Annotated in this window: 54 protein-coding genes and 1 pseudogene (2 of these 55 cut by a window edge); 32 read left to right on the plus strand and 23 right to left on the minus strand. The window is 70.5% G+C overall.

From position 1 onward, the window contains the following. On the plus strand, nucleotides 1–172 hold the final stretch of the coding sequence (locus tag ACSHV8_RS11095) for a zinc-binding dehydrogenase (protein ID WP_436532011.1). Its footprint begins 779 nt before the window's first position; 172 of the gene's 951 nt are visible here — the last part of the coding sequence; the start codon falls outside the window, past its left edge; it ends in the stop codon at nucleotides 170–172. Nucleotides 173–364: 192 nt separating this feature from the next. Beyond that, a complete protein-coding gene (locus ACSHV8_RS11100) occupies nucleotides 365–1,864 on the plus strand; it encodes an alkaline phosphatase PhoX (RefSeq protein WP_436532013.1) in 1,500 nt (499 codons plus the stop codon). Between the two features lie 35 nt (nucleotides 1,865–1,899). Here the strand turns inward: ACSHV8_RS11100 and ACSHV8_RS11105 are convergent, their stop codons facing one another. The 3 genes from ACSHV8_RS11105 to ACSHV8_RS11115 form a co-directional block, all read right to left on the minus strand. After that, nucleotides 1,900–2,373: an NUDIX domain-containing protein gene (locus tag ACSHV8_RS11105; RefSeq protein ID WP_436532015.1), complete on the minus strand. Its 474-nt coding sequence runs from the start codon at nucleotides 2,371–2,373 to the stop codon at nucleotides 1,900–1,902. Further along, nucleotides 2,370–2,741: a hypothetical protein gene (locus ACSHV8_RS11110; protein WP_436532017.1), complete on the minus strand. Its 372-nt coding sequence runs from the start codon at nucleotides 2,739–2,741 to the stop codon at nucleotides 2,370–2,372. The genes ACSHV8_RS11105 and ACSHV8_RS11110 overlap by 4 nt, the downstream gene beginning before the upstream one ends. Nucleotides 2,742–2,958: 217 nt before the next feature. Beyond that, the gene (locus ACSHV8_RS11115) at nucleotides 2,959–3,996 is read right to left on the minus strand and encodes a hypothetical protein (RefSeq protein WP_436532019.1); all 1,038 of its coding nucleotides are present in this window, start codon (nucleotides 3,994–3,996) and stop codon (nucleotides 2,959–2,961) included. 149 nt (nucleotides 3,997–4,145) lie between these two features. On the opposite strand from ACSHV8_RS11115, the gene ACSHV8_RS11120 reads away from it, so the two are divergent. The 8 genes from ACSHV8_RS11120 to ACSHV8_RS11155 all read left to right on the plus strand — a co-directional run bounded on the left by ACSHV8_RS11120 (nucleotide 4,146) and on the right by ACSHV8_RS11155 (nucleotide 11,981). Next, nucleotides 4,146–4,667, plus strand: coding sequence for a DUF5134 domain-containing protein (locus ACSHV8_RS11120; RefSeq protein ID WP_436532021.1), 522 nt, complete (start codon nucleotides 4,146–4,148; stop codon nucleotides 4,665–4,667). A gap of 77 nt (nucleotides 4,668–4,744) precedes the next feature. Next, nucleotides 4,745–5,920, plus strand: coding sequence for a heavy-metal-associated domain-containing protein (locus ACSHV8_RS11125; protein WP_436532022.1), 1,176 nt, complete (start codon nucleotides 4,745–4,747; stop codon nucleotides 5,918–5,920). Further along, nucleotides 5,917–7,317 (plus strand): alanine racemase, encoded by a 1,401-nt coding sequence (locus ACSHV8_RS11130; RefSeq protein ID WP_436532024.1) that lies wholly within the window; start codon nucleotides 5,917–5,919, stop codon nucleotides 7,315–7,317. Before ACSHV8_RS11125 ends, ACSHV8_RS11130 begins: the two co-directional genes overlap by 4 nt. Continuing rightward, nucleotides 7,290–8,582, plus strand: coding sequence for a pyridoxal-phosphate dependent enzyme (locus ACSHV8_RS11135; protein ID WP_436532026.1), 1,293 nt, complete (start codon nucleotides 7,290–7,292; stop codon nucleotides 8,580–8,582). Before ACSHV8_RS11130 ends, ACSHV8_RS11135 begins: the two co-directional genes overlap by 28 nt. Before the next feature lie 160 nt (nucleotides 8,583–8,742). Continuing rightward, nucleotides 8,743–9,309: a copper chaperone PCu(A)C gene (locus tag ACSHV8_RS11140; RefSeq protein WP_436532028.1), complete on the plus strand. Its 567-nt coding sequence runs from the start codon at nucleotides 8,743–8,745 to the stop codon at nucleotides 9,307–9,309. Further along, nucleotides 9,306–10,481 (plus strand): Dyp-type peroxidase, encoded by a 1,176-nt coding sequence (locus ACSHV8_RS11145; protein WP_436532030.1) that lies wholly within the window; start codon nucleotides 9,306–9,308, stop codon nucleotides 10,479–10,481. Before ACSHV8_RS11140 ends, ACSHV8_RS11145 begins: the two co-directional genes overlap by 4 nt. Next, a complete protein-coding gene (locus ACSHV8_RS11150) occupies nucleotides 10,478–11,014 on the plus strand; it encodes a copper resistance CopC family protein (RefSeq protein WP_436532032.1) in 537 nt (178 codons plus the stop codon). Before ACSHV8_RS11145 ends, ACSHV8_RS11150 begins: the two co-directional genes overlap by 4 nt. A 94-nt stretch (nucleotides 11,015–11,108) precedes the next feature. Next, entirely contained in the window at nucleotides 11,109–11,981 is an 873-nt protein-coding gene (locus tag ACSHV8_RS11155; RefSeq protein WP_436532034.1) for a DUF5996 family protein, read from the plus strand. Nucleotides 11,982–12,121: 140 nt separating this feature from the next. On the opposite strand, the gene ACSHV8_RS11160 is transcribed toward ACSHV8_RS11155, so the two are convergent. Further along, nucleotides 12,122–12,928, minus strand: coding sequence for an alpha/beta fold hydrolase (locus ACSHV8_RS11160; RefSeq protein ID WP_436532036.1), 807 nt, complete (start codon nucleotides 12,926–12,928; stop codon nucleotides 12,122–12,124). 88 nt (nucleotides 12,929–13,016) lie between these two features. Here ACSHV8_RS11160 and ACSHV8_RS11165 point away from each other — a divergent pair, with 88 nt between their 5' ends. Then, nucleotides 13,017–14,144 (plus strand): HEAT repeat domain-containing protein, encoded by a 1,128-nt coding sequence (locus ACSHV8_RS11165; protein ID WP_436532038.1) that lies wholly within the window; start codon nucleotides 13,017–13,019, stop codon nucleotides 14,142–14,144. Here ACSHV8_RS11165 and ACSHV8_RS11170 read toward each other — a convergent pair. Further along, nucleotides 14,123–15,289 (minus strand): serine hydrolase domain-containing protein, encoded by a 1,167-nt coding sequence (locus ACSHV8_RS11170; RefSeq protein ID WP_436532040.1) that lies wholly within the window; start codon nucleotides 15,287–15,289, stop codon nucleotides 14,123–14,125. The genes ACSHV8_RS11165 and ACSHV8_RS11170 overlap by 22 nt on opposite strands. Nucleotides 15,290–15,329: 40 nt before the next feature. Then, nucleotides 15,330–16,310 carry an amidohydrolase family protein gene (locus ACSHV8_RS11175; protein ID WP_436532042.1) on the minus strand — a complete coding sequence of 327 codons (981 nt, stop codon included), beginning with the start codon at nucleotides 16,308–16,310 and terminating at the stop codon, nucleotides 15,330–15,332. A gap of 72 nt (nucleotides 16,311–16,382) precedes the next feature. Between ACSHV8_RS11175 and ACSHV8_RS11180 the strand changes: the two genes are divergently transcribed. Further along, nucleotides 16,383–16,817 (plus strand): MarR family winged helix-turn-helix transcriptional regulator, encoded by a 435-nt coding sequence (locus tag ACSHV8_RS11180; RefSeq protein WP_436532044.1) that lies wholly within the window; start codon nucleotides 16,383–16,385, stop codon nucleotides 16,815–16,817. A 135-nt stretch (nucleotides 16,818–16,952) separates the two neighbouring features. Continuing rightward, on the plus strand, nucleotides 16,953–17,288 hold the full coding sequence (locus ACSHV8_RS11185; protein ID WP_436532046.1) for an STAS domain-containing protein: 336 nt from the start codon (nucleotides 16,953–16,955) through the stop codon (nucleotides 17,286–17,288). A 40-nt stretch (nucleotides 17,289–17,328) separates the two neighbouring features. Here ACSHV8_RS11185 and ACSHV8_RS11190 read toward each other — a convergent pair whose 3' ends face one another. The 4 genes from ACSHV8_RS11190 to ACSHV8_RS11205 form a co-directional block, all read right to left on the minus strand. Further along, complete coding sequence (locus ACSHV8_RS11190; protein WP_436532048.1) at nucleotides 17,329–18,156, minus strand: SDR family oxidoreductase; 828 nt, start codon at nucleotides 18,154–18,156, stop codon at nucleotides 17,329–17,331. A 202-nt stretch (nucleotides 18,157–18,358) separates the two neighbouring features. Beyond that, on the minus strand, nucleotides 18,359–19,099 hold the full coding sequence (locus ACSHV8_RS11195; protein WP_436532050.1) for an FkbM family methyltransferase: 741 nt from the start codon (nucleotides 19,097–19,099) through the stop codon (nucleotides 18,359–18,361). A 48-nt stretch (nucleotides 19,100–19,147) separates the two neighbouring features. Next, nucleotides 19,148–19,807, minus strand: a complete 660-nt coding sequence (locus tag ACSHV8_RS11200) for a response regulator (protein WP_436532052.1) — start codon at nucleotides 19,805–19,807, stop codon at nucleotides 19,148–19,150. Beyond that, nucleotides 19,804–20,922, minus strand: a complete 1,119-nt coding sequence (locus ACSHV8_RS11205; protein WP_436532053.1) for a sensor histidine kinase — start codon at nucleotides 20,920–20,922, stop codon at nucleotides 19,804–19,806. The genes ACSHV8_RS11200 and ACSHV8_RS11205 overlap by 4 nt, the downstream gene beginning before the upstream one ends. A gap of 134 nt (nucleotides 20,923–21,056) precedes the next feature. Here ACSHV8_RS11205 and ACSHV8_RS11210 point away from each other — a divergent pair, with 134 nt between their 5' ends. Together ACSHV8_RS11210 and ACSHV8_RS11215 are read left to right on the plus strand one after the other, a co-directional pair. After that, the gene (locus tag ACSHV8_RS11210) at nucleotides 21,057–21,860 is read left to right on the plus strand and encodes an alpha/beta hydrolase (RefSeq protein ID WP_436532055.1); all 804 of its coding nucleotides are present in this window, start codon (nucleotides 21,057–21,059) and stop codon (nucleotides 21,858–21,860) included. Then, nucleotides 21,857–23,179, plus strand: coding sequence for an acyltransferase family protein (locus tag ACSHV8_RS11215; RefSeq protein ID WP_436532057.1), 1,323 nt, complete (start codon nucleotides 21,857–21,859; stop codon nucleotides 23,177–23,179). The genes ACSHV8_RS11210 and ACSHV8_RS11215 overlap by 4 nt, the downstream gene beginning before the upstream one ends. Here the strand turns inward: ACSHV8_RS11215 and ACSHV8_RS11220 are convergent. The 3 genes from ACSHV8_RS11220 to ACSHV8_RS11230 all read right to left on the minus strand — a co-directional run bounded on the left by ACSHV8_RS11220 (nucleotide 23,169) and on the right by ACSHV8_RS11230 (nucleotide 27,294). After that, a complete protein-coding gene (locus tag ACSHV8_RS11220) occupies nucleotides 23,169–24,722 on the minus strand; it encodes a DHA2 family efflux MFS transporter permease subunit (protein WP_436532059.1) in 1,554 nt (517 codons plus the stop codon). The two genes, ACSHV8_RS11215 and ACSHV8_RS11220, sit on opposite strands and share 11 nt — an antisense overlap. A gap of 234 nt (nucleotides 24,723–24,956) precedes the next feature. Beyond that, the gene (locus tag ACSHV8_RS11225; RefSeq protein ID WP_436532061.1) at nucleotides 24,957–26,414 is read right to left on the minus strand and encodes a protein kinase domain-containing protein; all 1,458 of its coding nucleotides are present in this window, start codon (nucleotides 26,412–26,414) and stop codon (nucleotides 24,957–24,959) included. Between the two features lie 55 nt (nucleotides 26,415–26,469). Next, on the minus strand, nucleotides 26,470–27,294 hold the full coding sequence (locus tag ACSHV8_RS11230; protein WP_436532062.1) for an aldo/keto reductase: 825 nt from the start codon (nucleotides 27,292–27,294) through the stop codon (nucleotides 26,470–26,472). 39 nt (nucleotides 27,295–27,333) lie between these two features. Between ACSHV8_RS11230 and ACSHV8_RS11235 the strand changes: the two genes are divergently transcribed. From ACSHV8_RS11235 to ACSHV8_RS11250, 4 genes are all read left to right on the plus strand, one after another. Then, nucleotides 27,334–29,445 carry an FUSC family protein gene (locus ACSHV8_RS11235; protein WP_436532064.1) on the plus strand — a complete coding sequence of 704 codons (2,112 nt, stop codon included), beginning with the start codon at nucleotides 27,334–27,336 and terminating at the stop codon, nucleotides 29,443–29,445. Nucleotides 29,446–29,740: 295 nt separating this feature from the next. After that, nucleotides 29,741–30,121: a hypothetical protein gene (locus ACSHV8_RS11240; RefSeq protein ID WP_436532066.1), complete on the plus strand. Its 381-nt coding sequence runs from the start codon at nucleotides 29,741–29,743 to the stop codon at nucleotides 30,119–30,121. Beyond that, entirely contained in the window at nucleotides 30,111–30,677 is a 567-nt protein-coding gene (locus tag ACSHV8_RS11245) for a DUF6232 family protein (RefSeq protein ID WP_436532068.1), read from the plus strand. The genes ACSHV8_RS11240 and ACSHV8_RS11245 overlap by 11 nt, the downstream gene beginning before the upstream one ends. A 271-nt stretch (nucleotides 30,678–30,948) precedes the next feature. Further along, nucleotides 30,949–31,125: a hypothetical protein gene (locus tag ACSHV8_RS11250; RefSeq protein ID WP_436532070.1), complete on the plus strand. Its 177-nt coding sequence runs from the start codon at nucleotides 30,949–30,951 to the stop codon at nucleotides 31,123–31,125. Here ACSHV8_RS11250 and ACSHV8_RS11255 read toward each other — a convergent pair. Beyond that, on the minus strand, nucleotides 31,113–31,238 hold the full coding sequence (locus ACSHV8_RS11255; protein WP_436532072.1) for a hypothetical protein: 126 nt from the start codon (nucleotides 31,236–31,238) through the stop codon (nucleotides 31,113–31,115). The two genes, ACSHV8_RS11250 and ACSHV8_RS11255, sit on opposite strands and share 13 nt — an antisense overlap. 69 nt (nucleotides 31,239–31,307) lie before the next feature. Then, nucleotides 31,308–31,988 (minus strand): hypothetical protein, encoded by a 681-nt coding sequence (locus tag ACSHV8_RS11260; protein WP_436532073.1) that lies wholly within the window; start codon nucleotides 31,986–31,988, stop codon nucleotides 31,308–31,310. A gap of 97 nt (nucleotides 31,989–32,085) precedes the next feature. Here ACSHV8_RS11260 and ACSHV8_RS11265 point away from each other — a divergent pair, with 97 nt between their 5' ends. Continuing rightward, nucleotides 32,086–32,289, plus strand: a complete 204-nt coding sequence (locus ACSHV8_RS11265) for a hypothetical protein (RefSeq protein ID WP_436532075.1) — start codon at nucleotides 32,086–32,088, stop codon at nucleotides 32,287–32,289. Between the two features lie 220 nt (nucleotides 32,290–32,509). Beyond that, nucleotides 32,510–32,845 (plus strand): hypothetical protein, encoded by a 336-nt coding sequence (locus ACSHV8_RS11270; protein WP_436532077.1) that lies wholly within the window; start codon nucleotides 32,510–32,512, stop codon nucleotides 32,843–32,845. 49 nt (nucleotides 32,846–32,894) lie between these two features. Here the strand turns inward: ACSHV8_RS11270 and ACSHV8_RS11275 are convergent, their stop codons facing one another. From ACSHV8_RS11275 to ACSHV8_RS11290, 4 genes are all read right to left on the minus strand, one after another. Continuing rightward, nucleotides 32,895–33,407: a hypothetical protein gene (locus ACSHV8_RS11275; RefSeq protein ID WP_436532079.1), complete on the minus strand. Its 513-nt coding sequence runs from the start codon at nucleotides 33,405–33,407 to the stop codon at nucleotides 32,895–32,897. Between the two features lie 42 nt (nucleotides 33,408–33,449). Continuing rightward, nucleotides 33,450–34,313, minus strand: a complete 864-nt coding sequence (locus ACSHV8_RS11280) for a carbohydrate ABC transporter permease (protein ID WP_436532081.1) — start codon at nucleotides 34,311–34,313, stop codon at nucleotides 33,450–33,452. A gap of 3 nt (nucleotides 34,314–34,316) precedes the next feature. Further along, entirely contained in the window at nucleotides 34,317–35,162 is an 846-nt protein-coding gene (locus ACSHV8_RS11285) for a carbohydrate ABC transporter permease (protein ID WP_436532082.1), read from the minus strand. 97 nt (nucleotides 35,163–35,259) lie between these two features. Beyond that, the gene (locus tag ACSHV8_RS11290; protein ID WP_436532084.1) at nucleotides 35,260–36,549 is read right to left on the minus strand and encodes an ABC transporter substrate-binding protein; all 1,290 of its coding nucleotides are present in this window, start codon (nucleotides 36,547–36,549) and stop codon (nucleotides 35,260–35,262) included. A gap of 286 nt (nucleotides 36,550–36,835) precedes the next feature. Here ACSHV8_RS11290 and ACSHV8_RS11295 point away from each other — a divergent pair, with 286 nt between their 5' ends. After that, a complete protein-coding gene (locus tag ACSHV8_RS11295; RefSeq protein WP_436532086.1) occupies nucleotides 36,836–38,095 on the plus strand; it encodes an endo-1,4-beta-xylanase in 1,260 nt (419 codons plus the stop codon). A gap of 63 nt (nucleotides 38,096–38,158) precedes the next feature. After that, nucleotides 38,159–38,747, plus strand: a pseudogene (locus ACSHV8_RS11300) (hypothetical protein). A 429-nt stretch (nucleotides 38,748–39,176) separates the two neighbouring features. Here the strand turns inward: ACSHV8_RS11300 and ACSHV8_RS11305 are convergent. From ACSHV8_RS11305 to ACSHV8_RS11315, 3 genes are read right to left on the minus strand one after another with little or no spacing between them, the layout of a single operon-like run. After that, nucleotides 39,177–39,656 (minus strand): hypothetical protein, encoded by a 480-nt coding sequence (locus ACSHV8_RS11305; RefSeq protein ID WP_436532088.1) that lies wholly within the window; start codon nucleotides 39,654–39,656, stop codon nucleotides 39,177–39,179. 50 nt (nucleotides 39,657–39,706) lie between these two features. Continuing rightward, nucleotides 39,707–41,353, minus strand: a complete 1,647-nt coding sequence (locus tag ACSHV8_RS11310; RefSeq protein ID WP_436536741.1) for an alpha/beta hydrolase — start codon at nucleotides 41,351–41,353, stop codon at nucleotides 39,707–39,709. Between the two features lie 5 nt (nucleotides 41,354–41,358). Continuing rightward, on the minus strand, nucleotides 41,359–41,661 hold the full coding sequence (locus ACSHV8_RS11315; RefSeq protein WP_436532090.1) for a hypothetical protein: 303 nt from the start codon (nucleotides 41,659–41,661) through the stop codon (nucleotides 41,359–41,361). Between the two features lie 799 nt (nucleotides 41,662–42,460). Between ACSHV8_RS11315 and ACSHV8_RS11320 the strand changes: the two genes are divergently transcribed. Continuing rightward, a complete protein-coding gene (locus ACSHV8_RS11320) occupies nucleotides 42,461–46,177 on the plus strand; it encodes an eCIS core domain-containing protein (RefSeq protein WP_436532092.1) in 3,717 nt (1,238 codons plus the stop codon). Nucleotide 46,178: 1 nt separating this feature from the next. Continuing rightward, the gene (locus ACSHV8_RS11325) at nucleotides 46,179–46,976 is read left to right on the plus strand and encodes a hypothetical protein (protein WP_436532094.1); all 798 of its coding nucleotides are present in this window, start codon (nucleotides 46,179–46,181) and stop codon (nucleotides 46,974–46,976) included. Between the two features lie 3 nt (nucleotides 46,977–46,979). On the opposite strand, the gene ACSHV8_RS11330 is transcribed toward ACSHV8_RS11325, so the two are convergent. Continuing rightward, nucleotides 46,980–47,966: a hypothetical protein gene (locus tag ACSHV8_RS11330; protein ID WP_436532096.1), complete on the minus strand. Its 987-nt coding sequence runs from the start codon at nucleotides 47,964–47,966 to the stop codon at nucleotides 46,980–46,982. A gap of 95 nt (nucleotides 47,967–48,061) precedes the next feature. Here ACSHV8_RS11330 and ACSHV8_RS11335 point away from each other — a divergent pair, with 95 nt between their 5' ends. The 7 genes in view from ACSHV8_RS11335 to ACSHV8_RS11365 are tightly spaced (at most 16 nt apart) and all read left to right on the plus strand, a layout consistent with a single transcriptional unit that may run on beyond the window. Continuing rightward, nucleotides 48,062–48,637 carry a DUF4255 domain-containing protein gene (locus tag ACSHV8_RS11335; protein WP_436532098.1) on the plus strand — a complete coding sequence of 192 codons (576 nt, stop codon included), beginning with the start codon at nucleotides 48,062–48,064 and terminating at the stop codon, nucleotides 48,635–48,637. Further along, the gene (locus ACSHV8_RS11340; RefSeq protein ID WP_436532100.1) at nucleotides 48,634–49,452 is read left to right on the plus strand and encodes a hypothetical protein; all 819 of its coding nucleotides are present in this window, start codon (nucleotides 48,634–48,636) and stop codon (nucleotides 49,450–49,452) included. Before ACSHV8_RS11335 ends, ACSHV8_RS11340 begins: the two co-directional genes overlap by 4 nt. Nucleotides 49,453–49,468: 16 nt before the next feature. Further along, nucleotides 49,469–51,355, plus strand: coding sequence for a phage tail sheath family protein (locus ACSHV8_RS11345; RefSeq protein ID WP_436532102.1), 1,887 nt, complete (start codon nucleotides 49,469–49,471; stop codon nucleotides 51,353–51,355). 14 nt (nucleotides 51,356–51,369) lie between these two features. Further along, nucleotides 51,370–51,825 (plus strand): phage tail protein, encoded by a 456-nt coding sequence (locus tag ACSHV8_RS11350; RefSeq protein WP_436532104.1) that lies wholly within the window; start codon nucleotides 51,370–51,372, stop codon nucleotides 51,823–51,825. Then, nucleotides 51,825–53,699, plus strand: a complete 1,875-nt coding sequence (locus tag ACSHV8_RS11355) for a phage tail sheath C-terminal domain-containing protein (RefSeq protein WP_436532106.1) — start codon at nucleotides 51,825–51,827, stop codon at nucleotides 53,697–53,699. The genes ACSHV8_RS11350 and ACSHV8_RS11355 overlap by 1 nt, the downstream gene beginning before the upstream one ends. Next, the gene (locus ACSHV8_RS11360; protein ID WP_436532108.1) at nucleotides 53,696–54,190 is read left to right on the plus strand and encodes a phage tail protein; all 495 of its coding nucleotides are present in this window, start codon (nucleotides 53,696–53,698) and stop codon (nucleotides 54,188–54,190) included. The genes ACSHV8_RS11355 and ACSHV8_RS11360 overlap by 4 nt, the downstream gene beginning before the upstream one ends. Further along, nucleotides 54,187–55,295 carry the 5' portion of a CIS tube protein gene (locus tag ACSHV8_RS11365; protein ID WP_436532110.1) on the plus strand. It continues 106 nt past the right edge of the window, so only the first 1,109 of its 1,215 coding nucleotides appear in the window; its start codon is at nucleotides 54,187–54,189; its stop codon lies beyond the right edge, outside the window. Before ACSHV8_RS11360 ends, ACSHV8_RS11365 begins: the two co-directional genes overlap by 4 nt.

Raw genomic sequence — 55,295 nt, forward strand, 5'->3', positions numbered from 1 at the left:
CACGGTCCCGGTGCCCGCGCGCAACGCGGTCCGCGCGGACGAACTGGCTGCCGCGGCCCGGGGTGACCTGCTTCCTGTCGTTCACGACGTGCTCGACCTGAGCGAGGCCGCTCAGGCTCACCGCCGCATGGACGCGGGCGAGGTGTTCGGCCGAATCGTCCTCAGAGCGTAGACAGTTGTGAATAACCGCCTATATCCGTACGGGAAATTAGCTTAGGCTCTCCTTATTTATTGGCGTGAATGCAGTGACGTAGTGCCTTGAGCAGGCTCTGTTTCACTGTGGTTCGCCTCACATTAACCAACGGATCAGAGGCTGGTCGGCGACAGATCTCATGAAGAGCGACTTTCCCAGGAGTGAGCGCGCATGGCTGTTTCCCGACGGCAAGTCCTCAGTGGTGGCACCGCGGCCGGCGTCGGCCTGACCGTGGCCGGGGTGCTGCCCAGTCTCGCCGAGCCGGCCGCGGCCCACGAGCCGCACCGGCCGAGCGGTGACCCCCAGGGCCGCCCGTTCCCGCCGCTGAAGGACGACCCGAACGGCATTCTCGCCCTGCCGGCCGGGTTCGCCTACACGATCGTCACCCGCGAGGGCGTCACCGACCTGTCCTTCGGGCAGGGCAAGACGCCCGCCTACCACGACGGCACGGGCGTGGTCGCCTCCGAGCACGGCCGGCTGACCATCATCCAGAACCACGAGATGACCCCGCACATGTCGGCCTACGGGGTGCCCCACATCGCCTCGACCGTCTACGACCCGGGCGCGGCCAACGCCGGCGGCTGCACCGTCATCACGACGGACCGCAACGCTCGGCGTACGGCGGAGTGGGTCGGAATTTCCGGCACGGTCCGCAACTGCGCGGGCGGCGTGACTCCGTGGGGAACGTGGCTGACCTGCGAGGAGACGTTCATCAACGCGGGCACGACCTGGACCGCGGCCGGCCAGTCGGGGGTGTACGAGAAGGATCACGGCTACGCCTTCGAGGTCACCCAGGACGAGTCCCGGCGCCAGATCCCCAAGCCGATCAAGGCGTTCGGGCGCTTCGAGCACGAGGCCCTGGCCGTCGAGCCCAACCTCAAGCACGTCTATCTCTCCGAGGACGCCAGCGGGCCGAACGGTCTGTTCTACCGCTGGACCGCGCCCACCGGCACCCGTCTCGGCCCCGGCCTGGCCAACCGGCTCAGCGACACCGCCGGCAAGCTGGAGGCGATGCAGCTGCGGCTCGACGACGGCAGCATCGTCCCCGACATCGCCTATTTCACGTCGGCCCAGCTCGGCCGCCCGTTCAAGGTCACCTGGGCCGAGGTGCCGGATCGGGACGCGCGGACCACGCCGACCCGCCTGCAGTTCGCCGACGGCACCGTCACCCGCGGCAAGAAGTTCGAGGGCGTCTGGAGCAACGGCAAGGGGGCGTACATCGTCAACAGCTTCGCCTTCGGCGCCAACGACCTGCCCGCCGACGCGACCAAGCACGACGGCATGGTGTGGTTCTACAACTACGCCGACCAGACGCTGACCCTGGTCACGTACTTCCCGCACAACCCGGCGGCCGAGACCGAGGGCACGTTCCCGAAGTTCGCCGACCTCACCTTCGACGGGCCGGACAACGTCACCGTCACCCCGTGGGGTTCGCTCGTCCTCGCCGAGGACGGTGTCCGTGCGTCGCACGTGCTCAGCTCGATCCCGGGCGGCCCGACCTACGCGATCGCCCGCAACCAGATCAGCAACGGCACCGCGAACGGTTCGCCGACCTATTCCGAATTCACCGGCCCGACCTTCTCGCCGGACGGCCGCATTCTCTTCGTCAACATTCAGGTCCCCGGCATCACGCTGGCGATCACCGGCCCCTGGGAGAAATACCTTTCCTGAGACGTACGTCGAAAGCATTCGTTTATGCGGTTCGCTCACATGACGGCGTGCCCGTCCTCCAGATAGGCGATCGCGTTCCCGGCCCGCGCCCGGAGCGCCGCGGTGATTCGCCGGTTCAGGAGGGCGGGCAGCCGCTCGGCGGCTTCCCGCTCGGTGCACCACGCCCAGCCGCGCAGCTCGTCGGCGGGCACCCGGATCTGCCCGGCCTGGTCCGGCGTCAGGGTTCCGCCGTCGAAGACCAGCATCAGTCCCTCGGTGCGGTCCGGCCGCGGCGGCACCCAGTCCACGACCAGCAGCCGCCCGGGCCGGACGGCCAGACCCAGCTCCTCGGCGAGCTCGCGCGTCACCGCGGCGTGCGGCGACTCGTCGGCCTCGACCGTGCCGCCGGGAACCTCGAAGTAGGGCTTGTAGGTCGGTTCGACCAGCAGCACCCGCCCCTGCTCGTCGGTGATCAGCGCGCCGGCCCCCATCCGCTTGCGCGGCAGCGTCGCGGTGTAGTCGTCGGTCATTCCGCCGGCCGGGCCATGGGATTCGGGCACAGCCCGGGGAAGAGCTTCTCGCCCGAGGCGTAGGACAGGCAGCGCTCGGTCAGATCATCGGCCAGGCCGGTCTGCTCGGCCAGCAGGCGGATCCATGCGGGCAGCACCGCGACGAGCTCGGCGGCGAAATCGTCGTCGTAGAAGGAACGCAGGTGCGGCACGATCTGCGCCACCTTGTGCGGCGAACAAGACGCGTAGAGCGCCGGACGATCGCGCTGTACGCGGGCCCGGCCGCGCGCTTTCCTGGTCGCCTCCCGGACGGTCCGGCCGAGGCGTCGGACGCGCAGGAACTCGGCGTACTGCCCCTGGTCCTCCCCGCCGAGCCGGGTATCGGCCACCCCACCCGGCACGAGCGTGGCGAGAAGACCACGGTCAAAGCCACCCCGTCCGCGGCGGCACCGACCGACTCCCGCCACGCGGCCAGCGCGGATTCGGCCGACGCAGAGATTCTTCGCCTTGCGCGTTCGAGATGCAGGCACAGCGAAGCATCGTATCCGCGGGCCCGCCGAAAACTCCGGCCCGGCAACCCGGACGGGTGAGCGCGACCGGGTGAGGTCACATCGTGCGGAGGTCGAGGCTGTGCCAGCGGGCCGCCTCGGCGGTTCCGGTGGACCACCAGAGGACGCCGGCGCGGGCGAACGCGTTGGTCGCGACCCTGGTCAACGTGAGGGTGGTGTTCGTGGACAGGTCGTAGACCAGCAGGGCGGCCATGCCGGTCAGATCCGAGTCCGGGGTGTTCTGGGAGAGGACGTCGAATCGGTCCAGCAGGGCCACGTCACCGACCGCGGCGGCCAGGTCCGGGCCGGCGATGCGGCGGCGGGCGGTGCCGTCCGGGTGCATCATGTCGATGCGGATCAGGCCTTCGCTGTCGGAGATCATCACCCGGCACCAGCGGGGGCTGCACTCGGTGGCTTCGCCTCCGCCGGTCGGTACGGTGACGACCTGCCCGGTGTCCAGGTTGCGCAGGTGGGTGGTGGGGGACGGCCCGCCGGGGGAGTCGGTGAGCCACGGCCACGCGGTCAGCCCCCACTGGCCGGGCACGCGGCGAACCTCGACCGGGCCGCCGCCACCGGCCAGGGGGATCGAGCGGATCTCGGTGACGTCGACGTCGTCCTCGGCGGTGGCCGCCCAGTAGACCCGGCCACCGTGGAGTGACAGGTCCTGCTGGTTGCCGTAGAAGACCGCGTTTCCGGTGTCGGTGGTGACCGGCCGCGGGGCCTGCCCGGATCGGACGTCGAGCGTCCAGATGCGCAGCGGCGCGGTGTCGCTGGATTCGGCCCACACCACGTCGTCACCGTCGATGGTGAAGTCGTCGTAGTCGGGGTTGCCGGCGAGCGGGGCGGCCGGGCGCAGTTCGCGGACGGTGCCGCCGGTGAGCATGACCAGCCGGGTCCCGGCGACGCCGATGGCGGTGCCGGCTTTCAGGAACAGGCGGGGTGTGAACGTCGAGCCGTCGGCGAGGTATGCGGGAAGGTCGGCGCGCTCGGCCTTCGGCGCCGGGGCCGGGGCGGTCGCCGGTCCCTTGATCAGGAGGGTGCCACCGGCGGTGAGCGCCACGATCAGGGCGCTTACGGTACGTCCATTCGTGCGCATCCGCGTCAACCTAGCGGCCGCCCGTCATCATTCTGAAGTGCGCATATCTTGAGGCGTGAATGAGTGCGGGGTGACCTGAAGTGTTCATCCTTTTGCTAACAGTGAGGATGCCCTAGGGTCGAAATCGGCGACGCCGGAGGGCTCCCACGATGATCGGTATAGCGTCTCTTCAATGGCTTCTGACCGCGGCGTTCGCGGTCGCGGCCACCTTCCACCTGATCCGCTGTGTCCGCCCGAAGGCCCACGATCCCCTGTCCGAACTACTGCACCTGATCATGTCCGGGTCGATGATCGCGATGCTGTGGCCGTGGGGCGCCCGCGTCCCGAAGCTCGTCTGGGTCACCGTGTTCACGGTCGCGGCCTGCTGGTTCGTGGCGCGGGCGACCCGGACCACGGGCCGCCGGCGCACGTCGGTGTTCTTCGCGACCGCCGCGGCCGCGATGATCTGGATGACCGCGGCGCCGGCCGCCGCCCACCATCACGGTCACTCCCCGCTCGGTCATGCCGCCGTGATCAGCGCCGGGCTGGGCGGCTACCTGATGCTGGCCGCGATCTGGTGGGTGCTGTCCGGGATGCGCCTGGCGACGCCGTTGCGACCGGTGCACTGGCCGGCGCTCTGCCACGGCCTGATGAGCGCGGGAATGGCGGTGGCGCTGCTCGCCATGGCGTGACCCCCTGAGCACGGAACGGGAACCAAACGGGTCGGCCGGACGACTCGAACGAGTGAGAGCCAAGGGAGGCCGCTGCCATGATCCCACCTCGCTACGACCGGACCGCGGCGTCGGCCGTCCTGGCCGGTCTTGTCCACCCGGGACTGTTCACGACGCCGACCGGCGGCGAGCGCAGGCTGATTCCGTACACAAGCAATGGTGTGATTGCCGAGGCGGGGAGCCATCTCACCCTTTCGCAGCGGCTCTACCTGGAGAAATTCATGCGGCCCTGCCCGCCGGGGCAGGTCACCGTGGCCACCCACCGGATCACCTGGACCGACTCGTCCGGTGTGCCGTGCACCGGCCACTACCGGCAGGGCGGGCTGGGCCCGATCATGCCGATCGCCGCCCGCGAGACGACCCTCGCCCTGTGGCGGTCGCTCGGAGCCGACGTCGAGCTGACCGCCCGGATCGCCCGGCTCACCCCCGATGAGCAGGCTGTTCTCGCCGGCACGACCACCGATCAGGAGCCGCGGGAGATCCTGCGGATCGGGGTCGAGGCGGCCGGCCGCACCCTGGCCCAGCACGCGCTGCTCTCGGCCGACCGGCCCGATCTGGACGCGCGCGGCTTCGCCGGGGCGCTGCGCGACGGCGGGATCTTCCTGGCCGTCGCCGGGCAGTGGTACTGGGAGTTGCAGGCCTCCACGCTGCGGCGCGGCATGATCCCGGTGCGGTTCACGGGCGACGGGCCGCTGCGCTACACGGCCGGGTCGGTCGACGTGCTGCGGCGGATGAAGGACGCGACGATCGCCGACGCGCACGCGGTGATGCTGAAGGCGACGACCGTGGACGGGCTGACCGAGGAGGAGGCCGTCCACAAGTACCACGACGAGCTGGACCTGATCTCCCGGCAGTACGCGCTGCTGGCGCCGGACACGCGCCCGCACTGCCTGGCCCGCACCGCGATCGTGCCGGCGCTGGCCGACGTCTACGTCGAAACCTTCGGCCGGCTGCTCGACGTGATCACGATCGAGGAGTCCGCGCAGGCCGTCGCCGACGACGGTGACGCCACGTCGTTCCTGGTCCCGGACATGAACTGCCGGCACTGCCAGGGCACGATCCGCGCCGTGCTGGAGGCGATGGACCTGACCGTGCACGAGGTCGACCTGGTCAGCAAGCGGGTCACCGTCGCCGATTTCCGCAGCCCGCGCAACCGGCGCCGCGCGTTCGAGGCGATCCGCGACGGCGGCTACACCGTGATCGGCGGAGCATGACCGGGCTGGCGCCGCGGATCGGCCCGGAGATCGCCGCGCTGCTGGCCGACCCGGCGACCCTCGGTGAGCTGGTCCGCGAGCACGGATCGCCGGTCAACATCGTGCTGCCGGACGTGTTCGCGGCCAACGTCACCGCGTTCGGGGCCACCCTCGACGCGCGCGACGTCCCGCACCGGATCTGCTTCGCGCACAAGGCGAACCAGGCCCGCGCGTTCGTCGACACCGCGCTGCGCACCGGCATCGGCATCGACGTCGCCTCCGGCGGCGAACTCGCCCAGGCACTCCGGGCCGGCTTCCCACCGGGTCGCATCGAGGCCACCGGGCCGAAGGGGGAGACCTTCCTGGAAAAGCTTTGCGCGTACGGCGGACTCACCGTCAACGTCGACAACCTGTGGGAACTGGAGACGATCGCCCGCCTCGCCCCGGCCCGGGTCCCGGTCCTGCTGCGCCTGTCGGCCGGCCGCCGGCTGAGCCGTTTCGGTCTGGCCCCGGCCGACTTCCCGGCCGCGTTCGAGGTCGTCGCCGGTTCGGAGCGGCTCGACCTGGCCGGGATCGCGTTCCACCTGGACACCGCCGACCTGGCCGAACGGGTGGCGGCGGTGACGGTTGCGCTTGAGCTGGTCGAGAACGCGTACGCGCACGGATTGTCACCGAAGGTGATCGACGTGGGTGGTGGTTTCCGGCAGGTGCACCTGGACGACCCGGACGGCGCCGACGCCTACGTGCAGCGGTTGCGGGAGGGGCTGGCCGGGCAGGGACCGTCGCTGGCCTGGGGCGGATACACGTTCGGCTATCGGGTCGGCCGGGACGGCGCGGTCCGGGGCACGCCGGTGTTCCACCGCTACACCGGCGCCGAACCGGGGACGACCATGCTCGGCGACCTGTTGGACGCGACGCTCGGTGACGGGCGGACGGTGGCTGAATCCGTACGGGAAAATCTCCTCGAATTGTGGATCGAACCCGGAAAAGCCCTGGTGGACCAGGCCGGAATCACCGTGGCGACCGTGCAGTTCACCCGGCGCGCGGCGGACGGGAGCCTGCTGGTCGTGCTCGATCTGAGCCGGGACATGGTCACCCCGGCCGACCAGGAGCTGATGGTCGACCCGGTGCTGATCCACAACGGTCAGCCCGACGAGGGCTGCGAGGCGTTCCTGGCCGGGAACCTGTGCCTGGAACGCGACATGATCAGCAACCACCTCGTGCGCCTGCCAAGACTTCCGCAACCCGGGGACCTGATGGTGTTCGTCAACACCGCCGCGTACCAGATGGATCTGTCCGCGTCCGGGGCGCTGATGCATCCCCGCCCGCCGAAGGTCGCGGCGACCCGGCGCGGCGGCGTGTTCCAGTGGCGAGCCGACGGAGGCGACACATGCTCTACCAGCACATCAGCGAGCTGATCGGCGGCACACCGCTGCTGCGTCTCGACCCGGCCGGGCACGGTCTGGACGGGGTCGAGCTCTACGCCAAACTGGAGTCGTTCAACCCGTTCGGGTCGGTCAAGGACCGCGCGGCCTGGGCGATGATCCACGATCACCTGCCCGGACTGGCCGATCGCGACATCGTCGAGGCGTCCAGCGGCAACACCGCCAAGGCCCTGCAGATCCTGGCCACGCTGCACGGCGGCCGGGTCCGCGCCTACACCAACCGGGTCAAGATCGATGAGGTACGGGATCTGCTGCACCTGCTCGGCACCGACGTCCGCGAGCTGCCCGGCCTGTCCGAATGCCCCGACCCGACCGCGCCCGACGACGTGTTCACCACCATCGAGCGCCTGCTGGCGGCCGAGCCCGGACGATGGCTGCACCCGTCGCAGTACACCAACGAGCGCAACGTGGACGCGCACTACCGCGGCACCGGGCGCGAGATCCACGACGACCTCGGACACGTCGACTACCTGATCGGCGGCCTGGGCACGACCGGCTCGACCCGCGGCGCCGCCTCCTACCTGAAAGAACACAACCCCGATCTGCGTACGGTCGGTGTCGTCTCCGACCGCACCGGGTTCATCCCGGGGATCCGGGCCGAGACGGAGATGTGGGAGGTGGGCCTGTTCGAACCCGGCTTCTACTCGGAGATCGTCACCGTCGACCCGGACGTGGCGATCGACGCGACGCTGCGGTTGGCCGGGGCCTACGGCGTGCTGGCCGGGCCGACCAGCGGGGCGACCTACGCGGCGGCGCTCGACGTGCTCGGCCGCCGGCCCGCGGGCGGGTCGCCGGTGACGGCGGTGCTGATCGTGTGCGATCGCCTCGAACCGTACGTGCCCTACCTGCGGCAGCGGCGGCCGGACCTGTTCGGGCGAGCGGCCCGGTATCGGCCCGGCGCGGACGAACTCGCGGCCGTGCCGTTGCTGTCGCCGCAGGAACTGGCCGGTCGGGCCGACACGCTGGTCGTGGACACGCGCGGGGGCATGGCCTACCGGATCGGGCACGTGCCCGGGGCGCTCAACATCCGTGACGATCAGCTGGAGAGCCTGCTCGCTCAAGGGTCGCCGTTCCCGGCCGGGGTGACCGTCGTGTTCGTGTGCGCGGCGGGGGAGCGGTCCACCCGGTTGGCCGCGCTCGCCCGGCACCTCGGGCAGGATGCGGCCGGGCTGGCCGGGGGGATCACGTCGTGGCGCGACGCCGGGCTGCCGATGGAGTCGAGCGCCCGCGCTCGGTGATCCCGGGAACTCGGCGGGCTCGGACGGCGACTACTGGGCACGACCCGCGCTGGGCGTCGTGGTGGCCGCCGGGCAAATCATGAAAAACTCTGATTTAGCGGGAACTTCTGGAGCGTGAGTCGGGACCAACACGCTGAAGACCCCGATCAGAACGGACACCATGCGAACGACCCGGCAGTTCCTCACCGCGGCGATGCTCACCGCCGCTCTGACCACCCTCGGCCTGGCCGGTTGCGGCAGCAACGACACCACCGCCACGAGCGCCACCCCCACCCCGGCCGCCTCGGCCGCCACCACACTGACGATCAAGGACCCGTGGGTGAAGGCGGCCGACGCGGGCGCCATGACCGCGGCGTTCGGCGTGCTGGTCAACGACACCGACAAGGACATCACGGTGACCGCGGCGGCCTCCCCGGCGTCACCGATGGAGCTGCACGAGATGACCATGAAGGACGGCAAGATGGTCATGCAGCCCAAGGAGGGCGGCTTCGTGATCAAGGCCAAGGGCAGTCACGAGCTCTCGCCCGGCGGCGACCACCTGATGCTGATGAAGCCGGTCAAGGCCATCCAGGCCGGTGACCAGGTCACGTTCACCCTCACGCTGGCCGACGGCACGGCGGTGCCGTTCACCGCCATCGCCAAACCGTTCGCGGGCGCCGGGGAGAGCTACGACCCGGGCATGTCGATGCCGGCGTCGGCCATGCCGATGGGCAGCACCAAGCCATGACGTCACGACCCTCCCCGGTGAGCCGGCGGCGCCTGCTCACCGGGGGCGCGGTCGCCGGCCTCGGCGTCCTCGCCCCCAGCACCCCGGCCGTCGCCGCCGGACCGGCGGCCGCCGACACCGGCGCGGGCGGGACCGGCACGGCCACCGTCGCGTTTCACGGCCCGCGGCAGGCCGGCATCGCCCAGGATCCACCCGCGCACGCCGCCTTTGTCGCGTTCATGCTGGCCAAGGGCACCGACCGGGCCGCCCTGGGCCGGATGCTGCGCCTGCTCACCGACGACGCCGCCCGGCTCACCCAGGGCGCGCCTGCCCTCGGCGACACCGACGCGACCCTGGCCACGCTGCCGGCGCGGCTGACCGTCACGTTCGGGTTCGGCCCCGGGCTGTATCGGGCCGCCGGCCTGCCGTCCCCGGTCGCCGAGCTGCCCGCCTTCGGGATCGACCGGCTGCAACCGGCCTGGTCCGGCGGCGACCTGCTGCTGCAGATCTGCGCCGACGACCCGCTGACGGTCGCGCACACCCAGCGCATGCTGATCAAGGACGCTCGCCCGTTCGGCGCGGTCCGCTGGGTGCAGCAGGGTTTCCGCCGCAGCCCGGGCGTCCAGGCGCCCGAGCACACCCAGCGCAACGTGCTCGGCCAGCTCGACGGCACGGCCAACCCGCGCGACACGGCCCTGGAGACGGCGGTCTGGAACCCGGACGGTTCGACGACCCTGGTGGTCCGCCGCATCCGCGCCGAGATCGAGAAGTGGGACATCCTTTCGGTCACCGACAAGGAGAATGCCGCCGGCCGGCGCCTGGAGTCCGGTGCCCCGCTGAGCGGGCAGGCCGAGCACGACGAGCCGGACTTCACCGCCCTGGACGCGACCGGCCTGCCCGCGATGCCGGACTACTCGCACGTCACCCGCGCTCACGTGACCGACCCGGCCCTGAAGATCCTGCGGCGGCCGTACAACTACGACCTCGCCCCGGACGCGGCCGGTCGCCCCGACGCCGGCCTGATCTTCGCCGCGTACCAGCGGGACATCGCCCGCCAGTACGTGCCGATCCAGCGCCGCCTGGCCGAGAAGGACCTGCTCAACGAATGGATCACCCCGATCGGTTCGGCGGTCTTCGCCATCCCGCCGGGCTGCGCCGAGAACGGCTGGATCGGCGAGCAGGTGCTCGCATGAGGCGGCTCCTGCTCGTGGTCGCGATCGTGGTCGCGGTGCTCACGCCCGGCGTCGCGGCCTCGGCGCACACCCAGCTGCTGGAGGCGACCCCGGCCAAGGACGCCACCCTGGCGAGCGCCCCCACCGCGGTCACCCTGAAGTTCAGTCAACGCCTGAACCCGGACTTCACCACGATCGTCGTCAGCGACGCGTCCCGGCAACGGGTCCCGGCCGGGGCCCCGGCCGTCGACGGTGACTCCGGCACGCTCACGCTCGGCGCCGCGCTGGGTAACGGCGCCTACACGGTCGCCTACCGGGTCGTGTCCTCGGACGGCCACACGGTCCAGGGCTCGTACGTGTTCACCGTCGCCGACCCGGCCCGGCCCGCCGCGGCGACCCCGGCCGAAGCCGCCGCGGCCGCCGCACCCGCACCGGACGACTCGCCGCCCGGAGCGCTGATCGGCCTGGGTGCGGCGCTGCTCGTGCTGGTGGTGGGTGCGGGCGCCTACCTGTACACGTCGCGGCGAAACGCCGTACGGGAAAAGCGGTTTTAGGGGTGATCCCCGCATGACCCCGGTGCGGTCGCGAGAATGGAGGTCTGTCACGACGCCGTCATGACGGTGGGTGAGACGACCGAAGGGGACGATCATGGGGAAGTGGCCACGGCTCAAGGTCGCGGACTGGACCGACACCAGGGACACCCTGCACATGTGGACGCAGATCGTCGGCAAGATCCGCATGGTGCACGCGCCGTCGGTCAACCACTGGTGGCACGTCACCCTGCACCCGAGCGCGCGCGGACTGACCACGATGGCCATCCCGTACGACGAGGGGCTGTTCGAGCTGGAGTTCGACTTCCTCGCCCACGAACTGCAGATCCGCACCAGCCACGGACAGTCCCGCGTCGTCACCCTGGAACCGAAGACCGTGGCCGTCTTCTACACCGAGGTCATGGAATCGTTGACCGCGCTCGGGATCCCGACCACCATTCATGCCGTCCCGAACGAGGTCGAACACGCGATCCCCTTCGCGAAGGACGAGACCCATCGCGCGTACGACGGCGACGCCGTCCAGACCTTCTGGCGGCAGCTGACCCGGGCCGGGCGCGTCATGAACCAGGCCCGCTCGGAGTTCACCGGCAAAGCCAGCCCGGTGCACTTCTTCTGGGGCGCGATGGATCTCGCCTACACCCGCTTCTCCGGCCGGACCGCCCCGCCGCACCCGGGCGGCGCCCCGAACTGCCCGCCGTCGGTGATGCGCGAAGGCTACTCCCACGAGCTCGCGAGCTGCGGGTTCTGGCCCGGGGGCGGGGAGGAGGGGGCTTTTTACGCGTACGCGTATCCGGAGCCGCCGGCCTATCGGGAGTGGTCGGTCCCGGTCGACGGCGCCCGCTTCGACACGGCGATGGGGGAGTTCCTGCTGCCGTACGAGACGGTGGCCGACTCGTCCGACCCCGACGCCACCCTGGCCACCTTCCTGCGCTCCACATTCATCGCGGCCGACGAGTTGGCCGCCTGGTAGGCGTTACCTCCTGGCCGCCGCCGACCAGACCATCATCGGCCCGGCCGGCGTGGTCTGGAGTCACCACGCGCCGGTCGAGACGATGATGACCGTCAGCCTGTTCCTCGTCCTTCCCTTGGCGCTGCTGGGCCCGGCCCCGGTCAGGAGTGCTCGCGGGCCGCCTTCTCGATGAGTGACGTGGTGATCGCCGGCTGCGAGACGAACACCGCGTGGGAGCCGCCCTTCACGGCCCGGACCACGCTGTGGGCGCGACCGGCCATGAAGTTCTGGGCGGCCGGCGGAATGTTCCGGTCGGCCCCGGCGACCAGGTAGTAGCTGGGAATGGTCTGCCACGCCTGCGGCCCGGTCGCGTCCTCGTTGAGCGCGGCCGCGGTGACCGGACGCTGTGCGACCGCCATCAGCGCGGCCTGCGAGGCGGGCACGTCGGCGGCGAACTGCTGCGGGAACAGCGCTCGGTCGACGTACAGGTCGACGTTGCCGTCGGGCAGCGGCACCGGCCGCAGCGTCTCGGAGAGGGTGCTGCCCGGGAACTGCCCGGACAGGTCGGCCGCGCTCTCCCCGGCCTGCGGCACGAACGCCGCGATGTAGACGAGCGCTTTCACGTCCGGGTCGCCGACCGCGGCCCGGCTGGCCACCATCCCGCCGTACGAGTGCCCGACCAGCACGATCGGCCCCTGGATGCTGTCCAGCAGGGCCTTGACCTGGGCGGCGTCCGACTCGACGCCGCGCAGCGGGTTGGACGCCGAGACGGTCGGGTAGCCGTCGTGCTGCAGTCGCCGCACGACGTCGTTCCAGCCGCTGGAGTCCGCGAACGCGCCGTGGACCAGGACCACCGTCGGCTTGGCGCGGTGCCCGCCGGTGGCTTCGGCCGCCTGACCGGCAGTGATCACCAGCGTCGTCGCGGCCAGGACCGCTGCGGCGATCCCGATGCTCTTGACTTTCCTCATGGTGTTTCCCCCTGAAGAGCCGGATGTGTCGTCGGCCCGGACGCTACGAACGTGTTGTGGGCAAACAGTGGGCGCCTACGATGCCGGGGTGCGCGATGAGCTTTCGGCCCTGGTCAAACAGTTCGGGTACGGATTCGGTGAGCGTGTCGACGCCGGCCGCCGTCTCGTGGAACTGGGCGCACCGGCGGCTGATCGTCTGCTCGTTCTGCTCCGCGAGGGTGACACCGGGACTCGGGCGCTGGCCGCGTTCGCGCTCGCCGAGTTCGAGGCGACGCCGCAGCGCCAGGCGGCGGCGGACGGGCTGGTCGCGGCTCTTTATGACGACCATCCTCCGGTACGGCGGCGAGCCGCCCGTACCCTCCGATTCTTCCGTGATCCACGGCTGGACGGCGTGGTGATCCGGTGGCTGGACTCGCCCGACGACGCCGATCGGTCGTGCGCCCGCAGTTGTCTGGCCGGTCTGGGCAGCGACGACACGCGGCCGGCCCGGCTCGACCACGCGATCTTGCAGGCGCGCCGACCGGTGCCCCGGCTCTCGGTGGCGCATCCGTCACCGGTCGACTTCGCCGGTTTCTTGTCCGGAAAAGATTTCCCGCCCGAGAGTCCGGTCCCACCGGTGCCGGCCGAGGATCTGCCCGCGGTGCGGCTCGCCGCCCGGGGCGAGCCGGGTGATCCGGTCCGGCCCGGGCTGTTTCCACGGCCGGCGGTCAAGCTCGCCCGGTTGGCCCTGGCGCAGGCCGGCGATTATCCGGCCGATTCGGTACGGAAGGCCGCCGAAACCGCCTACGACCGGGGCCGCCCCTATCGCGCGCACGACGCCCTGGCCTGCGCCTTGGTCCACCCGGAGGTCGACGCGACCGACCTCGCCCTGAGCTACGGCCGGCAGCGGCAGGGCGAGCGCGGCTGGCGTTCACGGCGCAAGACCCACCAGGTCCTGGCCTGGGCGCGCCGCTACGGCTACCTGCCCCTGGAGTCGGGGTGCGTCTGCGCCCACGGCTGGTTCACCACCTCGCCGAGCAGGGACGTGGCGGCCGCCATGTCGGCCCACTGGGACGCGATCCGGCCCCGGTGCACGCTGATCGAGACCGATACCGATCACTGGCGTCGGCTCTGGCGTTGCGACCGTTGCGGCGAACACTGGGTCGAGGAGTCGGTGAGCTCGGGCCACGCCGAGCTCTACTACGCCTACCCGGCTCAGTCGTCGATCGCCTGGTAGATGCTGGTCCAGACGTCGTTCCACAGGGGCAGGTTCTGGTCGCCCATGTGCGCCCGCTGCATCACGACGATCGCCGACAGGTCCTCGGCCGGATCGTTGTACCAGGCCGTGCCCCAGAAGCCGGGCCAGCCGTAACTTCCCACGGACGGGCCCAGCCGCGTACGCCGGGTGATGACCGACATCCCGAAACCCCAGCCCTGGTTGTCGAAGTATCCCGGCCCGAAACCGGACACCGCCTTCTGCGCCGGAGTCAGATGGTCGGTCGTCATCAGGCTCACCGCCGCCCGCGACAGGACCCCGTTGCCGCCGGCGAGCAGGGCCGAGGCGAACGCCAGGTAGTCGTCGGCGGTCGACACGAGCCCGCCACCACAGTCCTCGAACACCGGCGGCGCGCTGAACCGGCCGTCCGGCGCATCCGCGACCGTGCGGGCGTCGTCACGGTCGTAGGCCGTCGCGAACCGGCCCAGCCGGTCGGCGTCCACACTGAACCCGGTGTCCTTCAGGCCGAGCGGCTCAGCGATCCGCTCGCGCAGGACCTGACCGAACGGCCGGCCGGTGGCCCGCGCGATGAGCGCCCCGGTCATGTCGGCGCCGGTCTCGTACATCCACCGCTCGCCCGGCTGATGCACCAGCGGCAGTGCCCCAACCTGGCCCAGCCACTCGTCGAGCGACGGCGCCCGCACCGCCCCCAGCGCGTCGGCGATCGGCACGGTCCCCGGCTCGGCCAGAACCATGCCGGTCCCGAGCGTGAACACCAGCAGATCCCGCAGCGTGATCGGCCGCCGCGCCGGAACGGTCTCGGCCAGCGGCCCGCCCGGATCGGCCAGCACCCGCATGCCCGCCAGCTCCGGCAGCAACTCGTCGACCGGGTCGTCCAGCCTCAGCGTGCACTCCTCGACCAGCACCATCGCGCAGGCGGCGACAAGCGGTTTGGTCATCGATCCGGTACGGAAAATGGTGTCGCCCGCCATGGGGACGCCGGCGCCGGCTCCTTCGTACGCGAGAAATCCGCTCGCCTCGACATGCACCTGCCCACGACGCCCGAGAACCACCATGGCCCCGGGCACAAAACCGTCCCCGACCAGCCGCTCGACAAGATCTCGCACCCGGCCCAGCCGCTTGATCGAGAAGCCACCCGCCGCCATGCGCCGTCCCCCTCAGCCTGGTCTCCGTCTCTGGATGCTCTCAGACGGTGAGGCCGAAGAGGGCGGCGGCGTTGCCGGAGGAGAACTTCTCGCGGTCGGCGTCCGTGGGCAAGTGGGTGAGGAAACCGCTGATGGCCTCGCGCGACGGCTGCTGGAACGGGTAGTCCGTCGAGAAGATCAGGCGGTCGATCGTGGTCACCGACAGGGCGTGCTGCAGCAGCGCCGGGTTGAGCATGCCGGAGGCGGTGATGTGGAAGTTCTGCCGGACGCAGTCGGCGACCGAGCGTTTCAGCCCGGCCACCCGGCTCAGGGTGTCGGCGCGGTCCAGCCAGAACAGCAGCATCTCGCCCCAGTGCCCGAGAATGATCTGCAGGTCGGGGTGCCGGTCGAACGTGCCGCGCAGGATGAGCCGCAGCGCCGCCGTGGCCGCGTCGAGGTGCCAGCCCCAGCCGAACGTGGCCAGGGCCAGGTCGGTCAGTGGCGCGAAACCGCGGTAGGAGGCGTCGCGCAGGGCGGCCGACGGCAGCTGCGGGTGCAGGAAGATCGGCTGGCCGAGCCGTTCGGCGGTCGCGAACAGGTCGTCGTAGCGCGGGTCGTCCAGAAGGATCTCGCCGGCCCGGCCGTACACCATGGCGCCGACGTGGCCCAGCGTCGCTGCCCGCTTCAGCTCCGCCGACGCCTCTTCCGGTACGGACATGGGCAGCGTCGACAGTGCCCGGAAGCGGCTCGGGTGCCGGTCGACGGCCGCGGCGGCGAGGTCGTTGGCGGCGCGGCTCAGCCGGACGGCCTCGGGCCCGGCCAGCGGGTGGGTGCCCGGCGGAGTCAGGGCGAGGACCGAGATGTCGATGCCCTGCTCGTCCATCGCGGCGATCCGGCCGGCGCCGAGATCCTCCAGCCGGGACTGTTTGTCGCCCATCTCGTTGAAGGCCAGGCTGTCGTCCTGTTGCCCGTCCGGCAGCGCCCGGAGCGCGGCGGTCAGGTCCGGCGTGATCCAGTGTTCCTCGATCGCGATCAGCGTCATGTCGCCACTCCCGTGTACTCAGTTAGCTATCAAAAGATAACTATCATCTGACAGCGAGGCTAGCATGATCGGGTGGATGACGCGCAGACCGAGAGACTGTTCGAGCTCGCCGACCTGATCCTGGCCGTGAGCCGGCACATCCACGCCTCCAAGGACACCGGCGGCGAGACCTGGACACCGCTGGAGAGCAGCGTCATGCGCTTCATCGACCGCAACCCGGGCACGTCACCGCGCGAGGCGGCCGAGGCCACCCAGCTGATCTCCAGCAACTTCAGCCGGGCGGTGCGCGCGCTGGAGAAGAAGGGCCTGGTCCGCCGGGAGGTCGACGAGCAGGACGCCCGCCGGGCCCGGCTCTACCCGACCCGCAAGGCCCAGGAGAACCTGCGACAGCTCCGCGAGGTGTGGAGCCGCCTGCTCGACGGCGTCCTGGACGACCCGGCCGAGATCGCCGCCACCACCGCGACCCTGCAGCGTATCGAGACCCGGCTGGTCAGCCGCCCCCGATAGGGCCCGCGCCGGCATCCGGCAACGGCCGTAACCGACGTCACGAACCGGGTTTGAGCCCTGTTCCCGGTGCGTGCGCCGGCCGCGGCGCCGACCGGCCGTGAATACCGGACCCGGGTGGGCGGGTATTCGGAATGTATGGACGATCAGACCTACACGCTCACCGTCGAGGCCGGGGACACCGACGCCGACGGCCGGCGCGCCGTCGTTCTGAAGATCCGCGGCGCGCTCGACATCAGTGGCCGGGACGACCTGGTCGCGGCGATCACCGGGATCGTGGCCGGCGACTGCGAGCGGCTCGTCGTGGACCTCTCCGAGGCCACCTTCATGGACTCCGAGGCGCTGGGGGCGCTGCTGGAGGGGTATTCCGCCGCCGAGAAGAAGGGCGTGCCGATGACGGCGACCGGCGCGCACGGCATCGTGTACCGGGTCCTGCAGATCACCGGCCTGCTGACCGTGCTGCAGCACCCGTGACGGGGCCGGCGGCATCCCGGCCGCCGACCCCGGGAATCGGTCAGGCCGGGCCCTGGGCCTCGGCCGACACGTCCTGCCACTGCCGCCACTCGGCCAGCCGGGATTCGTAGTCGGCCGTGGCGATGCCCATCGGCGCGGTCCCGAAGAAGATCCGCAGCGGCGGATTCTCCGCGTCCACGACCTTGAGGATCGCCGACCGGGTGGCCACCGGGTCACCCGGGTTGGCGACCCGGCCCTTGCGGGCCTCGGCCGCGCTCACCCTGACTCCGTCGTACACCGGCAGTTTGGTCGCGTGCTTGGCCGACGAGCCACCCCAATCGGTGCCGAACCCGCCCGGCTCGACCAGGGTCACCTTGATGCCGAAGGACGCCACCTCTTGGGCCAGGGACTGGCTGAACCCCTCCAGGGCCCACTTGGAGGCGTTGTAGATGCCGATGTTGGCGAACGCGGAGATCCCGCCGATCGACGACACCTGGATGATGTTGCCGCCGCCGCTCTCGCGCAGGTAGGGCAGCGCCGCCTGGGTGATCCAGAGCGCGCCGAAGACGTTGGTCTCGAACTGGGCGCGGGCCTCCTGTTCGCTGATCTCCTCGATCATGCCGAACTGCCCGTACCCCGCGTTGTTGACGATCACGTCGAGGCGGCCGAAGTGGTCGAACGCGCGGGCCAGCGCGGCCTGCCCGGCCGCGCGGTCGGTGACGTCCAGGGCGAGCGGCAGGATCTGCTCGCCGTACTTACCCGCGAGGTCGTCGAGCGTCGAGACGTCACGGGCGGTGGCGGCGACCCGATCGCCGCGGTCGAGGGCGGCTTCGGCCCATTCGCGGCCGAAGCCGCGGGAGGTGCCGGTGATGAACCAGGTCCGGGCCATGAGAAAGATCCTCTCCTCGGTTGTCACCTCCACTCTTATCCGATCGAGCGGCGATGACACCCGGGATCCCGGTCACATCACGCTGGTCGGCGGCGGAGACCGGCGGCCGCCCACCGCCGGGGTCTCCGCCGCCGGCTCCCCGCGTTGGCGGGAAGCGGAACGGGCCGTCGGTAGGGGACGGACCCGTTCGTGCCCGGCATGGTCACGGACGGTGATTGACAGGCGATAGACAGGGTCGGAAGAGGTAGTTGTTGGTGTGGACGCAGACCTGTCCGGCCGGCGTCCATCCACGCCGCCAGGTGTACATCGTGTAGCCGCGTTCGACGAGCCAGGCGACGACGTCCTCGGGGGAGTAGTCGTAGCGCGCGGTGTGCCGGGCCTCGATCTCGATGAACAGCGCCGGCCGGAACCGGTCCAGGGCCGCCGCCGCGCCGTGCAGCACGTGCAGTTCCCCGCCCTCGACGTCGATCTTGACGAAGTCCAGCCGGTCCAGCCGCTCCCGCGTGACGAGATCGTCGACCGTGGTGACGTCGACCAGCACGTCCTCGTGCCGGGTGAACTCGTCGTTCGAGCCGAGCCCGTGGCTGCGCCAGTCGAGGAAGGAACGGCTGGTCGCGGGCCCGTCGGCGGTGTAGGGCACCCGCATCGCGGCCCGTCCCGGCTCGGCGCCGAGCGCCACCGCGTGATGGTGGACGTTGCCGCGCCGCCGCGCACCGAGCACCCACGACCAGAACGGGTGCCCGAAGGTCAGCGGCTCCACGCTGTGCACCGCGCCGGTCGGCCCGGCCAGGTCGGACAGGGCCCGGCTGTAGAGGCCGGCCGCCGATCCGACGTCCAGGCACACGTCGCCGGGCCGGACCAGCCCGCCGATCGTGTGCAGCTCGTCGTCCAGGTACCGGGTGTGCCGCGACAGCGTGTTCGCGACGGCATTGATGATGGTCACGGCGACGAACGTAGGCGGCGCCGGGCCCGTGCGAATCGGCCCACGGGCTTACGCCCCGGGGCTTACCAGGCCCATCTCGTACGCGATGATCACCAGATGGACGCGGTCGCGCGCGTCGAGCTTGGTGAACAGGCGGGCCACGTGGGCCTTGGCGGTCGCCGGGCTGATGTGCAGGCCGGTGGCGATCTCGGCGTTGGACCGGCCGAGCCCGACCAGGGTGAGCACCTCCCGTTCGCGCTCGGTGATCCCCTCGGACGACCGGTAGACCGGCGCGGGCGCGGCCGGGCGCCCGGTGAACTGCTCGATCAGGCGCCGGGTGACGCTCGGGGCGATCAGCGCGTCCCCGGCCGCGACGACCCGGACCGCGTTCAGGATGTCGTCCAGCGCCATGTCCTTGACCAGGAAACCGCTGGCCCCGGCGCGCAGCGCGGCGAACACGTACTCGTCGTCGTCGAACGTGGTCAGGATCAGCACCTTGGCCGGGTTGTCGCCGGCCAGCACGTGCCGGGTGGCCTCGATACCGTCCATGACCGGCATCCGGATGTCCATCACCACCACGTCCGGCCGCTGCTCACGGGCCATCCGGACCGCCTCGGCACCGTTGCCGGCCTCGCCGACCACGGTCAGGTCCTCGGCGTCGTTGATCAGCACCCGCAGCCCGTTGCGGATCAGCGGCTGGTCGTCGACCAGCAGCACCCGCACGCTCACGAGCCGTCGCCCGGCAGCGGGATCCGCGCGTACACCCGGAAGCCGCCGGACCCACCCGGACCGGCGCTGAAGTCGCCGCCGAGCAGGCTGACCCGCTCCCGCATGCCGGCGATGCCGTACCCGTGGTCGCTGACCTGGCCGCCGCGCCCGCCGTCGGTCACCTCGATGATCAGCTCCTTCGTGCCCTGCCCGATCAGCACGTCACACCGGTCGGTGCCGGCGTGCCGGATCACGTTGGTCAACGCCTCCTGGACGATACGGAAGGCCGACAGGTCGATGTCGGGCGGCAGCGGTACCTGTTCCCCACCACGAACAAGAGCGACATTCAAACCCGCGTTTCCCGTACGGGCGAGCAGGCCCTCCAGGTCACCCAGCCCGGCCGCCGGGTCCAGCGGCGCCGGACCGGCCTCCACGTCCACCCGGCGCAGCGTGCCCAGCATCCGGCGCAGCGCCGCCGCGGTGTCCCGGCTGGTCTCCTCGATGTTGGCCAGCGCGTTGCGGGCCTCGGCGGGCTGGGTGTCGATGACCCGGCGACCCATCCCGGCCTGCACCGCGATGACCCCGATGCTGTGCGCGATCATGTCGTGCAGTTCCCGGGCGATCCGCAGCCGCTCGGCCTGCACCGCCCGGTCCTCGGCCTCGACGCGCTGCGCGGCCGCGTACTGGCGGCGCTGCCGCACCGAGTTGCCGATCAGCCACGCGGTCACGATCGCCAGGATCTCGACCGCGTACAGGGTGAACAGGTCGTCCGGGCTGTCGAGCGCAGCCAGCCCCACCTGCACGGCGGCGGTGGCCACGGCGGCCGGGATCGAGCGCCGCCGCGAGGTCGAGGCGGCCACGTTGCCCAGCGTGATGTCGGCCAGCACCAGCAGCGGGACGAGCAGGACCCGGCCGGCGAACATGTGATGCACCGCCGGCACGATCCCGGCCGCGCTGACCAGCACCACGACCAGGGCGGTCATCGCGTGCCGGCGCATCAGCCCGAGCGGCAGGATCAGCACCAGCACGACCGCGGCACCCCACAGACCGGTCGCGCTGACCGGCATGAACGCGACCATCAGCAGGGCGATCGGGAACAGCAGCACCAGGCTCCAGCGCGACAGTCGTACGAACATGGCGGTGATCGTATCGGCGCTGATCAGCGCCGACATCGGCCCGCGGACGTACGCCCGTGGGCTACCGGCCGCCCGCGGCGATGTGATCCGCGGGCCGATGCGCGCTTACGCGCCGGCCCGACAGATTGACCGCCATGAGGAAGAACGCCGTGATAGCCGTCCTGGCGATGATCGTGACCCCGGCGGCGAGCACGCTGCTCGCGCCCCCGGCGACCGCCCCGCCCACCGCGCTGAACCGCCCGCCCGGCACCTACCTGCTGTACGACACCCGCGGCCGGGGCCGGGTCGCCCAGGTCTTCGGCGATCTGAGCACCGCGAGCCGCATCGCCGTGCTGGTCCCCGGCATGTCCAACCGCCTGGCCAACTTCTGGCGCGGCGTCGGCGGTCGGCAATATCGGTCACCGGCGACGCAGGCCGCGAACCTGCAGCGGGCCATGGGACCCGGTGACCACGCGGTGATCGCCTGGCTCGGCTACGACACCCCGCAGACCATTCGCGAAGCCGCCCGGGAGAGACTGGCCGCGGCGGGCGCCGACGCCCTGGCCGGTTTCGTCGACGGCCTGGCCGCCGCGCACCCGCGGGCCACGATCACGCTGCTCGGCCACAGCTACGGCTCGACGGTGATCGGGCTGGCCGCGTCCCGCCTGCCCCCGCAGGTCACCGACATCGCGGTGTTCGGCAGCCCCGGCATGGGCGTCGACAGCGTCGCCGGCCTCGGCACCACCGCCCGCGTCTGGGCCGGCCAGAGCCGCGGCGACTGGGTCCGCTGGATGCCGGGCGTGCGCCTGCTCGGCATCGGCCACGACACCAAACCGGCAAACCCCGCCTTCGGCGCCAAAACCTTCACGACCGCCGACGTACGCGACCACGACCACTACCTCGCACCCGGCACCGACTCCCTCGCCGCCCTGGCCGCCATCGCCGGAGGACTCGCATGACCCCGACGGGCCGAGACCGCATCGCTGGGCTGACCGCCGCGACCCCGGCCGGCCGAGATCGCACGGTCGACGCTCTGCGGGCCGTCGCCATCCTCGGCGTGATCCTCGGCCACTGGCTGGTATCCGCCCTGGTCAGCGACCCGGACCAGCCGTCCGCCTGGCACGGCGCGAGCCCCCTGGAGCACTACCGTGCCCTGACCCCGGCGACGTGGCTGCTGCAGACGCTCGGCCTGTTCTTCTTCGCGGCCGGCTTCGCCGCCTCCCGCAGCCCGGGCCGACGCGTCGCGCGGCCGCGGCTGACCAGCCGGATCGGCCGTCTGGTCAAGCCGGTCACGATCCTCGCCGCGGTCTGGCTGGCCGCGCTCGGGCTGCTGGCCGCGGCCGGCGCTCCGGAGAGCACCCGTGACGCGGTGCGGTCGCTGGTCACGCACCCGATGTGGTTCCTGATCGTGTACGTCGTGTTGCTCGCCGCTGCTCGACCACTGCGGGCCGCCGTGATCCGTTTCGGTCTGCGGGCGTCGCTGGTGCCGGTGGTGCTGATCGCGCTCGCCGACGTGGTGCGCCACCTCGGCGTGGACTCACCGGTGCTGTTGCTGGCCGCCCCGGTCGGGTGGGCCGCCCCGTACATGTGGGGAATTGCCTTTTCCGAAGGGCTGCTGACGCGTCGCCATGGCCCGGTCCTGGCCGCCGCCGGGGTGGTCACCGGTCTCCTGCTGGTCGTCGGCGTGGGGTATCCGGCCAGCGCGGTCGGCGTCCCGGGCGACGGCTGGTCGAACCTCGACCCGCCCTCGCTGTTCGCCCTGGCCCTCGCGGCGGCCCAGCTCGGAGGCTTCCTGATGGTGCGTCCGCGCCTGGAGGTGTGGCTGCGACGGCCCGAACTGTGGCGGCCGGTGGTGACGCTGAACCGGTTCGCGATGACCCTGTTCTGCTGGCACCAGACCGCCCTGCTCCTGGTCTGTTTCGCGAGCCTGCCGACCGGTCCGCGGCCCGGCCTGCTCGACGCCCCGGAGGGGATGTGGCCGGTGCACAGGTTGTTCTGGCTGCCGGTATTCGCCCTGGTCCTGGCCGTGCTGTGCGCCATCTTCCAGCCCACCGGCTCGTCCGGGGCGACGAGCAACGAGCCGATCGGGGTGAGGGGCAGCGAGCCGGTCGAGCTGACGGACAGCGGGCCGATCGGGGTGAGGGGCAGCGGGCCGGTCGAGCTGACGGGCAATGAGCCGGTCGCGCTGACGGGCGGCGGGCCGGGTGGGGAGACGGACGGGCCGGCCGGGGTGGAGACCCCGACCGGCCCGGTTCGAACAGGAGGGATCAGTGCATGATCACCGGAGCGGCGGCCTGCTCGCCGTCGGCCAGGTGGACTTCCTCGCGCTTGCGGGGCAGGAACAGCGCCGCGATCACGGTGACGCCGACCAGGGCGACGGCGACCCAGTAGGTGTGGGCGAACGCGTGCGCGGCCTGGGCCAGGCCTTCCTTGACGCCGGCCGGGCCGCCGATCTGCTCGGCGATCCGCGGGTCACGCTGGGCGAGGATCGCCGGGTAGGCCAGCTTGGCGTCCTTCAGGCCGCTGGTCAGGATCACCGACATGATCGCGACGCCGACCGAGCTGGCGATCTGCTGGGTGATGTTGAGCAGCGTGGACCCGCGGGCGACCTCGACCTGCCGCAGCGTCTTGAGCGCCGAGGTCATGATCGGCATCATCGTGCCGCCCATGCCGAGGCCCATGACGAACAGGGTGACGATCAGGTACGTGTACGAGGTCGTCGAGGTGATCTGGGTCAGGCTGATCATGCCGGCCAGGATGAACACCAGGCCGAACGGCACGATCCGGCCGACCGGCAGCTTGTCCGAGAGCGCGCCGGCGATCGGCATGGTCAGCATCGCGCCGAGACCCTGCGGGGCCACCAGCAGACCGGCGTGCAGCACCGACTCGCCGCGGATCTGCTGGAAGTAGGTCGGGACGAGCAGCAGGCCACCGAAGAACGCGACCGCGAACAGGAACATCGTGATGATGCTGACCGCGAGGTTGCGGTTGCGGAACAGCCGCAGGTCGAGCAGCGGGTGCTTCGGCTTGAACGAGTACAGGACGAACGCGGCCACCAGGACCAGGCCGATGATCCCGGGGATGAGCACCCGGCCCGACGAGATGGTGCCCTCGGCCGGGATCGACGAGATGCCGTAGAGGAACAGCGCCAGACCGGGCGACATCATCAGCATGCCGACGAAGTCGAACGTCTCGGACGGGTGCGGCGCGTCCTTGGGCAGCACCACGAACGCGTAGACCAGCGCGATCAGGCCGATCGGCAGGTTGATCAAGAAGATCCAGTGCCAGCTGGCGGCGTCGATCAGCCAGCCACCGAGGATCGGGCCGCCGATCGGGCCGAGCAGCATCGGCACGCCCAGGATGGCCATCAGCCGGCCCATCCGCTTCGGCCCGGCCGCCTTGGTCATGATCGTCATGCCCAGCGGCATCAGCATGCCGCCGCCCAGACCCTGCAGCACCCGGAACGCGATGAGCATGTTGATGCTGCTGGCCATGGCACACAGCACCGAGCCGATGGTGAACAGCGCGATGGCGGTCATGTAGAGCCGCTTGGTGCCGAACCGGTCGGCGGCCCAGCCGGTCAGCGGGATGACCGTGGCCAGCGCCAGCGTGTAGGCGGTGACGGTCCACGCGACGGTGGAGTAGGGGAGCGGGTTCCCCTCCGTACCGAAAATGGTCTGGAACGTCGGCAGTGCGACGTTGACGACCGTGATGTCGAGGATCGACATGATGGCGCCGAGAACGACCACCCCGGCGATCTTCAATATGTCCCCGGTGATCCGCTCGTCGTTCGCCGCGGCGGGTGAGGCAACCTCAGTCATGAAATCCTCTTCGGGCAGTTGCGCCGTGTTGTGTGCGTCAGGCGAGACGCTGCCACCGGCCGCTGGCACGGAACGCACATGACGCTGGTACGGGACGGTCGGCAGCCCCCGGCTCGAACCTAGTCCTGTCGCCCGTCGATGGTGGTACCGATCGGGGTACGTGTCGCTTGATGTACACCACAGATACGTGTGGGTGTGTCATTTCCGTACGAAAATCGCCCGAAGTTGAGGAATTCAGCCGGTCACTCGGTTGAACTTCTCGGACTCGCCGATGGCCCGCTTGTCGTTGATCAGCGGTCGAGCGCCGTCGCGCGCGGCCGAGACGTATTTCCCGTTGGCCCGCGCCAGCAGGCTGACCGTGCCGTCGGCGTTCTCGACCAGGTGGAACGTCTCGGTGCGGCCGATCCGGTCGCGGCTGGCGATGAGCGGCTCGGTGCCGTCAGCAGTGGCGGTCACGTACTTGTCGTTGATCTCGGCGCGCAGCGCGATGTCGCCGTTGCCCAGGTCGATCTCGTCCCAGGTCTCCCAGGCGCCGGCGACCTCCGGGAACGCGATGAGCGGGGAGGTGCCCTCGTCGTCGGCGGTCACCCAGCGGTCGTTGACCAGCGATTGAAGGTAGACGACGGTGAACGTGCGGGTGCCGGCCGTGGTGGCCGGGGCCGCGGCCGGAGTGGATCGTTTCACCGAGGTCACGGACGGCGCCGGTTTGGGCGACGAGGTCGCGGCGACCGCACTGTCCCCGCCCTCCGAGGCCGGGTCGATGCTGGTCAGGGCGACGGCGGCGGCCACCAGGAGCACGGCCACCACGGCGACGCCGGCGAGCACACGGCCGCGCCGGGGCCGGGCCTCGTGCGACGCGGGCACCGCGGCCACCTCGCCGGTCGCGATCCGCAGCAGATGCTCGGCCGAGTCCGCGTCGATACGCTGCCGGGGATCGCGGCGCAGCAGGCCGTCGAGGGCGTCCCGCAGCACCCCGGCCCGCTTCGGCGGACGCGGCGGCTCGGTCGCCAGCGCGGCCAGCGTGGCCGCCGGGGTCGACCGCGAATACGGCGGCTGGCCCTCGACCGCCGTGTACAGCGTGGCGCCCAGCGACCAGAGGTCCGACGCCGAGGTGGCCGCACCGTCGAGCGCCAGCTCCGGGGCCAGATAGGACGGCGAGCCGAGCACCACCCCGGTCGCGGTCAGCCCGGACTCGCCGGCGATCGAGACCAGCCCGAAATCGGTCAGGATGGTGCGCCCGTCGTAGCCCAGCAGCACGTTGGCCGGCTTCACGTCCCGGTGCAGCAGGCCCTCGCGGTGCGCCGCCCGCAGCGCCGACAACAGATCCAGGCCGATCCGGGCGACCTGCTCGGGAGGCATCGGTCCGTCGGCCCGGATCGCGTCGAACAGCGACCGCGACGGCACCAGCTCCATCACGATGCAGGGCAGACCATCATCGGGTACGACGTCGATCACCCGGACCACGTTCGGATGCGCGAGCCGGGCCGTGGCCCGGGCCTCGCGCAGCGTCCGCTCGCACAGCGCGTCCATGTCCTCGGCGCTGATCCCGCGTGGGGCGAGGATCTCCTTGACCGCGACGTCACGGTCGAGCAGCTCGTCCCGGGCGGCCCAGACCCGGCCCATCCCGCCCGAGCCGAGCAGCCGCACGAGCCGGTATCGCCCGGCAATCAGTCGTGAGGTTCGATCCGCCACGGCCGAGACTGTATACGAGCTTTGCACTCATTCACGGAACGTGTCGCGAAGCTGATCAATGGCCGAACCGGTCGGAGTCCTCGACGACGGATTCGCCCTGGTCGAGAGCGGACAGTGCGGTCATCTGCTCGTCGCTGAGCGTGAAGCCGAACACGTCCAGGTTCTCCCGCAGGCGTCCCGGGTCGGCCGACTTCGGGATCGGGACCAGGCCCAGCTGGACGTGCCAGCGCAGCACCACCTGGGCCGGCGTGCGGCCGGTGGCGTCGGCGATCTCGGAGACCAGCGGCAGGTCCAGGACACGGACACCCTGGCCGCCGATCGGGGACCAGCTCTCGGTGACGATGCCGTGCCGGGCGTGGAACTCGCGGGACGCGTCGCGGGTGGCGGCCGGGCTGAGCTGGATCTGGTTGACGTCCGGCGCGACACCGGTCGCCTTGATGATCCGCTCCAGGTGGGCCGGCTTGAAATTGCTCGTGCCGATCGCCCGCACCAGGCCGGACTCCAGCAGCTGGACCAGGCCCTCCCACGCCTCGACATACCGGTCGTGACCCGGGTTGGGCCAGTGGATCAGCAGCAGATCCAGGTAGTCCAGACCCAGCGTGTCCAGGCTGCGCCGGGCCGCCTCGGCGACCAGGTCACGGCCGTGCCACTCCCGGTTGAACTTGGTGGTCACGAAGTAGTCGGCGCGGTCCAGGCCGGCCGCCTTGAGACCCAGGCCGACGCCACGCTCGTTCCGGTACGCCTGCGCGGTGTCGATCAACCGGTACCCGGCCGCGAGCGCGTCGGCGACGACCCGTTCGGCCTCGGCGTCGTCCAACGGCCACGTGCCGGCGCCGATCCTCGGCATCTCGGCCCCGTGCAGAAGACGGACGGTGTTCATAGTGGTCTCCCTGATCATTCGTCACCGTAGGATCTCACCGTGCTTGCCTGGCTGCGACGCCGTGACCCCGGCCTGATCACCGTACGCCGTGCCGCCCGTGTCACGGTCGTGGCCTGCGTCGGCTTCTACCTGACCCGCTACGTGCTCGGCAATCCCGGGATGGCGCCGTACGCGCTGTTCACCGTGATCGCCCTGGGCCTGCTCTCACAGATCTCCGGCAGCCCGGGCCAGCGGGCCCGGACCCTGCTCGGCGTGCTGCCGGTCGGCTGGCTGCTGGTCACCCTGGGCACACTGCTCTCGTTCAACACGTGGGCGGCCGCGGCCGGGATGTTCGTGCTCGGCTTCCTGGTCAGCTTCGCCGGCGTCGGCGGGCCGCGGCTCGTCGGCCTGGCCGCCGGTGGGCAGCTGCTCTACATCCTGCCGTGCTTCCCTCCGTACGATCCGGGGGGTCTGGGGTGGCGTCTGGCCGGTGTCACCCTGGCCGTGCTGCTGCTGGCCGGCGCCGAACTGGTGCTGTGGCCGGACGCGCCGCCGGTGCGGTATCGGACCCGGCTGGCCGCCGCCATCTCGGGACTGTCGGCGTGCCTGACCGCGGTCGCCGACAGCTGGTCGGGCGACGACCCGGCCGGGCGCGAGCGGCTGGCCGCACTGCTGCCGGAGGCGACCGCGGCGGCCGACGCGCTGCGCCCGTCCCAGCTCCCGCCGACCCAGCGCCCGGCGTCGGCCGGGAAACGCGACCGGGCGCTGAGCTCGACCGCGGCCACCGTGCGGCTGCTGCTCGGACGGGTCGCCGACCTGAACGCCGAGGACGAGCACGTCGCGGTCGCCGTGCCGGCCGCGGCCGCGCTGGTCCGGGAGGCCGCCGGGTGCGCCGAGGCGGCCGCCGCCTGGCTGCGCGGCGAAGGACCGGTGCCGGACACCAAGACCATGTCCGGGGCGCTGCAGACGTTCCGGATGCGCCGCCTCAACACCGACCCGGAAGGCCTGCCGCCGGAACGTCTGCGCCTCGGCTCGCTCGCGCTCAGCCTCGGCGAATGGGTGCTCAGCATGGTCACCGCGATCCGGATCGCGGCCGGCGCCCCGATCCATCCGGACAGCACACCGTCCGAGGCAAGACCAGGACCTTTCTGGTACGCGTACGAGAGCACCGGCCGACTGTGGTGGCACCGCCTGCGGGAGAACCTCACCCCGCGCTCGGTCCACTTCCAGGGCGCTCTGCGCCTGGCCGCCGCCCTGGCCACGGCCCGGCTGCTCAGCGGCATCCTCGACGTGTCACACGGCTTCTGGGTGCTGCTGACCATCCTCACGGTGCTGCGCACGTCGGCCGCGGCCACCCGGTCCACCCTGCGCCCGGCCCTGGTCGGGACCGTGATCGGCTCGATCGTGGCCGCCGGTCTGCTGTTCATCCCGGTCGATCCGCTGTGGTACGCGGTGCTGCTGCCCGTGCTGATGCTCGTCGGTTTCGCCGCCGGCCCGCTGCTCGGGCTGGGCTGGTCGCAGGGCTTCCTGTCGGTGACCATCGCGCTGATCTTCGCCCAGGTCTCCCCGGTCGACTGGCGGCTGGCCGAGACCCGGATCCTCGACGTCGCGTTCGGCGCGGTCATCGGCGTGGTGATCGGCCTGTTCGCGTGGCCGCGAGGCGCGTCCGGCGAACTGCACCGGGCCACCGGGATCTTCCTGGCCGACGCCGCCCGCGTGGTCCGCGACACCGTCGACGTACTCGCCCACGGCAAGCATCCGGGGCCGGCCCTGCCCCGGGCCCGGTCCGACGGGATGCTCGCCGAGGCGTCGTACGCGCTGTTCCAGAGCGAACCGGCCCACCCGGTCGGCGTCGACTGGCAGGCCACCCTGGTCGCCGGCCACCACGCCGTCCGCGGCGCCGAAGCACTGATCAAGTCGTGCCCGAGCGGCGGCCTGCTGCCGTGCGTGACCGAACTGACGGTGAGCACGTCCGACGTGGCCGGCCGCTACGAGCACGCCGCTCTGGCCTTGCTGCTGCGCGACCCGGCCGCCGCGGCCGCCGCCACCGACGGCCCACCCAGCCTGTCCTGGCCCGACAACCTGGGCCGCGACCTCTACCACCTGGCCGACCTGCGCGTCTGGCTCGACGGCCTCCGCGACGACCTGACCCGCCTGCACGCGTCCGCGTAGGAGCGGGCCCCCGATCATCTCGGACCGCCGGCTCACGGCCGCGGCCCCGCAGCACCGGCAGATCGGTCCTCGGCAAGCTGTCGCAGCGCGACCGGGCCGCGGCGATCGTACGGGCGCGCGAGGCCCGCCTCGGCCGGACCTTCAAAGAGGGCCAGGAAGTCCTCGGCGCCACCGGAGGCCCGGTCATCCGGGTCAGCCCCGCGTTGACAACGGCCGGCTGATCTCAGGCCGCTCACGGTGCTGTCCTCGACCGACGCCCTGGCGTTCATGGCCGCCGGTACCTAGTGTCCGTGTCGTGCACCTCGTTGATGCCGCTCTCTGGGGTCTTCTCGGCGGTCTCGCGGTCGAGGGGCTGCAATTCATCGCGGACGGCCGCAAAGTCGGCGCCTGGCCGTGGTCGGCTCAGGACGGTCCGGCTCGCTCGTTCTATCTGGCCGCCATCGTGGTGCGGTTCTCGGTCGGCGGAATCCTGGCCGGCGCACTGGGCGCCAGCGGCCAGATCGACACCCCCATCGCCGCATTGATCGCCGGCATCTCGGCCCCGCTGACGATCGAGCGGGTGGCGGCTCAAGGCGTGACACTCGCGACGGCGAACCAGGGAGCCCGGCAGGCACCCGCCGAACCGGCCATCGAGATCCCGAACCAGTCCGTCGCCGGCGGTACCGATGCCGAGTGAGAGTGGCACCTTCATCACGTTCCTTCGCGCGCTCGGCCGGGTCGAGGCGTCGAGGGGGCGGAAACGCGAGTCGACGCACGTACGCATCAGTAGGAACGTTCTGTGGGTCGGCTCGGAGGCCTACCTCTTGTCCAATGTGGCCGCGGTTCGATCGGTCGAGGTCAAACCGAACCGGGGGCGGCTGGTTCGCCACTACGCAAGGCAAGGGGCGACTCTGGTGCTGATCGCCGGGATCGTCATGGCGCTCTTCAGCTCCGCGCGCATCGCCGGCGCGATCGTGATCGTCGGCGTTGTCGTGGTCAACGCCGTGCGGCTGGCCCGCAGCCTGCTTCTTCCCGCCCTCTACATCTTGACGCTGATGATCGATGGGTCGTCCCGTGCCGTCATGGCCAGCGCCGACCGGGATCGGATTCATGATCTGACCCTCCGGATCGTTGACGCGATCGAGAATCCGGAAACGGAATACGACACCCACATCGATACGGTCGCCGTCGTCTCCGGAGTCGGTGGGGACAAGGTGATGGGCGACAAGTTCGTCGTCGACGGCCTGGGATGAACAACCGGTTCGGGAACCCCTCGGCGTTCCAGTAGGACTTGAGCTGCTGACGGCGGCTGGGTCCAGTCGGTGGGCGCCAGGACTACGGCAAGGATCAGCGTCGACAAGAGCAGCGCTCACGCGCGGTGAATGATCCGATCTAGGTATGCCTAGACCGCTCCGGTGAGCCGTCTAAACCGTGCTGAGCAGCGAAGATACGCAGGCGCTGCCGATGTGTGGAACACCCTGCCGGACGACGATTAATGCATCGACGAACCACAGGGAGCAAGTCATGTTGATGCATTCGGAACTGATGATGGGTCTGGTCGCGGACCGGCAGCGGGAGCTGATCGCCGAGGCGGACAAGGAGCGGCTGCTGGCCGGGGCGCGCAAGGAGCGTCGGGCGCGGCGGGCCGGAAAGAGCAGGGCGGTTCGCGGGCAGCCTCGAGCGGCGGTTCAGAACTCCTGAACCGGGTCGGCGGGAGTCGACAGGTGCACGGTCACCGCGGCGGCGTGCGGGGCGAGCAGGTCCCGCACGTCCTGCACGGCCGCGGTGACCAGGGTGGACTCGCGTAGCGGCAATAACGCCCGGCGGTCCGTAGGTACGGATCATCGACATGGAGGTCAGCATCCATACACAGCCCGGCCCCGTCACCGATCCTCAGTTCCGCCTTTCCCTGCCCGCAGCCGCAACCGAACCCGCCGCCAGACCCGCACCCCGCCCCGAACCGCCCGCCGAAGCACACCCCGCAACCGCCGCCACACCGTACGCGGCAGGAATGCCCACGCGGCCTCTCCCGCCGACACCCCGAACGCGATCCCCGTCCCCAACCAGCGCACCGCGGCGTCGCCCCCAGCGGCTGACGGCGGCGGTGCGATCACCAGCGCCGTAGCCGCGGTGAACAGCACGATCCCCAGGTTGTAAGCGATCCGGCCGCGACGCGCCCACTGCTGCCACAGCGCAAAGTCCGCCCGCTGTTCTTCCTGCAGCCGCTCGGCTCGACCCGGGACGGTCCGGTCCTCCTCGGTCCACCAGTCCGCGAGGTCGGCCGGTGAGTACAAATATTGCCGGGCATTGAATCCACACTGTACCGCCATGATTAGGGAGAGCCCCGCACAGAGCGAGAGCAGCATCGCCTGACTGGGCCAGCGGAACTTGTCCGCGTCGGCACCCACCACACCCAGAAACGCGATCGAGAATCCGGCCAGCAGCGGCGCCGCCACACCGGTCGCCGTCTCGACCGCCGGGCCATAACCCAGCGGTGCGGGCTTGCGCCATCCCGGTCGCCGGAACCCCGCCGTCTCCGGCTCTTCCGACTCGTTGCTAGGCATGGATACCCTCACTATCACCGGAACGTGGTCGTTCCATTCTCTACAGTGATGACAACCGGAAGTGAAACCACCGGCACGGACAAATCCGAGGTGACTTATGGGCCGCTTCTCCGACTGGCTCGGCGACGAGATCGTCCCCGACTTCGGCGATGGTCACAGCGCCATGGACGTCGAGGCCGACGCCTGCCCCGACTGCGACGGCACCAACCGACACGACCGCGGCTGCCCCAGTAACAACCTGCCCATCGCCGAAGCCTCCGCCCGGCGAAAGAAGTCCTGGCTCGACGACCTCCTCGACTGACCTCGATCCGTCAGAGGGTTTTCTTCGCTGCCTGACCGTTTCGACTTGCCCGTCTTGTCCATCCGGTTCGGGGAGATTCGGGTGAATAAGTCCGCAGCGAGCGGTGGCAGGGTCATGCCGATTTGACGGTGGTCGATTATGCCGATGATCGAACGCATGGCCGGGCAGACTTTGCCCATGCTGAAGCGTTGGGGCAGCGGCGATCGAGCGGCGACGCCTGATGCGTGGCCGACCCGACTTCGAGATGTACTTCTCTAGGAGTGCGGTCGCCGCGAGCCTGTGGGATTACGGTGAGGACGACCTGGCCGACCGCGCGCTCCGGATGACCGATGCCGACCTGCGCCACGTCCAGGCCATTGCGGCGAACTACGAGAACCCGGCCTATGCGTTGCCGATGACGGGTCAGCGGGTCACGCACCACCACGTGACCGCCTTCGCGGCGATCACGTATTTCGAGGGGGCGGTCCGGCCGCTGAGCCGGACTCGACGGAGGCCGCAGAACCGGCGGCCCGGACGGTTCACGCCGTTGCCTCCGGATCCTGCCACCGGGCTGTAATCGGTTCGTGTCCCGATCGCCACCCGTCGCGGGTGTCGCTGGTTGTGGTTCAGGAAGCGGACGCCGTGGTGAGCGCCGCGCCGCGTGAGTTCAGGACTGTCAGTAGCCGGGACTGCTCGGCCGCGGTCAGGTCGGCCGTGGGGATGCTGGTCATCCAGCGTTTGCCGCTGGCGAGCCGACCGTGCGAGAGCAGGATCTGGCCGCGCGCCCGGTGCACCGCTTTGATCTCCGGCCAGGCCAGCGTCCGTGTCGAGAAGCCGTGGGTGGTGTGCACACCCACGGCGTCGATCCGGTAGCCGACCGGCCGGCCGATTTTGTCGGCGTCTCGCTTCACGACCTGTTGAGGCACGGTGATCAGGAGGAACAGGGGAGCGACGAGGCCGGCGACGGCGGTGGAGAACGCCCCGCTGCCCGGGTCGCCGAACCGGTACAGCAGCGCGGCTGCGGCCAGCAGGACGCCTCCGGCGGCGGCGACGATCGGCAGCAGGGCGCGCCGCAGCAGCGCCTTCATCAGCTTCGGGTCCATCCGGGACTGAAAGGTCAGGTCCCCCGTGTCTTCCATGCCCGCATCATAGAGATGATCTTGGTGGTCTCCTCTGCTGGCTCACCCCTTGACGGCGCCGGTGAGGCCGCCGACGATGCGGCGTTCGAAGAGGCTGAAGAAGACCAGCGCCGGGATCATCGACAGTGACGTGAAGGCGAGGACCTTGGCCGTGTCGACCGAGTACACCGAGGCGAACGCCTGCACGCCCAGGGGCAGGGTGAACGTGTCCGGGTCGTTGAGGATGAACAGCGGGAGCAGGTAACTGTTCCAGCTGCCGATGAACGCGAGGATCCCGGTGGTGATCAGGCCGGGCACCGACAGCGGCAGCACGATCCGCCAGAAGAAGCCGAGGCGGCTGCACCGGTCGATGGCCGCGGCCTCCTCGATCTCCTTGGGGATGGCCCGCAGGAACGGCACCAGAATGATGATCGTGGTGGGTAGTCCGAAGGCGATCTGCGGGAGGATGACCCCGGGCAGGGTGTTCACGATCCCCAGGTTCTTCACCAGGATGTACAGGGGGGTGATGGCCACGGTGGCCGGGAACATCAGTCCGGCGGCGAACAGCGCGTACATCGCCCCGCGGCCCCGGAAGCGGTATCGGGCCAGCACGTAGCTGGCCATCACACCGAGCAGGACGACCCCGATGGTCGTTGCGACCGCCACGATCGTGGAGTTGCCGACCTGCCGCCAGAAGGTGCTGCTGGTCAGCACGTCGGTGTAGTTGGCGGCGACCCACGGGTGGGGCAGCCCGGCCGGGTCGACGGTGATCTGCGAGTTGGTCCGGAACCCGCCGATGATGATGTAGATGACCGGTCCGAGCATGAGACCGACCAGCAGCAGGGCACCGAGGTAGACGATCGGGTTGCCCCAGCTGCTGTCCGGCTTCGGCCGGGGCCGGGGCCGGGACTGGGCGATGACGGCCATGGGCTAGCGACCTCCGGTGAGCGCGCCCTCGGTGTCGCGGCGCAGAACGAAACGCTGATACAGCAGCGCGATGACCATGGAGATGATGAAGAGGACGACCGCCACGGCGTTGCCGTAGCCGTAGTTGCCGGCATTACGGCCCTCGTTGACCATGTACGTGACCATCGTCGAGGTGCCCGCGGTCGACGAGACGTACTGGCCCCAGATGATGTAGACCAGGTCGAACAGCTGCAGCGCGCCGATGATCGACAGGAACGCCCAGATCCGGATGGTCGGTCCGAGCAGCGGCAGGATGATCCGCCGCTGGGTCTGCCAGTAGGACGCGCCGTCGACCGCGGCGGCCTCGGACAGCTCCTCCGGGATGTTCTGCATGCCGGCCAGGAACAGGATCACCGCGAACCCGACGTACTTCCAGGTCAGAATCAACATCAGGGTCCAGATGGCCAGTTTTGGATTCGCGAGCCAGTCCTCGCTCAACCAACCAAGACCGATCGATTTCAGTACGCCGTTGACCGCCCCGTTGGTCTGTAGCAACAGCGCCCAGGCGGTTCCGACGATGACCTCGGCGATCACGTACGGGACGAAGATCAGCACCCGGATCACCGACCGGCCCCGCATCCGGCGGTTGAGCAGCAGCGCGAGACCGATCGCGATCGGGCCCTGGAAGACCAGCGAGAGCACGACGATCAGTCCGTTGTGCCACAGCGCGTCGCGGAAGGCCTGGTCCTGCAGGATGGTGACGTAGTTGTCGAGCCCGACGAAGTTGGTCGGCGGCCCGTAGCCCTTCCACTTGTAGAAGCCGTAGTACGCGGCCAGCAGGACCGGGAAGATCACGAAGGCGAGGAACATCAGGATCGCCGGGCCGGCCAGCAGCGCGATCTCCGCGCGCTGGGCCCATCCGATGCCGCGCCGGCGCGGACCTGGTCGGCGACCATGGAGGCCACGCTCAGCCCTTCTTGGCCGCGTCGTTGACGGCCTTGATGATCCCGGCGACGTCGCCCTTGCCCGCGAGAAGGTTCACGACGCCGACGTTCAGCGCGTTACCGACGTTCTGCCCGTACACGGTGTCCAGCCACTGCGACACGTACGGCGCCTTGTTGTAGGCGTCGAGGACCGCCTTGAGGTAGTCCTCGGTGATGACGCCCTGGGCCTGCTTGTTGACCGGCAGGGAGTTGAAGGCCTTGTAGTACGCCTCCTGGACGTCCTTGGTGACGATGTAGTTGAGGAAGTCGACGCACTCCTTCGGGGCCTTGGCCGAGCAGGAGTAGCCGTCGGCGCCGCCCATGATCGCGGCCGGGTCGCCCTGGCCGCCGGGGACGGCCGGGAACGGGAAGTAGCCGAGGTCGGGCAGCGGCTTGGAGTCCTTGGTCAGCGACGCGATCACACCCGGGTCCCAGGCGCCCATCAGTTCCATGCTGGCCTTGTGGTTGGCGACCAGGCCGGCCGAGCTGCCCGCGCCCTGCTGCGCCGAGGTGGTCAGGAAGCCCTCGTTGAACGGCTTGGTGTCGGCAAACGCCTTGAGGTCCTCACCGGCCTTGGTCCAGCACGCGTCGTCGAAGGTCTTGCTCTTGGCGGTGGCCTCCAGGGTGGCCTGGCTGCAGGCGCGCAGCGCGAAGAAGTAGTACCAGTGGGCGGCCGGCCAGGCGTCCTTGCCGCCGAGCGCGATCGGCGTGCCACCGGCCTTGAGCTTGGTCACCGCGGCGTTGAACTCCTCCAGCGTGGCCGGCGGGGTCGTGACGCCGGCCTTCTGGAACAGGTCCTTGCTGTACCAGAGGCCGCCGGGAAGGATCGAGACCGGAACCGCGTACGCCTTGCCGTCGATCTGCGCGGTCTTGAGCGCGGCGTCGCCGACGGCCTGCTTGGTCTCGGCACTGATCCCGTCGGTGACGTCCTTGAGCTGGCCGGCCTCGACCATGGCGGCCAGCTTGCCGCCGCCGCGCTGCAGGAAGATGTCCGGCGCGGAACCGGAGTTCAGCGCGGTCTGCAGTTTGCCGTCCAGGTCCTCGTTCTGGATCGACTGGACCTTGATGGTCACGTTCGGGTGGGCGGTGTGGAAGTCGGCAGCCGTCTTGTCCCAGAACGCCTTGCCCGGGCCGGTCGTCGAGTTCTGCCACAGCTGCATCGTGACGTTGCCGCCCGAGTCGGTGCCGTTGTCGTCGCCGCCCCCGCAGGCGGCCATGCCGACGGCGCTCAGCGCCAGCACGGTGGCCACGGCGAGAGTCCTCTTCAGTGCCATAAAAAGCCGACCTTTCGGGTTCGAAAGTTTCGGAATGTTTCCGGAAGATGGCGCTCAAACTATGAAGCAGGTCATAGGGATGTCAAGCTATTGCTCAGGAGGAAACGCATAGCTTGATGTAACTGATGCATTACGAGAAGTGATCGACATGGCGCGTCAGGCGCTCATGCAGTAGGAAGATCACTCAGGAGGCGAGTGAGACTCGTCTCTCGCTCTCGTGGCGATGCCGCGCGGACTTCCTTTGCAAGTTACGAGATTTTTGCCGAAACTATCGGGGGACCTCGACGTGACAACAGCCGGCCTCAGCCATCGCATCGGGGAAGTAGTGGTCACCGTGCTCGACGGCGACGGACGCCCGCTGAGTCACCGCGAGATCGTCGTCGAGCAGCGGACCCACGCGTTCGCGTTCGGCAACATCGGCTTCGACCTCGTCGACCTGGCCAACCAGGACCCCGACCCGCTGCCCAGCGCGTACGCCGCCCGCGACCGGGCCGTGCGACTGGCCGGCCAATGGTTCGAGGTCTTCAACACCGCGACGCTGCCGTTCTACTGGAGCGACTTCGAACCCGAACCCGGCCGGCCCGCCACCGAACGGCTGCATCGGGCCGCGACCTGGTTCGCCGACCGGGGCTGCCGGGTCAAAGGCCATCCGCTGGTCTGGCACACCCTGGCCCCGGACTGGCTGCGCCCGAACCCGATCGACGAGATCGAGGCGACCGTCCGCGCGCGGATCCGGCGCGAGGTCACCGGCTTCCGGGACGTCATCCACGCCTGGGACGCCATCAACGAGGCGGTGATCATGCCGGTGTTCAGCAACGAGCCGAGCCCCAACGCGATCACCCGGCTGGCCGGGGAACGCGGCCCGGTCGCCATGGTGCGCCTCGCGTTCGAGGAAGCGCGCCGGGCCGACCCCACGGCAACACTGGTGCTCAACGACTTCGACATGTCCACGGCGTACGAAAAATTGATTGAAGATGTTCTTGAAGCCGGTGTCGAGATCGACGCCATCGGCCTGCAGAGCCACATGCACCAGGGCTATTGGGGCGAGGAACGCACCCGGGAGACGCTCGATCGGTTCGCCCGATTCGGGCTGCCGATCCACATGACCGAGACGACCCTGCTCTCCGGTGACCTGATGCCGGCCGAGATCGAAGACCTCAACGACTACCAGGTCCCGTCGTGGCCGACCACGCCGGAGGGCGAACAGCGGCAGGCCGACGAGATCGTGCGGCACTACCGGACGCTGCTCGCGCACCCGTCGGTGCAGGCCATCACCTACTGGGGCATCACCGACGAGGGTGCGTGGCTCGGCGCGCCGTGCGGACTCGTGCGGGCCGACGGCACCCCCAAACCGGCCTATCAGGCGCTGCGTGACCTGGTGAAAGGGGAATGGTGGCGGGCGCCCGCGAGCCTGCGGACCGACGAGGCCGGGCGGGTCGCGATCCAAGGCTGGCTCGGCGACTACCGGCTGCACGCCGCCGGCGACACGGCGACCCTGACCATCGCCGAGCCCGGCCCCGCGCAGGCGAGCGTGCGTCTGGGCTGAGGCGATGACGCCGGAGAAAGGGGCCGTTCCGTCGTCTCCAAAGCCGGACCGGCGGTTTCCTAAGTGAGGACAACAAGATCGAAGGCGGCTGCTGCTGCCAGGATAGAGGCTGCCCGGACGGTCCGGACCGCGGGTGAGCTGCTGGAGCGGCTGCGGTCGTGTTTCGTCCGGGCGCAGACCTGGCAAGACGCCGGCCGGTACGTATCGGCGCTGGTCAGCGAGATCCCGAAGCGCAACGGATGGACGATCGCTCAGCAGGCCGGGGACCGCACCCCGGATCGCACTCAGCGGTTGCTGAACCGGGCGGTGTGGGACGGTACGGCGGCGATGAGTCAGGTGCGCCGGTTCGACCGTGCTGGTCATGACCGCCCTGGCCATCTGCGCGATCGTCGCCGCCCACCTCAAAACCCGCACCGGCACCCAAGCCACGCCACCGGACACACCCGATCAGCGGCCACCGGCCGAGCCCGGCATGATCCCGCTGACCATCCCCGAAACCGCACACCTGCTCGCCACGACCTGGCACCAGCCCAAACCCGCCGACCACGACACCCACTGGCGCAACTGGCGCCGCCGCCACCAAGCCCGAGCACGCTGGTTTCACCAACGCACCCGACTCAACCGACAGTATCGTCCCGGCCGGGCTCCGTAGCGGCCGTAGGTACGGATCGGCATCAAGTCAGCGCTAACCATCAAAGATATGTGCTGCCGCGCCGCTTCGCGGCTTGCCACCGAATGGGGCGGGCGCGGTGGTGCCGAGGGTTGCCGGACGCCGGCACTGGCGGTCAGTGCTGCGGTGCGGGCGGTGCGCGAGCAGCGCGCAACCAAGATCGAAGAGTCCGAAATCAGTCCGCACGAGGGCCGTAAACGTAGCGGAACGCGGTCAGATCATGGCAAGCGTTTTCACAGCTCGGCTGGCGTTTGTGCCAGTAGATCGACTGCGGCTTTCGATCTCATAATCCCTCGGTTGGGCCGCGTCGCCACAACAGGCGCCAGTCATGTGAACGGGCCCGACTGGTCTCGGGCTAACCCTCCGGCTGCTTTGCCGCGCGTCCGAATCGTGTCGGGACTCGAAGCGGAGTTACTGCGGATCGGGGGTGCCGTTCTCCCAGACGCACGGGGACGTGCTGCCGAGCGAGATGTCAACGTGGTCGCTGCGGTCCCAGCTGTCGACGCTGATGCGGTAGCCGTCCGAGGTCTGCACGGTGAAGCGCGGCTCGGCTCCGTTGCGGTCATCGGTGTGCGTGGTGTAGCCCTTCTGCTGCCAGAACGTGACGAGCGTGGGGATGACGTTCTTCTGATCCCAGCTGCCAGCCGCAGGCGGGACGATGAAGTAGCGCTTCTCAGCGAAGATGCGCCCTGCGGGGCCACCGTCGGTGGGATCGTCACAGGGTGCGGCGTCGACGTTCTCGTTGATCTTCAGCGTGGCGCCGGCCGGTAGCTGAGTGAAGGACTCCTGGATGAGTTCCTCCACGCGCTGGACGGCCTGGTCCTTGGTCGCGGTCGGCTGCAATTCCTTGCCCTTTCCCTCGCAGGCGGTCATCGTCAGCGTCACGGCCATGGCTGCGAGTGCACAGCCGAGTCGTCGCCTTGCCATATCAGGGCTCCTTGTCACAGCTTGCCGGTGACGATGTACGAGATGTTCTTGCGGGCGATGTTGTTCTGCTCCCAGTAGGCGGAGTGAGTCGCGCCCTCATTGTCCGGATTCCCGGGGTCACTGGCGAACACGCGAGCACCGAAGTCCAGGTCGCTCGGATCGTTGCCGTGCGCAATGTCCAGGTCGGGAACCATCCGGATCATGTCGTACTGGGCCCGGGTCGCGTACACCTTGCCGGCGTCGATACCACTCAGGTCGGAGGCGTGGTTGACGTCGACGCCGGGGGAGCCGACGAAGACCACGGCATCGGCGGCGAAGTCTTTTGCCATGGTTGCATGACCGATGACAGTCGAGCCGTAGCTGTGGCCGAGCACCGTGTTGCGGGACGGGTCGGCGCCGTCGTGAGTGGCTCGTAGCCCGTCCTGGAAACGGTCGAGCGTGGGGCCGCCGTCTTCGGCGTAGTGCGAGGCGGCTGCGTTCGGGATCGCGTCGGGGGCGTCGTAGTCGAACCAGTAGATCGAGGCTGTGGTGGCTTTGGGATCCGCGGCGGCGGCGTCGCTGGCCATGATGTCGGCGCGCTGTATTCCGCCCCGGACCTTGGAGAGATCCTCGCCGGTCCCGGGGACGTAGGTGAGGACGTTATCGGCGGTATCCGGGTCACCGACGGAGACGATCGCCCGGCCGTCATCGGCGCTGGACAGGCCGATGAGGTACGCCTGCGGAAGTTCGGAGTTCGCCAGCCGGGCAGCGATGGCGTCCAGCCCCCTGACCTTTCCCGCGACCTGGGTGCGTTCGTCACCGAGCTGTTGCAGCTCGGCCAGCGCTGCGCCCAGAGGGTTGCCTGCGGTGGGATATGCCTCGTAGATGCGGTGCTGGTCCAGCAAGGTGTTCAGATATCTGGTCCGGTCATCGATGTCGGTGAGGCGTTGCTTCAGGTTGCCGGAGTCGCGCGCCAGGATCGACCGGTTCGCCACGTCACGGTCGCTGACCGGAATGCCGTCCATCCGGCCCACCAGGTCGGGGAACTCCAAGATCGCTTGTTCCTGCTGCTGTGGGGTCAGCGACTCCCACCACGCCTGGACCTCGACCGGTGATCGTCCCGCCTGCGCTTCGAGGTCTGCTCGGGAGATTCCCGCCAGCTCTGAGGTTCCGAAGCCGGACGCAGGCGAGGGCGTGTTGACCTGGATCGCGTTCGCGGTCGAGTCGTCGAGCGCGCGTGCCCGCTCGACCACGGCACGCAGGTCGTTGAGCAGCGTGCCGGTCTCCTGCGCGGTGTGCGCCAAGTTACCGGCCGAGTAGGCCGAAGCGGGAGCGGTAATGGTCATTGCCTCGGTATCGACTGTGTAACCAGCCTGGCGGGCCGATCCCATGATCTGTTCCGCCTGCTGTTGCAGCGCTTGCATGCCGTAGGCGTGCTGTTCCAGGGCGTCGTGGATTCGTTTCGCGGGGTTGTAGGTGTTGCTGACCTCGGCGCGCAGATCGCTGGCTGTCTCCGCGGCGGCAGCCGACCCGGCGCCGCTCGGCCATGCGTATGGGAAGTCCCGGACTCCCCTGATCAACTGTTCGGCGGCGTCGTCGATACGTTGAGCGAGCCAGTGCCATTGATCCGCCGCGGTATGCCACGGCCTGATTTCCGTGGCGAGAAGCGCCCGTAGGGTCATCTCGCTCATCGGGGGACCTGCGAAAGCTGTTCCGCGGACGCCTGGTCTTCCGATTGATAGTCCCGGGCAGCATTGGTCAGCCCGGTGCCGAAGGTGGCTACGTCCCCGGCCAGCCGCCGCAGATCGTCGAGCCAGGCCTTCGCCGCGACCTGGGTGGCCTTGGCCGCCGTAGAGCCGAATTGAATGGGTACGGCGAGCCGGGATTCCGCTGCTGTTGTGGCGTTGCGCAGTGCCGTCGCCACGGCACCGGCCTTCACCCCGATGCCGCGCAGGGCATCGACGTCCACTGTGAGCGAAGCGGTCTGCACCAGCGTCTCCCTCCCCCGAACGAACTCCGCACTCGATAGGAGTTACACCACCATGGATGCCCTGGTTCACGGGACGGCCGAGGTAGAGGTTCATTCACGGACGTTGACCATCCGGGGGCTTCGACGAGGTGCCCACCGGCAAGATCCAGCTGGTGTGCAGAGGAGATGCAACGGGTTTGCTGAGCAGGCCGCGCGCTACGCATGTTTGCTGAGGTTAAACGCCCGCTGTGTCCCTCGACCAGGGCGGTTGCGTAGTCGGTTGAGGGCCGCTTGAGCTGGGGTCTTAGGCGGGATTCGACGGGATGCCGGGGTCCATGTAGGACGGGTGCGGCCTGCTGGTGATCATGAGTTTGCGAAGACCATGAGCCAGAACAGGGCGATTCTCGCCCGATCCGGAAGGCGGAGCCTTCTGTGCCTACAGCGACCGCGCCGTACTCGAAGACCTGACCGCTCGACTGCGCAAAGTCGGAACCGAAGAGAGCAGACTGCGGCAACTCGTTGATCTGGCCGCCGCCACCGGGTTCGAGTTCGACGACTGACTTCCTCTCCACATTTCTTGTGCCGGAACAGACTTCGAGCGCCGGGGGTCAGCCGGTTTCAGCACCACCGGTCGTCGGGTCAGGTTTGTGTCGCTGAGTTTCAGCGCCACTCGTGCGGACCGCTCCGCAGTTGTCGAGGCGAGCGCCTTGCTGATGCGCGAGGAGCGGGAGAAGCCGGAACCGCTGCGGCTTTCGGGACCCGCGGCGCGGTGACGGGGTGGTGACGGGGGAGTTGGGAGGCTGGGCGGCGGAGGTGAGCGATGAGCCCGGCCTTCTCGGCCGCCGTCAAGCGGCCCGCCGCCCAGGCGCCGGAGCGTGCGGAGAAGCCGGCCGCGAACCGGGCCGCCCCTTGGCCCGCGTGGATCCAGCGTTGCGGGATCGGCTCGTCGTGCGGCTGCTCGCCGCAGGCCAAGGAGGCCGGCCTGGAGCAGGATCTTCAGCGCCTGCACGTGCAACGTCATGCGGTCGCCGTCGGACCCCTTCATGATCCGTACGAGCGGCAGGCCGCCGACGTGGCGTCGTCGCTGGGTGGCGGCCCGCCGCCTCCGATCCGGCGTCTGCCTGCGGCCGCTGTCGAGCCGGTCGGGGATCCCGCGCTGCACCAGCTGATCTCGTCGCCGTCGGCCGGGCGGCCGGTGGCCGGGCACGTGCGTTCCGCGGTCGAGCCCCGGTTGGGGACGGATCTTTCCCACGTACGGGTGCACTCCGACGCCGCGAGTCACAGCGCGGCCCGGTCGATCGGGGCCAAGGCGTTCACTCACGGGCACGACATTTTTCTCGGGGCCGGGCAGAGTGATCTCGACGTGCCGCTGATGGCGCACGAGCTGACCCATACCGTTCAGCAGACGCCGGGGGCCGTGCAACGCCTGCCTGATCTCGGCGACGCCGCCGAGATGGTGGCGGATGCGGGGGAGGCCGTCTACGAGGGGGCGAAGGCGGGCGCCGAGGCGGCGTATCGGGGTGCCGAGAGCGCGGCCGGCTGGGTCGCGGATCAGGCCGGGGACGCGTGGGACGCCGTCACCGGTGTGGTCACCGTGACCGACGAGGGCCTGGTGATCACCCCGCCGGACTTCTGCATCGGCGAGTTCACGGCCGATGTCGCGCTGCCGACCAGCTCGGACTCCTGGATGGTGACGGTGGCCGCGTTGCCGCTGGGCACGGTCGCGCTCACCGGCAACGTGGGGATCAAGGCCACCCTCGTACCGAAGCTTGCCCTGCAGTTGGGTCCTTTCTGTCTGCGCGGGGTTCGCATCGTGGTGGATCCGCTGGGCACGTCGAGGGTGAGCGGGACGCTGACCGCGGTCGCCGGGGGCGCGTTGAGCGCGGAGCTGCGGGCCGGCCTGCGCGGGGATCTCGAACTCAAGGGTGTCGTGATGCTCGGCGAGATCCCGGTGCCGATCAAGCTGCCGGTTCTCGGGCTGGAGGGTGGCGCGGCCGGTCTGGTGCGCGGTCTCGTCGGTGGGCGCCTCACCGCCGGTGGCACCCTGGCCGGCGGGTGGCGCGGCATGAAGCTGGACCAGCATGAGCAGCTCGAACTCGGGGTCGGCGCCGATGCGTTTCTCGGCGCCTACGGGCAGCTGGACCTCCGCGGTGAGAACCTGTGCCGGCTCTACTGGATGCCGCAGGCCTGGCACGGCGAGATCGGCACGAGGTTCGGCCTGGACGTCGGCGTGGACGTCGGACTGTTCCGCAAGCCGCGTTTCACCTGGCAGGTGCACCCGCCGGAGCGCCTGGACGTGCCGCTCGAACAGATCGGTCTGCGGCTCGGCCGGGAGGGGTTCAGGCAGGACTGCCGGATCCTCGATCGGCTCTGCGGCCTCATGAAGGACTTCGACCTTTTCCCGTACGACAACGGGGGCCGATGGAGCTGGACCGGCCCCTACGGCCCGGGTGACCGGCTGGCCGGCCCGCTGGAGGTCTACGAGCGCTACCCGAAGCGGGCCAGCCGGGCCGGCTGCCGCGGGGCCTGCGGGCGCAGCTGCGACGCGTGCACCCCGCCGCGGGTCCGCCGGATCACCGACCCGGCGACCGGCGAGGTGTGGGAGTACACCGGTTTCACGATCGGCAACACCGCGGACGGCTGCCGCCAGCACGACGCCGCGTTCGACTGGGCGGCCCAGGAGCACGGCGAGAAGGACAGCCCGTGGGCCCCGATCATGCCGTGGCACATGGCCGCCAACGTGGAATGTCTCTGCCACCACCTGGCCGGCGACTGCATGTCCTGGGCGGTGGGCGGTCCGCCGCACGACGGCACGATCCGGTTCGCCGACAGTGTCCGGCTGGTGCCGCGCGGCGACGACCTCGGCGGCCTGTCCGAGGAGGAGCTGCTGGAACGCTGCGCGAAGGGCGATCTTCCGCCGGACGTGTGCGGGCCCCTCGAGGACGACATGATCAGCCGTTTCGGGAACCGGCGGCGCGATCTCGGCCTCGACCCGGACCGGGACCCGAAGAGTCTGCGCCGGCCCGACGACGCCCCGATCTTCGAGGCGTTCCGGCTGGTCTACAACCGGCTCGACAGTTGGGGCATCGTGATCGGTACCCAGCACCCGGACCTGGTGCCGGAGTTCGCCCGGTTCGGCCTGGAGACCCGCCGCGTGGTCTGGCTCAATCGGCTCAAGGCGAGCGGGAAGACCTACAAGGAGGAGGTCCGGGACCTGCGCGAGGGCGACACCGGTCAGGCCGGCGAACAGTACCGGCGGGTCGTGCTCGGCGAGATCGCGGCCGAGATCGACCGGCTGAACCGGGAGATCGCCCGGTGGTACGCCACCGCGACCGGCTCGCCGGAGACCGTCGACGAGATCGTCGAGCGGGTCCACCGGACCGGCACCGAGCTGTGGCGGGCCGCCTGGCGGTCGGCGATCCTGCAGGTCAACCGGATCCTGGCCCGGCTCTGGCCGCCGGCCCGGACCCAGCTGCTGCTCTGGGTGGGCCGGCAGCGCCACGCGCTCCCGGGCGTCGATCTGGGCGGGACGGTCGGGCAGCTGGACTACATCGGCAGCCTGGCCACCGGCTTCAAGGGCCCGCCGAAGCAGCACATCCGGTTCAACCCGCAGAAGTTCGACGTGGACGCCAACCTGGACGCGCCGCCGCTGGCCAAGTGGGCCCGGCACGACAATCCGGCGCTGGTCCCGGACCGCGGCCGGATCTTCGGCCACCTGACCGCCATCGAGCCGCTGCACGATTTCACCCGGGCCACCGACGAGGAGTTCAAGAACCGGGTCGAGGGGTACGACGAGACCGACCCGTTCGACGTCGCCCTGGTCAACGTGCCCGAACTGCCCGAGCAGACCCGCGAGCGGGTGGCCACCGAGCGGATGCTCACCCTGCGCGACACCCTGGACGCCGACGTCTACCGCAAGCTGCTGGACGAGGTCGACGCCGGCGGCTATCTCGACCCGGCCGGCGCGGTCCGCGGCGACCTGTCCGAGGACCGGTTCGCCGCGCTCACCGCGATTCTCGATCGGTACACGCCGTCGGGCGCCGGGATCCTGGCCCAGGACGAGACGACTCACCCGACGGGCCCGATCGGCGGCATCCCGGCCGGTGAGCGCACCGAACTCCGGAAGAAGGGTGTGGACCGGATGAGCGACGTCGCCGAGAACGAGGCCGCGGACATCCTGGCCAGTCAGGGCTACGCGGTGGAGCAGAATCCCTCGAAAGAGGCCGCGGAGAAGGCCGGGGAAGCGGCCGGCGACGATCTGAACCTCGTGAAACGTCCGGATTACCTGGTCGGCGGCCGGGTCTTCGACTGCTATTCGCCGAACTCCGTCGACAAGGATCCCGGCGACATCCGCAGTATGGTCAAGGCAAAGGTCAAGGCGCGCCAGGCTCGGCGGATAGTCGTCAACCTCAAGTATTGGGGCGGCTATCCCGAGGTGTTGCGGGGAACCTTCGAGCGGCAACGGGTCGACGGTCTCAAGGAGCTCCTGGTCATCACCGCCGACCGGAAGATCCTTCGATTCCTCCCGGTGCCCTGACGTGGCCGGCGACGACGACTGGATCGCTCAACTGGCTCCCCATGTGAGGGCGAACAGCCGGAGCGGCTTCAACCGGATCTGTGACGTCTTCACGCGGTGGCCGCCCGGCGCGGCCCGCACCCGGGAACTCGAACGGGTCCGTGGGCTGCTGGGCTCGTGGAGTGACGAGGCGCGGATCGCGTTCACGTCGGAGGGCGGGCTGACCGACGTCACGGTGCTCGTGCGGACGCTGGAGATCTATCGGCGCGGGCATCGGGGGAGCGCGGAGCTCAGCGCGGTCGCTCTATCGCCGTACGTCGATGATCTGGTCTGTTTGAGGATCTTGAATTCCGACGTGACCGAGGCGGCCTGGCGGACCTTCGTCGACTCGCCCCGGCTGGGTGGGCTCCGGCGGCTCGACGTGCGCGCGACGCTGCTCGGCGACGACGCACTCGGCGCTCTGCTGCGGTCGGGGCGGCATCCCGGTCTGACCGCGCTGGAGCTGGCGGGCGTCGGACTGGAGGCGAACGCGCTGGTCCCGACGGTGCCGGGCGTGCCTTTCCCGCGGCTGGAACGCCTCGATCTCTACGGGAACATCCTCGGCGACGAGGGCGCGCTCCGGCTCGCCGCGGCGCCGTGGATCGCGCCGGTGCGGCGACTTCTCGTCGGCCGCAACCAGCTGACGGCGCGCGGCGTCGAGGCGCTGCTGCGGCTCGATCACCTCCGGGAGCTGGACGCGCGCGCCAACCCGCTGGGCGCCGGGGACCGCGCCGCGCTGACCGTGGCCGCGCGGCGGCGGGGAGTCGCCCTCACTGTCTGACGGTCAGGCCGCGGGCGCCGGTTTCTTGTGACGTTCCTTGCGTTCACGCAGCTCGTCGGCCTCCTTCTTGGTCTCGCCGGCCAGGTCCAGCTTCAGGGCGGTGCACCGGGCCCGCCGTTTCGCGGCCTTGCACTCCTGGACGGCGATCTCGCCGACGATCTCGGTGAGCGCCCGCCGGCCGCGGATCGAGCAGCGTAGGCAGCGGCGCAGGCAGTCCTCGTACGCGTTCGGATAGGCGAAGCCGGCCCAGATCTGCTCCTTCTCGGCGTGGTACTCGGCGACGAGGGCCTTGATGTAGGTCAGCTCCGGATCCACCGGCGTCTCGGCGCCGAGGTCCTTGCCGACCGCGGTGACCTCGGCCTGCAGCGAGGTGATCCGCCCGGTCAGCGCGGCCGGCTCGCCGGCCAGCGTGTCGAACGTCGTCTCGGCCGTGGTGACCCGCGCGTCGTAGGACGCCTTGCGGGCCCGCAAGGCGTCCAGGTCCACGTCGCACACCTTGTCGTCGAACTTGCAGTCGTCGTCGATGCACGGCCCACCGTTCTCGGACGAGCACTTCTCGACCCGGACGAGGACCTCGTTCCAGGCCTCGTCGAGCAGTTCCCGGTCGCAGCCGCTGATGCAGCGCAGCTTCTTGAGCAGGTCCTCGATGGTGTTGCGGGCGGTTTTCAGGGCCGGTTCGGCGGCGGCGCGGGCCTTCTCGTACGCAGCGATCGACGTCTCGAACAGCGCCTTGCGGTCCTGCAGACCCTTCTCGATGCTCGTGTAGTAGTCGGACTTCTTCTTGTCGCCCTCGAACTCGCAGCGCAGCTTGTCCAGCGCGGTCAGATCGCGGTCGCGGCGGCGGCGCCCCCAGCCGGGCTCGTCGGGGTAGTCGTCCTCCTTGTGGGCCGGCGGGTGGCTGATCGGTTCGGGCGGGGTGCCGCCGCCGGTGGGGGCGGGCCTGGCCGGTGGATGGCTCTCGGACTCCTGGTCGTAGACGGATTTCCTCATGAAGCCGCAGTCTTCGCGTCCGCCGTCACCGGGCCGTCGCGGCCGGTGGCCGAGGAGCGACGGTGCGGTGACGGCGGCCCCGGATGCTTCGCGGCATGGCCGGATACCGTGCTCTCGCCTCCGTCGCGCGCAGCCTCGTCGAGCTGCTCGACCGGCGGATCGGCGAGGTGCTGCCCGGCGGCCGGCGGCCCGGCGTGCAGCTGGTCACCAGCGACGACCTGGACAACGTGGGCACCCCGAACGCGCGCATCCAGATCCCGGCGATCGCCCTCTACTGCTACCGGGTGTCGGTGGACGGCGACACCCGGCCCGGCTGGTCGGCCGTGAGCACGGCCGACGGCGTGCCGCACCTGCCGCTGCGCATGCACGTGCTGGTCTTCGCGTTCGACAACGACGCCGCGTTCGAACTGCAGTGGCTCGGGCTCACCGCCCGGCTGCTGGAGAGCGAACCGATCCTGACCGGGCCGATGCTGCACGAGGACGGCGAATGGGCGCCCGGCGAGGCGGTGCAGATCGTCACCGACAATCTGAGCCTGGACACGATGTCCGAGGCCTTTCAGGCGCTGGTCACCAAATATCGGCTGTGTCTTCCGTACGTCGCCCGGGTCATTGTTCTTTCCGGTTCTCACCGTCCGATCCCGGGCGCGGTCGGCAGCGTGAGCGCGGGATGACCGTCGAGATTCTGCACCGGCTCGCCTTGGGCGTGGAACCGTTCGACGCGCTCACCGGGCGGCGGGCCGCCTCCACCGAGCTGATCGTGGAGAGGGAGCAGGAAGAGCACAATCCAAGGACGCTTTTCCCGTACGACCCCCGGCCGCCCGGAATTGCCCTCGAACCGCATTTCGGGGGCCGTTTCCGGCTCGGTTACGGCCCACGTCTCGCCGCGACGGTACGGATCCGGTTCTGGGATCAGGCCCGGCGCTATGTTCCGCGCCGCCTCGAAGTCCCGCTCTGGACCCTGGCCGAGGTCAAGGCCGCCGAGAAGACCGGCACCGACCTGCCCGTGCTCAGCCGGGTGCTGCGCCCGTGGCTGCTGCCCGGGGTCGCCGCCCCGATCCCGCCGGCTGCCACCGCCGTACGCGGAAGGGTCGTGCGGGCCGGGAAACCGGTGCCGTGGGCGCGGATCACCGGCACCCGCCCGGGCCGCCCGGACGTCCTCGCGGCGGCCGACGAGCGCGGCGAGTTCCTGCTCGTCGTCACCGACTCCTACCAGGTCGCCACCGCCACCCTCGGCCTCGACCTGATCGTGCGGGCCGACCCCGCGGTGGTGCCGGTGACCGATCCGGCCCGGCGCTTCGACAGCCTGCCGCTGGAACCGGTGACGCGCTCGTCCAACCCGCCGGTCGCCGCCGACCTCGACAACCCGCTGCTGCGCGGCGACCGGCCGCCGGGCCCGTTCGCCGCCGGGCTTACCGCGCACCCCGTCCAGCTGACCGTCGGCCGGCTGGACCCCCAGATCGCAACCCTGGAATTCGATCCGCAGTGAGCCGAGGAGGCCTGGCGTGCCCGAATATCTGACCCCAGCCGTCTACGTGGAGGAGACCAGCTTCCGGGCGCGGTCCATCGAAGGCGTGGCCACCAGCACGCTGGGCCTGGCCGGCCTGACCCGGTACGGGCCGATCTCCTACCGCCTGACCGACGACGAGTACGTCGTGCAGCCGCCCCCGCTGATCACCAGCTACGGCGAGTTCGAGCGTGCGTTCGGCGGGCTCGGCCCGGTCAAGGACGACACCAACTACCTGGCGTTCGCCGCGCGGGCCTACTTCGCCAACGGCGGCCGCCGCCTCTACGTGTCCCGGGTCTTCAACTTCCCGCGGGCCGACGGCGCGATCAACGTGGGCACGTTCGACCTGTGCTTCGCCCGGCGGCCGGTCGGCGCCGAACCGGCCGCCGTGCCCGGGGCCGAACCGCCGGTGCGGCCCACCTGGCGGGCCCGCTGGCCCGGCTCGGCCGGCCAGGAGATCAAGGTCGAGGTGACCCTGCGCCGCGGCCGCAACGTGATCGTCCGCAACGGCGACGGCGACTTCCTGCGGCTCAGCACGGTCCGGCCGTTCGACCTGGTCCAGGTCACCGACGACGAGGACGTGCCGACCGGCGCGCCCGACGCGGACGACATCCGGCTGGTCCAGCGCATCGGCGACGACCTGCGGCTCACCGACGACGACGGTGTGGTCGAGATCGGCGAGGACACCCGCGCCTACCAGCTGCAACTGCAGGTGGTGGTGACCTGGGGGACCCGGTCGGACACCTACTCCGAACTGGCCGTGCACCCCGAGCACCCGCGGTCGATCACCCGGACGCTGAGCCTCAAGGACGGCGCCGACGACCTGGCCCTGGTCTGGCTGCGGCTGCCGCCCCCGCCGGACGACGATGACGACGACGCGCCCGGGCCCGTCGAGGCCGCCGCCGGTCTGCTCACCGCCCTGCTCGACGACGACAGTCAGGGCTTCCTGACCGGCGGCAACGACGGCGCCGACCCGGCCGTCGGCGACTTCGGCGGCGAGGAGAGCAACCCGGACGACCCGCGGCAGGGCGCGACCGGGCTCAACGCGCTGACCGACGTGGACGACGTGGCGATCGTGGCCATGCCCGACTCGGTGCGGTTCGGCGCCGACATGACCGCGGTCGGGCTGCTTGTCGAGCACGCCGAACGGCAGCGCTACCGGATCGCCGTGGTCGACCCGCCCAAGGACAGCTCGATCTCCGACGTACGGCAGTTCCGGGCCCAGTTCGACTCCCGGTACGCGGCCCTCTACTACCCGTGGGTGGAGATCATCGACCCGACCGTGGTGCCCGACGCGGGCGCCCCGCCGCCGGTGCTGCGGCTGCCGCCGTCCGGGTTCGTGACCGGCATCTACGCCCGCAGCGACATCGAACGCGGCGTCTACAAGGCCCCGGCCAACGAGGTGATCCGCGGCATCCGCCGGATCGAGACCAACGTGACCTTCGACCGGCAGTCGACGCTCAACCCGGAGGGCATCAACGCGCTGCGGTTCTTCCCCGGCCGCGGCAACCGGGTGTGGGGTGCGCGCACGCTCAGCTCCGATCCGGAGTGGAAGTACGTCAACGTGCGGCGGCTGTTCATCTTCCTGGAGCACTCGATCGACAAGGCCACCCAGTGGGCCGTGTTCGAACCCAACAACGAACGGCTCTGGGCGTCGATCCGCCGCTCGGTCGAGGACTTCCTGTTCATCCAGTGGCGTGACGGCGCGCTGCTGGGCGGGCGGCCCGAGGAGGCGTACTTCGTGCGCTGCGACCGGTCCACCATGAGCCAGAACGATCTTGATAACGGCCGGCTGATCTGCCTGGTCGGGGTGGCGCCGACCTACCCGGCCGAGTTCGTGATCTTCCGGATCGGCCAGTGGACCGCCGACGCGCAGCGCAGCTGAGGAGGGAATAGGTCATGGCTTACCGGGACAACCCGTACAGCTCGTTCAAGTTCATGGTCAAACTCGGGGAGGCCGGCGGGGAGGAGACCATCGCCGGCGGCTTCTCCGACGTGAGCGGGCTGGGCAACGAGGTCAAGTACGCCGAGTACCGCAACGGCAACGACAAGGAGAATCACGTACGGAAGGTGGCCAACACCAACACCACCGACGACGTGACCCTCAAACGCGGGGTGATCGGCGACCTGCGGCTGTTCGCGTGGCTGCAGGCGACCCGGGAGGGGCGCTTCGATCCCCGTACCGTCCAGGTGATCCTGCACGACGAGGCCGGCGCGGCCGTGTGCGCCTGGACGCTGCGGTTCGCCCAGCCCAAGAAGTGGGTCGGGCCGACCCTGGCCGGCAAGGGCGGCGGCGAGGTCGCGATGGAGGAACTGCACCTCGTGGCCGAGCGCGTGGACTTCGAGACGCTCTGATGACCGTCGTCCAGCTCGGGGCGCCCGGCATCTACCAGGTGCCGGCCGTGTCGGCGCCGCCGCCGGACCAGCCGGTCCGCCTCGACGTGGCCGGGATCGTCGGCATCGCGCCCCGCGGGCCGGTGAACGAGCCCCTGGCCGTGCGCAGCTGGGCCGAGTACGTGCACCGGTTCGGTGAGCCGGGCGGGTCGCCGGGGCGGCTCGGGGACGCGGTGGCGACGTTCTTCCGGCAGGGCGGGGCCCGGGCGTACGTGGTCCGGGTCGCCCCGCCGGTCGCCGACGACACCGCGGTGGCGGTCCTGGTGTTCGCCGGGGGAAAAGTCCGGCTCGCCGCTCGCGACGAGGGCAGCTGGGGCAACTCCCTCACCGCCCGGATCGATCATGTCGTCACCGGGCGGTTTCCGATCACCCGGGTGGCGGCCGACAGGATCACGCCGCCGGCCGGCCTCGGCGTGCCGGTCGGATCACTGCTGCGCATCGTCCCGCTCCGTCGGCCCGGTGAAGAGGACCCACCGTTCCTGTGCTGGGTCGTCGACCGGACCACCGAGTCCGGCACCCGGCAGACCGTGCTGACTCTGGACCGGCCGGTCCCGCCCGGCTCGGCCGAGGTCGTCACCGCATCGGTCACCGTCACCGCGGCCGGCGTGCAGGAGCGTCACGACGGCCTCGGTCTGAGCCCGGCCCACCCGCGCTGGACGGGCACGGTCCTGGCCGACAAGTCGCTGCTGGTCCGCCCGCACGGCCCCTGGGACGACCGGATCGAACCCGCCACCCCCGACCTGAGCCCGGCCGTGACCGTGATCGATCATCCGGGCCGGGACCGCTACGACGAGATCACCGGCAGCTCGTTCCTCGACGGCTACCCGGCACCGAACGATCCGGGGGAGACCCGCCCCGGCGTGGACGCGCTCGACCCGGTCATCGGCGAGCTCGGCCTGATCGTCGTCCCCGACCTGCTGCACGCCACCCCCACGGCGGCGCCGGCCCCGGAGCGGACGGACCCGCCGCACGACTTCCGCCCCCGGTTCCGGCCCTGCACGCCACCCGAACCGGAAACGCCGCCGGCCCCGGCCCCCACCCCGCCGGCTGTCCTGGACGACGACACCGAGATCCTGGCCCGCCAGCGTGGCCTGGTCGCCCGCACCGGCCCCGACCGTCCGGCGATCGTCCTGCTCGACGTGCCCCCGCACCTGCGAGGCACCCGGATCCTGGCCTGGCGGGCCAGTTTCGGCAGCGACCGGGTCGCCGCCTACCACCCGTGGCTGCGCACGGTCCGGCCCGACGGTACGACGGTGGTCGCGCCGCCGTCGCCGTTCGCGGCCGGCATCATCGCCGCCCGGGAACGGCGCGCCGGTGTCGCCACCGGACCGGCCAACGAGCTGGCGGCCGACGCGATCGGGGTGACCGATGTGCTCACCGACGAGCAGCACGGCCTGCTGCACCGGGCCGGCATCAACGTATTCCGGCCCGAGCGTGACGGCGTCCGCCTGCTGGGCGCCCGGACCCTGTCCGCCGATCCCGCGTACCGGCAGCTCAGCGTGCGCCGGCTGATGACCTGGATCCGCCTGTCGGTCGCCCGGCGCCTGGAGAGCGCCCTGTTCGAGGCCAACACCCCCGCTCTGCGTACGTCGCTGCGCCTGCAGGTCACCACGATGCTGTCCGGGCTGTTCCGGGCCGGGGCGCTCAACGGCGGCTCCGAGGCCGAGGCGTTCTTCGTGCACTGCGACGAAACCCTGAACACGCCCGAGACGGTCGAGCAGGGCCGGCTGTTCATCGAGGTCGGCGTGAACCCGAGCGAGCCGATCGAGTATCTGCTGCTGCGCTTCGCCCTGGCCGCGAACGGCAGCGTCACCGCCGACGAGGTGGCCCGATGACCGAGCTGCTGCGGGCGTTCAGCTTCCACGTCGCGCTGACCTCCAGCGTGGACGGCTCGCCGCTGGGCGACGGCGGCTTCGCCGAGTGCTCCGGGCTCAGCCTCGACGCCGACCTGCACGACATCCTGCAGGGCGGGGTCAACGACCGGATCACGCGACTGCCCGGCCGGGTCAAACTGACCCCGGTCGTGCTCAAGCGCGGCATGTTCGCCCCGGACCGGGCCGGGCGGGCCGGCACCGAACTGTGGGACTGGTTCCGGGACACCATCGCCGGGGTCCGTCCGGTCCGCCGCTACGACGGGGTCGTCACCGTCATGCCCCCGTTCGGCGAGGAGGCGATGGCGGTCTGGCACTTCGAGCGCGGCCTGCCGATGCGGATCTCCGGGCCGGCCCTGGACGCGCGCACCGGCGAGATCGCCATCGAGGAACTGCACATCGCCCACGAGGGACTGCGCCTCGACCCGTCCGGAAGCGGAGGAACCCGACGATGACCGCACCCACCGGCCCGGCCGTGCCGCAGGGCCGCGCCCACCTGTTCCGCCTCAAGAAGCAGGCCGGCGGCCGGGCCGGGGAGAGCGGCACCCAGCAGACCGACGGCAACGCCATCGTCGTCCCGTTCAACCCGGCCGGGTTGCGCCTGCAGCACACCGGCAGCCTCGACGTCGGCGGCAAGACCGCGGGCAGCGAGAACCGGCAGCACACCGGCGTGGGCAAGGCGACGCTCAGCTTCGACCTGGAGTTCGACACGACCGAACTGGGCGACCCGGGAAACCCGGTCGACGTGCGGGCGGTGACCGCCCCGATCCGGCAGTTCGTCGAGGCACCGGCCGACAACAGCCGGCCGGCCCCGCCCGCGCTCCTGTTCGTCTTCGGCACGCTGCGCTTCAGCGGGGTGGTGACCCAGCTCAGCGAGGAACTGACGTACTTCCTGCCGCCGGACAGCACGCCGGCGCGGGCCATACTGAGCATCACGCTGCAGGGCGTGGACCAGCGGCTGGAACAGGCCCGCAAGGGGCCGGCCCTGATCGACGCGGCCGACGGGACCGACCCGGCGCAGGCCGCGGGGACACCGGCGGGGCCGGGGACGGCCGGGACCACCGCCGTACGCAAAGTCGAAGTTGCTCGTAATGGTGAGAGCGCCGCGCAGCTCGCGGCCCGGGTGGGCGGGAATCCGGCCGCGTGGCGGTCGCTGATGAACGGCCTCGACGACCCCCTCGCCCTGCCCGAGGGCGCACCGGTCACGGTCGGTCCCGAGCTGGCCGCCGCGACCGTGGCCGTCGGGCACGCCTCCGGGTTCGCGGCGACCGGCGCGACCGGTGACCCGGGCCGGCTCGCCGCCGCCCTGGGGATCACCGGTGGTGGCGGGCCGGCGCTCACCGACGCCACGGGTGCGGTCCGCGCTGCCGCCTCCGACGTCGCCGCGGCCGGTCGGGATGCCCGGCGGGCGGCCGGGTTCGCCCTGGCCGCGGCCGGCGGGACAGCGGCCGCGGCGGCCCGGGTGGCGACTGAGCAGGCGGTCGCGCGCACGGCCGCCGCCCGCGCCGCCTTCGCGGTGCCGGGAGCCGCGCCGACGGTGCCCGACCCGCGCTCCCTGAC

The sequence above is a fragment of the Actinoplanes sp. HUAS TT8 genome, from assembly GCF_051380535.1.
GTDB lineage: Bacteria > Actinomycetota > Actinomycetes > Mycobacteriales > Micromonosporaceae > Actinoplanes.

Excerpts from the sequence above, each read along its gene's own strand:
- ACSHV8_RS11335 (WP_436532098.1), top strand. The coding sequence starts at position 48,062 with ATGGCCGGATACCGTGCTCTCGCCTCCGTCGCGCGCAGCCTCGTCGAG.
- ACSHV8_RS11140 (WP_436532028.1), top strand. The coding sequence starts at position 8,743 with ATGCGAACGACCCGGCAGTTCCTCACCGCGGCGATGCTCACCGCCGCT.
- ACSHV8_RS11310 (WP_436536741.1), bottom strand. The coding sequence starts at position 41,353 with ATGACCCTACGGGCGCTTCTCGCCACGGAAATCAGGCCGTGGCATACC.
- ACSHV8_RS11170 (WP_436532040.1), bottom strand. The coding sequence starts at position 15,289 with ATGGCGGCGGGTGGCTTCTCGATCAAGCGGCTGGGCCGGGTGCGAGAT.
- ACSHV8_RS11275 (WP_436532079.1), bottom strand. The coding sequence starts at position 33,407 with ATGGAAGACACGGGGGACCTGACCTTTCAGTCCCGGATGGACCCGAAG.
- ACSHV8_RS11205 (WP_436532053.1), bottom strand. The coding sequence starts at position 20,922 with ATGTTCGTACGACTGTCGCGCTGGAGCCTGGTGCTGCTGTTCCCGATC.
- ACSHV8_RS11130 (WP_436532024.1), top strand. The coding sequence starts at position 5,917 with ATGACCGGGCTGGCGCCGCGGATCGGCCCGGAGATCGCCGCGCTGCTG.
- ACSHV8_RS11135 (WP_436532026.1), top strand. The coding sequence starts at position 7,290 with ATGCTCTACCAGCACATCAGCGAGCTGATCGGCGGCACACCGCTGCTG.
- ACSHV8_RS11160 (WP_436532036.1), bottom strand. The coding sequence starts at position 12,928 with ATGAGGAAAGTCAAGAGCATCGGGATCGCCGCAGCGGTCCTGGCCGCG.
- ACSHV8_RS11150 (WP_436532032.1), top strand. The coding sequence starts at position 10,478 with ATGAGGCGGCTCCTGCTCGTGGTCGCGATCGTGGTCGCGGTGCTCACG.
- ACSHV8_RS11215 (WP_436532057.1), top strand. The coding sequence starts at position 21,857 with ATGACCCCGACGGGCCGAGACCGCATCGCTGGGCTGACCGCCGCGACC.
- ACSHV8_RS11105 (WP_436532015.1), bottom strand. The coding sequence starts at position 2,373 with ATGACCGACGACTACACCGCGACGCTGCCGCGCAAGCGGATGGGGGCC.
- ACSHV8_RS11305 (WP_436532088.1), bottom strand. The coding sequence starts at position 39,656 with ATGGCCGTGACGCTGACGATGACCGCCTGCGAGGGAAAGGGCAAGGAA.
- ACSHV8_RS11125 (WP_436532022.1), top strand. The coding sequence starts at position 4,745 with ATGATCCCACCTCGCTACGACCGGACCGCGGCGTCGGCCGTCCTGGCC.
- ACSHV8_RS11270 (WP_436532077.1), top strand. The coding sequence starts at position 32,510 with ATGCGTGGCCGACCCGACTTCGAGATGTACTTCTCTAGGAGTGCGGTC.
- ACSHV8_RS11120 (WP_436532021.1), top strand. The coding sequence starts at position 4,146 with ATGATCGGTATAGCGTCTCTTCAATGGCTTCTGACCGCGGCGTTCGCG.
- ACSHV8_RS11245 (WP_436532068.1), top strand. The coding sequence starts at position 30,111 with ATGCCGAGTGAGAGTGGCACCTTCATCACGTTCCTTCGCGCGCTCGGC.
- ACSHV8_RS11320 (WP_436532092.1), top strand. The coding sequence starts at position 42,461 with ATGAGCCCGGCCTTCTCGGCCGCCGTCAAGCGGCCCGCCGCCCAGGCG.
- ACSHV8_RS11185 (WP_436532046.1), top strand. The coding sequence starts at position 16,953 with ATGGACGATCAGACCTACACGCTCACCGTCGAGGCCGGGGACACCGAC.
- ACSHV8_RS11360 (WP_436532108.1), top strand. The coding sequence starts at position 53,696 with ATGACCGAGCTGCTGCGGGCGTTCAGCTTCCACGTCGCGCTGACCTCC.
- ACSHV8_RS11265 (WP_436532075.1), top strand. The coding sequence starts at position 32,086 with ATGGGCCGCTTCTCCGACTGGCTCGGCGACGAGATCGTCCCCGACTTC.
- ACSHV8_RS11220 (WP_436532059.1), bottom strand. The coding sequence starts at position 24,722 with ATGACTGAGGTTGCCTCACCCGCCGCGGCGAACGACGAGCGGATCACC.
- ACSHV8_RS11280 (WP_436532081.1), bottom strand. The coding sequence starts at position 34,313 with ATGGCCGTCATCGCCCAGTCCCGGCCCCGGCCCCGGCCGAAGCCGGAC.
- ACSHV8_RS11350 (WP_436532104.1), top strand. The coding sequence starts at position 51,370 with ATGGCTTACCGGGACAACCCGTACAGCTCGTTCAAGTTCATGGTCAAA.
- ACSHV8_RS11100 (WP_436532013.1), top strand. The coding sequence starts at position 365 with ATGGCTGTTTCCCGACGGCAAGTCCTCAGTGGTGGCACCGCGGCCGGC.
- ACSHV8_RS11340 (WP_436532100.1), top strand. The coding sequence starts at position 48,634 with ATGACCGTCGAGATTCTGCACCGGCTCGCCTTGGGCGTGGAACCGTTC.
- ACSHV8_RS11190 (WP_436532048.1), bottom strand. The coding sequence starts at position 18,156 with ATGGCCCGGACCTGGTTCATCACCGGCACCTCCCGCGGCTTCGGCCGC.
- ACSHV8_RS11145 (WP_436532030.1), top strand. The coding sequence starts at position 9,306 with ATGACGTCACGACCCTCCCCGGTGAGCCGGCGGCGCCTGCTCACCGGG.
- ACSHV8_RS11230 (WP_436532062.1), bottom strand. The coding sequence starts at position 27,294 with ATGAACACCGTCCGTCTTCTGCACGGGGCCGAGATGCCGAGGATCGGC.
- ACSHV8_RS11175 (WP_436532042.1), bottom strand. The coding sequence starts at position 16,310 with ATGACGCTGATCGCGATCGAGGAACACTGGATCACGCCGGACCTGACC.
- ACSHV8_RS11115 (WP_436532019.1), bottom strand. The coding sequence starts at position 3,996 with ATGCGCACGAATGGACGTACCGTAAGCGCCCTGATCGTGGCGCTCACC.
- ACSHV8_RS11290 (WP_436532084.1), bottom strand. The coding sequence starts at position 36,549 with ATGGCACTGAAGAGGACTCTCGCCGTGGCCACCGTGCTGGCGCTGAGC.
- ACSHV8_RS11355 (WP_436532106.1), top strand. The coding sequence starts at position 51,825 with ATGACCGTCGTCCAGCTCGGGGCGCCCGGCATCTACCAGGTGCCGGCC.
- ACSHV8_RS11260 (WP_436532073.1), bottom strand. The coding sequence starts at position 31,988 with ATGCCTAGCAACGAGTCGGAAGAGCCGGAGACGGCGGGGTTCCGGCGA.
- ACSHV8_RS11285 (WP_436532082.1), bottom strand. The coding sequence starts at position 35,162 with ATGTTCCTCGCCTTCGTGATCTTCCCGGTCCTGCTGGCCGCGTACTAC.
- ACSHV8_RS11210 (WP_436532055.1), top strand. The coding sequence starts at position 21,057 with ATGAGGAAGAACGCCGTGATAGCCGTCCTGGCGATGATCGTGACCCCG.
- ACSHV8_RS11330 (WP_436532096.1), bottom strand. The coding sequence starts at position 47,966 with ATGAGGAAATCCGTCTACGACCAGGAGTCCGAGAGCCATCCACCGGCC.
- ACSHV8_RS11155 (WP_436532034.1), top strand. The coding sequence starts at position 11,109 with ATGGGGAAGTGGCCACGGCTCAAGGTCGCGGACTGGACCGACACCAGG.
- ACSHV8_RS11250 (WP_436532070.1), top strand. The coding sequence starts at position 30,949 with ATGTTGATGCATTCGGAACTGATGATGGGTCTGGTCGCGGACCGGCAG.